A 57,671-nucleotide genomic window follows, 5' to 3' on the forward strand; every position below is an offset into this window, starting at 1 on the left:
GTGAGCAATGAAAATGTAGTTAATGGTGTAAAGAGAACCGACGGGTTAAGAAGATTTGTTAGTATCATTGATCGATATTTTCAGTCTGGTGGAGCGCAAATGCAGTTTAACGTTGTTAACAGAAAAACCCTATTAGATGCTCAAAAAAATCCTGAAAATTATCCAGATTTAATCGTGCGTGTTGCCGGTTATAGCGCATACTTTACTCAATTATCTAAAGACGTTCAACAGGATATTATAGAAAGAACAGAAGAGAGACTATGATTTCTCATATATAAAAAAAATTAATATTGAGGATCCAATAAACAAAATCATTAAATGGACCCAATTAAAAGTTTTGGTATTAGTTATGAGGAAAGGGCAAGTGGGATAAAACTACTGAGCCCTTCCTTCAATCATAGAATGTTATAAATGTAAAAATACACGAAATGTTGATTTAATTACATACATAAAATTACGCTGGAAGGTTGAGGTTACAGTGATTGGTTGATAGGAGGGATTTTGTATGGGCATGATTAAAGGGGATCTTTTAAATGCTTCGTCTAAAGACTTGGAAAATGTAAAAGGGACATTGACTGAAATTGAACGTTACGCGATACATGATGGACCTGGGATACGCTCTGTGATATTTCTTAAAGGTTGTCCTTTAAGGTGTGCCTGGTGCTGTAATCCCGAAACCCAGCAGAGTTATATAGAAATGGCATTTTTCGAAGATAAATGTATAGGCTGCCGCAGGTGTGTTTCCAATTGTACATTCAATGCTATAACGGTAGTCGACAGGGAAATGATTGTTGACCGGTCAATATGCCGGAAAAACTGTTTTGGCAAAACTGAAAAATTTCCATGTACCCTGGAGTGCTACTCAGGAGCAAGGAAAGCAATAGGCGAGTCGATGACAGTTTTGGATGCTTATAAAGAGGTTATTCGTGATATATCTTTTTACGAAGAAAGTGGCGGCGGTGTAACTATTTCCGGTGGTGAACCCATGTTTCAGGCTGATTTCGTTTATTCTATGTTACGTTACTGTAAAGACCATTGGATAGATACCGCGATGGAGACTTGTGGTGCCGGAAAATTAGAAGATTATAAGCTTGTTGCTCCTTATCTTGATGTTCTTTTTATAGATTTGAAAAATCTTGATGGTGATAAATATAAAGAATGGACTACACACGATAACACTCAAGTTTTAGTTAATATCCAGAAGTTAAGTGAATTGTCTCAAATATACGGTTTTAAAATATATATTCGTACTCCCGTTATTCCCGGCTTTAATGATTCGGAACAGAACATCCTTGATATAGGGAATTTTATTAAAGATAAATGTAAAGGTGTCCAAGGTATAGAATTGTTACCGTATCACAAATTAGGACGAGGCAAATACAAAAGCATCGGAAGAGAATACAAACTGAAAGACTTAGAACCTCCAACTAACGAATATATGGATAAATTAAATAATATTTTATTAGATTTAGGAATTAGTGTATTCCAATTCTAAGTCGTTGATTTAAACCAAAACGGTTCTAGCATAAAGACATTAATAAAACAAATCTTTGCTGTGTTGTCTATTGCACAAATAAGTGTTCTACTAGCAACGATCTTCCTTTTGGAGAAGGCGCAGCTAAACCTGAAAGATTCACTTGCAATAATCATTGCAGTGTTGAAAATAACAAATATCCCAATGTGATGGGTTCCAGGATATAAAAATGAGAAAAGAGGACAGAACGATGACAACTGGAATGGTTGGTAGCTTTCAGTTTATGAAATCACTCAATAAATCGCTTATATTGAATGAGATTCGTACGGAAGGACCAATTTCCCGTGCGGAAATTGCCAAAAAAACCAATTTGACTCCTCCCACGGTGACCAATCTGGTGAATGAACTATTAGAGTCTAAATTAGTGTTGGAGAGTGATCTGGGTACTTCAACCGGAGGGCGTAAACCGATTATGCTTTGCCTTAATTCTTCTACATTCCGGGTTATTGGAGTTGATGTGGGAGTCGATAATCTTAAATTGGTTTCAACTAATATCAATGCTGATGTCGTGGATACTCTTATTGTGAAAATGCCCCTTTCTTTAACAGCAGAAACCTTTATGGAACTGCTGATTGAATCGGTTCATACCATGTTAGCAAAGTTAAAAGACGCTAATATTCTGGGTATTGGTGTAGGTATGCATGGGCTCGTTGACCCTCGAAAAGGGGTGGCCCAATACGCCCCAAATCTAAACTTGCGAAATATTCCTATTCGGAAAAGATTAGAGGAAGAGTTTCAAATACCTGTTGAAGTAGAGAATGATGTCAGAGCGATGGCCCTGGGTGAGAGCTGGTTTGGAAATGGACAGGGCATTGATAATTTTATTTGTATTAATGTTGGCATGGGTGTGGGGGCAGGTATTATTTTAGACCATAAGCTTTTTACAGGATCAAGCTTTACAGCTGGAGAAATTGGCCACACTACGATCGATGTTGAAGGACCAAAATGCAGCTGCGGAAATTATGGATGCCTGCAGGCTCTTGTTGCAGGCCCGGCAATTACTGCAAGAGCACAAAAGGAAATTCGCCTTGGCAGAAAAAGCCTCATTGAGGCATTAGTATATAGAGATTTGGATCAAATTACCGGGGAAATTGTTCATCAGGCTGCTGTCAAAGGTGATCAACTAGCCATTGAAGTCCTTGGAGATGCAGGGCGTTATCTTGGAATAGGAATTGCAAACATGATCAACACGTTAAATCCGGCCAGGATCATACTAGGCGGAGGAGTCTCAAACGCTGGTGAATTTCTTTTGGTCCCTATGAAGGAAATGGTCGAGAAAAGAGCATTGAATTCAACTCCAATCAGTACGACAAATTTAGGAGTATACGGCACGGCTATTGGTGCTGTTACACTGGTTCTTAAGAAGATATTTATGCCGGAATACAGCTGAAATCAAAGAGATCATAAGATGCCTAAAAAGGATAAAATACTAAATATCCTTATTGAAAAGGTCACAGTTCCATTTTTTGTGACCTTTTAGTTGTTTATTTAAGCTCATCCAACTCTTTATTGAGTGTTCTTAATTCTGCTTCGATTTCATCGAGCTGCTTATAGAGTGGGGCGGTATTGCCTTGTACATATTCGAGTTTTTCCAGATCATTCTGCAGGCGGACATATTCCGCTTTCAGGTCTTGGATTTTGTATTGAATTTCGGATTTGGTCATTTGTTTCCACCTCGTATTCTTTTATACTATTAATATGATAAAAAGTAACATGTATAAAAAACTTCGTCAAACAGCAACAAATTAATCACATATCATAGTGCTGCGATACCTGCGCGGATTAAAACAAAGCTCGATTTTTAGGAACAAAAACAGGATATAAGAGATTTCGAGAATCGACAGTGGAATAACTGCTGTTTTTTTATAAATTATTTTATTGAAAATTAATGGGTCCAAAAGCAAGACTTTTTGGACCCATTTTCACAACCTTATCTATCAAATAAACCTTACAACATCCTCCAAAGGCAGCCGGGTAGTCTGGAATGCAGGTGCAGCTGCTTTTCCTAATGCAATCAAAACAACTGGCATGTATCTGTCAGATACATTAAATCTTTCACGGAATTTTTGTTTGTCAAATCCGCCCATTGGCACTGTGTCATAGCCCCTTGCTTTTGCGATTAGCATGAGCTGCATGGCGACGAGGCCTGCATCGAATGAAGCAATGTTTGCTCTTACTTCTGTTGGTGCTGCAGGGTATGTTTTATTGGTCCCTTCGATTAACCGGTTCATGTTCGCTTCATCCATAAAGCCTGCTTCATGGGCACTGCGATAGACTTTCTCCACGTTTTTATACATTTCTAAATCGCCGAGAATAGCAATAACGGCGGAGGATGTTTCTACTTGCTCCTGGTTATTGGCGATTGCTCTCAGTTCTTTTTTTGTTTCCTCATCTTGAATGACAAGGAACTGCCACGGTTGCAAATTGCTTGATGAAGGAGCCAGTGTGGCTTCCTTTAAAATATCTTCAATTTCTTCTTTTGAAATTTTATATCCCGGATCGTACTTCCTGACAGAGTGGCGTTCACGGATCACCGTTGATAAGCTTTGCTCAGATGCTGACATTTCTATTCCTCCTAAAATCATTTCACTTATTAAAAGTAAGTAGCTTTTACAGCTTACTATTAGTAAGTGAAACCTGTCAAAAAATTTGTTTCACCATTCCCCAAGTTTTTAATTTACAGTAACTAACACAGGCCCAGCTTTTGCATTTTATCGGTTCCGCTCGTAAATCTCGAGTTCCGCTCGTAAATCTCAAATTCCGCTCGTAAATCTCAAATTCCGCTCGTAAATCTCGAGTTCCGCTCGTAAATCTCGAGTTCCGCTCGTAAATCTCGGTTTCGCTTAATTCCCTCGAATGTTATCGCTTAATTAATCTGACTGAACACTAATGGTAGGAATTTTTAAGGAATTTAAAATAAAAATATGTTAGTTTAAACACCTCAAATTAAGCCATTAACCTTAATTTGATCATATTCCTCTCAAAAGAGCATATAAAATGATTGTTTTTTGATTCTAATATCAGCTTTTCCATACTTTAAGAAATATAATTGGTCCCCTACAAAAAACTGCATCTCAAACCTCCAGTCCGTTCATCACAAAGATAGACAAAATACTACACAAAATGTTGGGATGAAAGCGGTAACAAAACGAAAAAGACGGGTGATATAATAAAAGCAACAGAATAAGTGAATAATTTCACAAAGAATACAACTTCAGGGGAGGACAAAGACCATGTCTGTGATCATTAAAGAAAATTTGATCAATCTGTGATCTGCTACAAAAGGGGATGCAATTGAGAATTTTTGGTCATCGCTGGTAATGTTTCCTATGGTGCTCCAGGATGGAGTAAACAGGGCAGGCATGAGTCTTTTGTGCTTAAAAAAGGGGATAAGCTTTGGCGAGTTCAACGAGATCACGATTATTATTGTGCTGGCCGCCACACAAGAAAAAAAACATGTCCGGGCTTTATCCCAGCTGAATAAAATCATGTCTGATCAAAACAACATTCATACCATTCATCAGGCCGTGTCAGCAAAAGAAATTTTTGCATTAATTGAAAGTCTTTCTGCTTAAAGATGCTTGTAGTTCAGAATGATTCTTTTCTCTGGCCAATACAACGAATGCTGCTCCGGTGAGCACGATGAATCCGCCGATTAGCTGTAAAAACGACATGCTTTCTCCAAACAATAAGGTCGAGCAAACAATCGTAACGACAGGCTCTGCCATGCTCAGAATTGACGCTCTCACAGGGCCGATTATGTTCATTCCCGCAAAAAACGTAAACATCGCGATCACGCTTGAAAACAAAGCGATGCCAGCGACCGGAATCCAGCCTGACATATCAAATTGGAAGTTCAGGGAGTTTGTCAATAACCCGCCGGCTAAAAATGAGACCGAGGCAAAGAATGCTATAAAGGCGCTTGTGATGATCGGCTGTACTTTTAAAGCAACAAGATTCCCAAAAATGATATAAACAGAGTACACAATCGCAGCGCCAAGTGCCAATAAAAGTCCGGTGTAATTCACATTTCCCGCCGGTGCACCGAGAATAAGGACGATCCCGCATAAAGAAACAATGATCGAAGCAAGCAGCGGCTTTGATAGTTTTTCGTTGTTGATGAAAAAGGAGAGCACTGCCACAAACACAGGATATAAATATAGAATTAAAGCTGCCAGCGAGGCGGGGATGTATTGGACCGCCAAAAAGTAAAAGGTTGATTGTAAAGTGTATAAGACGCCGCCCAGGAAAAACAGCGAAAATAGTAGCTTTTTTGTTATTTGGAGTGGCTGCTTTTTTATGAAAAGATAGAAGAATAGAATGGTTGCAGCAAACGCAAAACGCAGGAACAACAGAGTCGCCACACTTATGCCGCTCTCATAAGCATAAAGTGCAAAGATCGGCAGCAAACCGAACCCCGCTGCAGATAATAAAATTAAAAAAATACCTAAATACATTGTGTCATCCCCCTTATCTTATTTATTCCACCAGCCAAGCTACAATTCCTTTAATTGTTTAAGAGATGCAATGACCATTTCCGGCCTTTTGACCTACAGTCGCCCGGGATGTTAGTAGGGTTTTTACAAATGGTATAGACAACTAGACTTAAATAATGATAATTTCAAAATATTAAAACTACTTTGAAGCGAGGTGGTAAACGAACTTCATTTAGGACTATCTTGTAAAGCGATTTCCCCGAACATTGATCACTCCGAAAAAATAATCCCATCTTGATCTTTCTTTACTATATTTACTTGTTTTTAACAAAAGCTGAACATTGGGCTAAAGTGCAGTTGGTAATCTTGTAGTTGTGAATCTACTAATCTTAGGAGGAAGAATGCGTGCGTGCAATCAGAAAGACAGTAGTTTATTTTTTGACTATTTTGCTTGTTTTACAGTCAATTCTACTTCAAGTTTCGCCCGGTTCCTATACCGCGAGTGCTGAAACGGCAACGCCTTACTCGCTTGGTCCGATCATTGAAGAGTGGACCAGACCGGTTGCGCCTGGTGTCAAGGAATCATTGATGACAATCGACAGCGAAGCAGGAAGGCAGGAAGCATTTGTCATGAACATTGACACAAAGCATCCAGACATACATATTGAGGCAGGTCTTCCGAACGGAAAGGATTTTGGGATGCAGACTGTCCGCCAGCAAGCCTCCTTTGTATCAAGGCCGGGCCATGTGGTCGTCGGCGGGGTGAATGCTGATTTCTACAATACTTCAAACGGTATCCCAATCGGTTCGGTGATCCGCGATGGCAAGATTCTGCAAGCTTCCACGACTGAAGCATTTGGCATCAAAGAAAACGGGGAAGCGGTGATTGGCTACCCAAATCCACGATTTTCCATGCTGGCGAACGGCGCGGAAACAAAACTGAATAGTGTGAATGGAACACGAGGCACCAACCAATTGGTCGCCTATACTCCTGATAAAAAAACGACCGGAACAAATGCATCGGGAACAGAAGTGGTGCTAACCGAAGTTTCCGGTGATATTCTCGGAGTCGGGACGATTACCGCCAAAGTAGAAGAAATAAGATTTGATCAGGGCAATACGGAAATTGCCGAAGGAAAGCTTGTCCTTTCCGGCCATGGAACCGCAGCTGATTTATTAAAAAGCCTGCAGGTGGGCCAGCAAATTGAATTGCGGACCTCGGTCGCGGCTGGCTGGGAAGATGTAAAAGAAGGGCTGGGCGGGCGCATTATCCTTGTTGAAAATGGCCAGAAGGTTCAACTCGAGGAAGGCTCTTTTACAACGACCCGAGCTCCGAGAACGGCGGCAGGAATAAAAGCTGACGGCAGTGTTTTCTTTGTTGTGATTGATGGCCGGCAGCCGGGATATTCCGAAGGTGTTACCATTTTTGAACTGCGCGATCTGATGTTTGAAATGGGCGCGGTTGATGCCCTGAATTTAGATGGCGGAGGGTCCTCAACCTTCATTACCCGTACGAATGGGGAAAGCGGCTTATCAGTAGTGAATCAGCCTTCTGACGGATTTGAACGAAGTGTTGCAAACTCGTTCCTTGTTGTCTCAACAGCAGCTGAAGGAGCGCTGCAACAGCTCGCTGTTCAGCCGGATCATTTATTGATGCTTGCCGGCAGCTCTTACGATTTTAATGCAAAAGGAATGGACGCAGCGTATAATCCAGTTGCCATAAACGGTGAACCGCAATGGCGTGTTTCCGATGCAGCAATCGGTTCGGTTGATTCAGCCGGAGTTTTTACAGCCGGTCAGACTCCAGTTAGCGGGGATTTAATCGCTGAACTCAACGGTTCTGCAGGAACGTCGCGACTTACGGTCGTCAACCAGCTTTCGGAGCTGCACTTGCCGCAAGATAGCCTAACAGTGAAACGAGGCGACGAGATGAAATTTGCTGTGAAGGCCATTTCAAACGGGAGAGCTGTTCACGCCAATCCGGCTAATTTTAATTGGGAAATAACAGGCGACATTGGAACCATTAACGAAGATGGAACGTTTAAAGCGGCTGATAAAACCGGAACAGGTACGATCACAGTCAGCTACGGTGATAAGTCTGATACGATGAATATCCAAGTCGGAAAAATGCCGGTTATTTTGGAGACTTTTGAAAATGGCCTGGATCATTGGGTGGCAAGCGGTGCCCGTTATCAATCATTATCGATTCGCCAGACCACCTATCCGGAGCCGGCACGCTTTGGAAACCATGCACTGCAGTTAAATTATGATTTTACCGGCACGATCGGAACATCCGGTGCTTATGCACACACAAAGGAAGATATCATCATCGAGGATTACCCCGAAAAGATCGGGATGTGGGTATACGGCGATGGCAACGGCCACTGGCTCCGCGCGCAATTAAGGGATGGAAACAACAATGCTTTTCCGATCGACTTTGTAACTAATATGGATTGGAAAGGCTGGAGATATGTTGAAGCAAGCGTACCTGCCGGAAAAGCGACGCCATTGAAGCTGGATCTTGCTGTTCGTTTGATGGAAACAAGCAACGATAATAAAAACGCAGGTACTATCTACGTAGATAATATCCGCGCTGTTTACGGGGAAACAAATGATGATTTAGTCAATCCGGTCATTACGAACGAATATCCTGCTGAAAATGAAGTAATCGTAACGAATGAATTAAAAATCAGCGCCACCGCCCAGGACAATGAGGGTGGCACAGGTATTAATCCTGAACGTGTCTGGATGTACCTTGACGGGCAAGAAGTCGAGGCTGATTTTAATGCAGAAACAGGCGAGATTTCTCATATCCCTGCGTTTCCGCTTTTAGACGGTTATCATCAGGCGAAGGTCGTTGTGCAGGATAACTTCGGCAATGAAAGTGAGCGCGTCTGGCAGTTTGAAGTCGACAGTGCCGGGACGGGAATTAAGCCAATCTACGAAAAACAAGCATATGCAGGCAACGAGTATCTGGTTGCGCTTGAAACGAGCCAACTGGAAAACATGAAGAACTTGAAGCTCCATTTTACTTTTGAAAAAGCAAAGCTCCATGCAGCGCAAAATCAAATTGTGCTCAATGAGAACATTCCAGCTGACAATGTGGTGAAAAACGAAATCACAGCTGACGGCCATATATATGTTGAGTTGAAAAATATAGATACCATCCCTGGTGCAGAAACGATAACAGAATTAGCGAAGCTGCCGTTTGAGATCCCGGCAAACGCAATTGAGCCGGTCTCGCTTCAGTTTGTTGAAGGAACTGCGACACTCGCAGGAAGGGAACAGGCTGTCAGTCTTTATATGCCGGATATCCAGGCTGAAGTAAAAGCACATTATAACATCGCAATCGATCGGGCATCTGTCGGATTTGACTCCGAAATTACTGTTAAAGATGAAAAAGGTAGATCGGTAAAAGGAGCTGTCGTTCAGGTGAAATCACCTGAAGCTGAGCTTGCGGTCGTTAAATCGAAAGCAGCTCCATTATTCCGGGATCCTGACAGGAAGAGCGAAGTGCTTGCAGAGCTCCCAAAGGATGAGAGCACAATCATACAGGAGAAGCACGGTGATTGGTTAAAAGTGAAGTTTGGAAAGCTTGAAGGCTGGATCGAGACTGACAAAGCAAGCATATCTTCATGGGTATTGGGCACGACCGACCAGAAGGGAAGAATTAAAACAAACAGGCTTTCGATCATACCTGCCGAGCTTATTATCCAGGCTGAAAAAGAAAGGCGCTACAGCTTTGAAACAAAGGTAAAGGTTCTTGACCATCTTGGTACACGAACACCGGAACGAACGAATCTTACTTTTAGCGAAAAAGAGAACAGAATGAATGTCACCTGGACAACTTCACCTCTAACAACAGCTTCAGTAGTGGAGGTTATCGAAACAGCCCGCTATGAAAAGGATGGATTTAATAAAAAAACGGTCAAGAAAGTGAAGGGCAAAAGCAGGGAGTATGCGTTTGACGCCGGTGAGGTTCAGGTTCACTCTGCTTCAATAAACGGATTAAAGCCGGGAACTTCCTACACGTATCGAGTAGGCGACGGTTTCGAGGGAGGCTGGAGTGAAGCGGCGACCTTTACGACAGCGAAAAAGACGAATGACCCGTTCAGTTTTATATTGATGGGTGATACCCAGGCCCCGCCGAATCAAACTGAAAACGGATTTGGTGTCTTCACTGAAATTTTCAACAAAGCCAAGCAAGAATACCCTGATGCATCATTTATGGTTCATGTTGGGGACATGATCGATGACGGGAATCTTTATTCACACTGGAACGCTTTCTTTGAATCAATGAAGGATCCAAAGCTGGCTGCGTCAACGCCGATCGTTCCTGCCGTCGGCAACCATGAAAACATCGGCACGGGTGTAGAAACCTTTAAACATCTCTTTAACACGCCAAAGAATGGGCCCGAACAATTTAAAGGAACGACCTATTCTTTTGATTATGGCAATGCGCATTTTGCCGTACTCAATACTGAAACGTCGAAGGAAGGTCTGATCGAGCAGGCCGAATGGCTAAAAGAGGATATGGAGGAAACCGATAAAAAGTGGAAGATCGTTGTTTATCACAGGTCTCCATACTTCTCAAACCCGGCAGGCGGAAGCGAAACCGTGAAGGAAGTATGGCCGAAGGTTTTTGATGAGCTGGATATCGACCTCGCCATCTCGGGCCATGACCATTCATATGTGCGAACTTTCCCGCTTGAAAACGGGGCTGCGGCTGACGGGGGCACCACCTATGTGATTGCCGGATCAACCGGGAAAAAGTTCTATGCGACAACCCCTCAAGATTATATGGATGTTTATTTTGACGAAGACACGCAGGTTTACACAAATGTATCGGTAGATGACCAGGGAATCAACCTGTTAGTGAAAACACGGGATGGAAGAATCGTGGATAATCATACGATTATAAAATAGAAATTTATAATTGCAAAAAAGGGGCTGACCTGAAAAAGGCACATAAAGTGACCTGGGGTGGCCCCTTATCTGTAGCTATCGCTTAGGCGAAAAAAGGGTCTTCCACAATTTCTAGTAGTACAAGTGAGAAATGCAAAAACTATGTTTGTACACGTATACTTTCACCTGTTTTACACAACTTAATTAAATGGAGGTGATTCATATGAAAGACAACAAGTTCAGTTTTGACGACAACTTACTTAAGCATAATGAATTCGAAGGACTAAAAAAGGGCAAGGGAAAAGGAAAATTAAATGATGATTCAAATCCTCAAGGCTTGGGGGCACCATTACCTAAAACTACAGAGTAACCTGCAGAAGAATATAAAGGTGATATGGCTATAAATTTTTAAATCCAAACCATATAACTTGAATTTAACATTTTCCAGCTATCTTCAGATGGGCTAAAGAGAGCGGGTGCTTTTATTGCTCATGAAGGCAAAAACTCATTTCAAAAATAGCAAAAGTGGTCTTCAAAGGGCTCAAGAAGGACAAAACTCATTCGAAAAATAGCAAAAGTGGTCTTCATAGGGCTCATGAAGGACAAAACTCATTCGAAAAATAGGAAAAGTGGTCTTCATAAGGCTCATGAAGGACAAAACTCATTTGGAAAATAGAAAAAGCGGTCTTCATAGGGCTGTGAAGGTCAAAACTTATAGGGAATACGAGAAAAATGTCCTTATGAGCCCGATATATGGAAAGATTAATAATTGGCGAGAAAAGCTCTCTATTTCTAAAATATCAAAGCCCGTAAATCAATAATTCAACTTATACAGTTTCCAATTGGGAGCTGGTTTTTTGTTTGTTTTTAGGACGAAATGGTGTTGCTATCTCAAAACTCAACTTATTTCGTCGATAAAAATGCTCTTTAGTGTATGAAATCCAGCTCTTAAACAGAGCCATTAAAAGCTTCAAAAAGGCACGCCAAACGAATTAGAATTGATCATCCGGATGTAGGTTATTTTGCATAAGTTCCTGTACCGTTCCAATTTGGTCGATTGAAGCAAGCTGCGTTTTATACCAGCCTTTTTCATTCAAGATTTCAAACAGCTTATATTGATTTGAGCTGGCGTTCTCAAAACACTGCTGGTAAATTTCACGCAGACGATGATGCGTTGTTTCCAACATGGTGTTGCTGATGCTTCGGCAACGACCCTTCTCCAGCTCCAAACAAAGTTGAAGCATTTCCCGATCCGTTAAGCCGCGCCCTTCTATATTATTTGGCATTTTGCTGATGCACCCCTTCTGAAATCATTGAATAGTGTTAGTTCGATTAAAATACTGGGACAGATCCGCAATCTTTAACTGGTGCGTCTCTGCCAGCTGTTCCAGCGTCTTACGGAGCTCTTGATCTTTGCATTGTGATGCACACCAATTCATCGTTTTCGCGGTAATTTCCTCCGCCCGTATCTCATCCTCAATAAAGGCCAGTTCTTTTGTCGTGAGTTGAGTCATTGTTTTTACCTCCAGAAACATTTTCATATTTCGTTTATAGTATTGTTTGAAATGGTCGATTTTATCCTTTGTCGATCGTAGTGGTGAAGTGGCAGGCCAAATCATTTCGTCATGTTTTTTCGTAAATAATCCTGGTGTAACACTTAACATCGGAGACCATATCGTTTAGCAACACCTTTTTAACGGCATTCCCAATTTCAGCCATGCTGAACCCTTCGCCATACCTGTTTCTTTGCGAGATGTTCGAAATCATCCTCTAATTGTGTCATCCATTCAGAAGCAGTTTCTTTTTCGTAACGATGCTCAATCGCCTTAGTTATTAAATAGTCTGCGATGGCAGGGTTTTTTGGCAGTATAGGCCCGTGCAAATAGGTGCCGATCAGGTTTTTATACAACAAACCCTCTAATCCGCTATCATCGTTGTTTCCGCTCCCTTTTTCTACTTTCCCTAATGGAGGATAAGAATGATAGGTCCGTCCGGCGTGGTTTTCAAACCCGGCAATTTCCCCAAACAACTCAGATTGGATCAAAATATTGCCGGTAAGCCTCGGTTGCTTTGCTACTGTATAAAATTCCAGAATTCCCAGGCACTCCAATTCATTACCATTTGCATCAATATATTGGTTGCCCAGAAATTGATATCCGCCACAAATGGTCAGACCTGGAACACCGTTTTCGATTTTTTCTTTTAATTGGTTCCTGATTTTCTGCAGTTCAGCAGTGGCCAAGCTTTGTTCCCTGTCGCTTCCCCCGCCTATAAAAAATAAATCCATATCTTCTAATGTTAAGCCATCTGTGCTTCTTATTTCTTTTACATCCAGATCAATTCCGCGCCACTCGCAGCGCTTGATTAGGCTGATAATATTGCCACGGTCACCATAGAGATTGAGCTTGTCCGGAAAAAAATGATACAAAGTCAGCTGTTTGGATGATTGTAACGGTACATTCCTTTCCAAAGTTATAACCCCTTAACGCTTTTTAGCCGCTCTACAAGCGCTTTTCTTGTTGGCTGCAGGGTCGAATAGTTGGCGACGACATAGCTGTTCAACCTTTTTTTCAATAATTCATCCACTGCCAGGTTGACATTTTGGATGATTTCTATTTTGTCTTCAGGGATTCCAGCATACTTTAAACGCACAGCCATATCCGCTGCCCTTAAACCACTGCAGATGATCCGGTCAGTATGACTGCAGTTTATCTTTTCGTAATCAGCGTCCCAAATCCAGGATATATCCCGGCCATCATCCCCTAAATCATTTAAAGGCAGCAAATACTGTTTTCGCTCATTGTTGATGTTTGATACGGATAAACTGACATTCACGCCGGCCGGGTTTTTAGCCAGATTTAACACTACTCGTTTATCCTTGTTGTCAAAGCATTCCATCCTTCCGTTTTTTACGTGGAATGTTGATATCGCATTTTGGATTTGTTCAGAACTGAGGCCGCTTTCTATACACACGCTGATGGCAGCCAATGCATTGATGGCGTTATACGAACCCAAAATAGGTATGAAAAAGTCTCCAACGTTTGTCTTTAAAGATAAGCCTTCTTTCATTTCTAAATGTTTGATTTCATATTTAGGTTTTTTGCGTCCAAAACCGCACCGGCAGCTATAATGGCCAAGCTGCCCATAGTGAGTATGTTTGTAGTGCAGAGGGTCGCCACATTGAGGACAAAACGTAGATTCAATCATATTGTACTGCTCAAAAGCAAAAGCATTCTTGCCTAAACCAAAGTATTCGGCTTCCAGCCCAAGATAACCCAGACGGGTGACGAAAGGATCATCTGCATTTAAAATCAGTTTTACCGCGGTTTGCTTTAAAACGTCACCAATTTTATTAACCAGAATGTCAATTTCCCCAAATCGGTCGAGCTGATCCCTAAAAAAGTTGGTAAAAACCATCAATTCTGGCTGAATTTCTTTCGTTACTCTTTCAATTGAACCTTCATCAATCTCGATCACGGCTATATCGGCTTTTTTCCTTCTCAGGAGCCCTTCGTTTTTAATGAATGCTGTTGTGATGCCGGTAATCATATTGGAACCTTCAGAATTATGTATTAAACGGAAACCATTTTCTTTGAGGATGTGCCCGACGATTTGGGAGGTTGTCGTCTTGCCATTCGTTCCACTGATAAAAATGATTTTATCAGTTCTATTTGCCAGCTTTTTTAAAATGTGCCTGTCAATTTTCCGTGCTACTAAACCTGGCAGGTTACTCCCACTTTTATTGAACAAGCGGCTCGCTTTATGAGCCATTTTAGCCGCCAATATTGATGTTTTTACTGGCACTTATGTTCCCCTCGCAATCTGAACAGATGTTTTTCCTTCTGGCCATGCCGGTGCCAGCCGATGGTAAGAGATGGATTGCTCTACGATTTTCGAATTGATTCCCAATAGCTTTCCTCTTCACGAAAAAACTCTGATAATACGCCATTTAATGATTGAAGCTGTTCGATAAAACCGTTTAAATCACAAGTGTGGAAAGTGTCTTTAAGTTCACGGTTTTCTTCTGTTATGGAATACACATGAATTTCCATACAGCCATCCCACCTGGCGTTCAAATCCCATGTGCCGTCTTCGCTTTCCAGTTCAAGCGCAGCTGTACCGCCGTTGTCTCTTTTATGCTCGGTTTTAATGATCCACATACAAAACACCCCTCTGTATTTGGATTGCCAATACTAGAATAAGTTTTCCATGTTTCCTTGCTTTTATTACAAACCTAATGGACCTAAAGGATGTTATTTTTAATTAAAATTAAAGCAGGTACCAGTCTATCAGCGCTTTTTTAAAAATGAAAAACTATTTAAGGGTTAAAAATACGGCGGAGTTTTTCCGTCAGTTTTTCGTTGCGGGTTTGGTTGTTGTCTGCTGATTGAAGGGCATTGTTTACATCGATTAGCCCGTTGCCAAAGTTGTCGTCTTTGCCTTTAAGTCCCAAATCGATCGCCGATGTTTTGATAATATTCATGACCTCACGGTTGGAAAGCTCCGGATTGGCAGACAGAATCAAGCCTGCCAGTCCGGCCACATGCGGGGCGGCCATGGAGGTACCCGAGAGGGCGACATACTGGTTATGAACATACGTGCTTGGAATATACACACCCGGCGCGGCAATATCAATGTAGTCGCCATAATTTGAAAAATCAGCCCGATTCCCATCATAATTCACAGCCGAAACACTCAGAACCTGCGGATAGGCAGCAGGGAATGAAGGCTGATTGGAATTGTCATTTCCTGCAGCCGCAACCATCACAACATTGTGATTATAGGCATACTTTACAGCTTCCTCGAGCACTTCGGAGCGCTGGTAATTGCCAAGGCTGAGGTTAATCACATCCGCTCCATGGTCGACAGCCCAAAAGATTCCTCTGGCAATATCAAAGGTAGTGCCATAACCTTCAGCGCCCAATGCTTTGACAGGCATCACTTTATTGTACCAGGTAACACCGGCGGTCCCTTCCCGGTTGTTGGTTTCAGAAGCGATGATCCCGGCCACATGTGTCCCATGTCCATTGTCATCATCGGGGTTATCGTTATTCTCCAGCACATTATAACCCTCGCTGAGCCGGTTTCTTAAGTCGGGATGATCCAGATCCACTCCGGTGTCAACGATCGCGATTTTAATCCGTTTGTTACCGCGGGAAATGTCCCATCCCTGCTCTGTCCCAATGACAGGAAGGTTCCATTGGTACCTCTCCCTGTAAATCAGGTCATTCGGTATATTTAGCTCATTTTGCAAAAGGATAAAATGCGGCTCCGCAAATTCAATGTTTTCCCGTTTTTTGAAGTACTCAAGAAGCTCGGCAGTATCACGGTTTTCTGAACGGAATACATACGTGGAATTAAAGTGTTTGACCATGCTCCCTTCGATGTCGCTGGCAATCTGGTCCAGCTCTTCTGCTGAAGGCTCTGAAATGAAGTCCACCGCTGCCTCATGGTCATAATAATGGCTTGTGTCCTGGTTGTTGTGATAGATGGTCTTTATTTCTGGATCATTATTCAACCTCGTGGTAATATCTTCTCCAATTTGGATATTGTTTATATTTATAGCATTCAGTGGGTTGCCGCGTTTATTCTGCAGCACCCTCAATTGCCCGCTTGCGTTGATTCGAGGCGTTGTCTGCCTCTCCTGCCTGGGATCATCCTCCTGCAAAAGCAAAGCAGATGTGACAATCAGCAGGAAAACAAACGAACCTGCTGCAAATAAGCTTTTTGTTCTTCCCATGTTCCCACACCCCTGTTAGTTTCTTCATTCTATTATCTTGTAAAACAAGGGCGAAAAATAATTGAGGAAATCATTGGAATCATATATACGACGTGACAATTATAAGTTTTTTATCACTTCCAACTTAAATCAACTGTTTTCTCCTTGTAATATGGCTTCATCTATCGATATTAAACAAATATTTTTTAATCTTTTGTTAATATTCTGTGAATTTTTCGTTTTCTCCAATACAGTTCTTAATTCCTAAATGGTTGGGCTGCCGAAGAACTAAGTGAATAATGTAATATAAAGGCAGAAAAAAACGACCCTCCATATCGAAGGATCGAGTTAGAAATTAATTTCATATTTAAAACAAGGGAAAAAGAATGGGATGGATAGAGATTATTGCTCTTTTTTGTATTAATTTCTTTTACCATTTCTGTGTTTTTATCGTATTTTTTACATTCTTTCCCGCTTATGAAAAACTGCCTAGTATCGTCTTTCTCCTTAATATTGCAATAGTTTGTTTGTCACAAATACTATACTCGGTTTTTAAAAAATGCTCTACAAATAATTAATGAGAAATACAAGACAAAGACACAATTCCTTAATATTCTATATTTACAATAATTTCGTAGACACCGTTTCTACAGTATTAAAAATTGAAATGGAGGTATGCGAAAAATGTTGAAGCTGAAAGGCAAAAAGTTTTTATTCTCTGCACTCTTTGTCCTAGCGTTGTTGGCCAGTGCTATTCCCCTGGTACATACTCCAGGGAATAACGCTCAAGCAGCAAGTTCTTATGATGCAACAGTGACTTTCCCAAGCAGCAGATATCCTTACACGGCTGACCATATCCGTGATGCGATCGCGGCTGGCCACTCTTCTGTGTGTACCATCGACAGGGCTGGCGCAGACCAAAACCGGGAAGAATCTCTACGCGGAATCCCTACAAAAAAAGGGTACGACCGTGATGAGTGGCCAATGGCTATGTGTGAAGAAGGCGGAGCCGGCGCAGACGTCCGTTATGTTCCCTCTTCTGACAACCGTGGAGCGGGAGCATGGGTCGGAAACCAGCTTTCGAAGTACCCGGACGGAACCCGTGTAAAATTTTACGTACCTTAACCTTTCATTTACACGCAAAAAGCCCGGTTAAAGGGCTTTTTGTCATATAATATATTCAAAAATAAGGGAGTGAATCGATATTATTAAACAATTTCCTGTTCAAGAATTAAAAATCTCATACTCTCAAATTACGGTATTTAATGAAGGTTTAGAAAACCCTTTTTCAGATTGGACAGACGCTCATTTGGATCAGGGTTTTGTTTGGCGGCAAGGGTCTGTATCGTTTGGGGCCCTTTCTGACTTTCATTGTGAAGTGGAAGTTGCTCTTGGCGGTAAAGCGGCTGCCAGCGATCAAGCTGTCCGCTCCATCGCTGTTCCGTTTACGGTCGGCAATAATGGTGTTACAATAGCCAGCATTCTCTCAAATGAGTTAAACTTCGCAATTCCGGCTGGAACCTATGAACTTCTATTTGAAGCGATTCCTCTCGAGGAACCTACTGAAAACGGCTTGTTTAAAGTGCGCTATATTTTTAAGTTTGTGGCATCTGACAATCCAAAAGCACGAATCCTGAAACATGATGAAGAATTATCCCCGCCTGATCAATTGGTAATGACTGGGGAAGCTGCAATTTAATAATGTACAGGAGGTTCTGAAAAACTGGAGATATTTCTTGTTCAACGGGTGCTTAGTTCAATAAGTGGAGTGTTACCACCATTACTAAGATGTATCTTTAAATATTTAATTCAAATGTGCAAGCACGAAAAAGGGGGATGAATGATCATTCCCCCATCTTTTGATATTTGCATGGTTTTATCGCAAAGTTTTTAATGCGCCACTCCAAGCGATCACTTGGTCAAGCATAAGATTGACATTATTTAGGTGTAAATCAGCTGGCTTGAACTCACTGAAGTTTTCAAAATCTGTGAATAATGACAAGGTTGGGTGTACACGAACGTCCGCAACCAGTAATTCTCCCAAGATTCCACGTAAATGTTCAGCTGCACGTGCACCACCTGTTGAACCATAGCTTACGATACCGGCTGCTTTATTGTTCCATTCATCTCGTGCTGAATCAAGTGCATTTTTTAATGCTCCCGTAATACTGTGATTGTATTCTTGGACAATAAATACGAATCCATCTAAGTTAGAAAGTTTTTCTGACCAAGCTTTTAATCCTGGTTCTTCACCAGTACCTTCTCCGAGAAATGGTAATTTGAAGTCGGCAATGTCTACGATTTCATAATTTGCATTTCCACGCTTGTCAGCAATTTCCTTTACCCAGTTGCCAACTTGAGGGCTGACACGTCCTTGACGTGTGCTTCCCAAGATAATTCCGATATTTAATTTTTCCACTGGTGTTTCCTCCTCTTTAGTTGATGTACCAAATAATTTGTTTAAAAACCCCATGCGTACACCTCTTGGTACCAATATTTCTTTCGAATTCAAAATATTTTAATTATCTTCAATTAAAATATTTTGAATTCGAGATTATATTATACCACTAAAATTCTTTTGTCAAAAAATTAAATTAAGGGACAGGTACGATAAATCTTAGTAGGTGGCTCCCAAAAAGGCGTTTTTAATGGCTTTTAAGTCCTCATTTTTTAGTTATTTCTACTTCAGATGAATTCGGTTTTTGTGATAGGTCTCCCAGAGGTGATAGACCTGGGTTTGTTTATGTGATGATGAACAGCTTTTTTATCGGACAGGCTTAAAAAAAGTACGAAGGACCTGCCAGATTGGAACGCAAGTCCATAAAGCAGGTCCGTGTAAAAAATGAATTTTTTAGGAGACAGCAAATTCTTTTACTTGTTCCTCAGGGATAAAACCTACCGATCGGTTTGTTTCTTTTCCGTTTTTAATTTGAACAAGGGTCGGAATACTCATGATACCAAACTTACTAGCCAAATCAGGTGCTTGATCCACATCAACATAAAAGAAATCCACCGCTGTTTCCTGTTCAGCAACCGCAGAGACCACCGGCCTCAATTGTTGGCAGCCCGGTCACCAGTCAGCCCCAAACTCCAGAATAACTGGTTTGTCTGCATTTTCCACAAGTGCTTCGTAATCAGCGTTTTTAATTGTCTTGACCATCATGATTCACCTCTTTTTTAATTTGAAATCGTTGATCAAACTGTAGTAACACCGGGAACATCTAAGAAAAGCCCAATTCAGCTGACATTATCAAAATAGCCATTCTTTTATGGAATCAAACATTAACGATTCCCTTTCTTAATTATTGACTTGTTTGCTACCTTACATACAAAAGAAGTTGGCAATTCAAAAATGTGAATCAACACAACTCAATGTGAGCTGAAGGCTGTTGTAATTAAAGTAGCTACAACTTGAAGTTGATTTTTTTATTAAATCAAAAAAGCAGTTATGTTTAATCGGAAAGAGGAGATTGTGATAAACATATAGAATAAATTGGGAACTGTGATTTAATTATAAAGTGGTGATTGAATGAAACATAATATTCCTAACAAAATACATATTATAGGCTCAGTAGGAAGTGGAAAAACTACTTTAGCAAGACAGTTATCCTCTATGTTAAATATTCCATTTTATGAATTAGATAATGTTGTTTGGAAAAGGCATGAATCTGGAGATATAAGAAGAACTGAAGAAGAAAGAGAAGAATATTTGAATACTATTCTGCATTCTGATACTTGGATAGTAGAAGGGATTCATAATGAAGAATGGGTTGCTAATAGTTTTCATAATGCAGAGTTGATAATCTTCTTAGATACAAATTACTCATTAAGAACCTATCGGATTATAAAGAGGTTTGTTTTACAAAAACTTGGATTGGAAAAATCAAATTATAGACCAACATTAAAAATATTTTTCAAGATGTTTAAGTGGAATAAGTATTTTGAAGAGGTCGGTAAACCAAATTTCTTTAAAAAATTTCAAATATATAGTGACAAGCTACTAGTTGTAACAAACAAGAATGAAATTGAAAACTACTTTAACGAACGGTTGAATGCCTTCAATGAGAAGGATCGCTTTTTCTTGAGCTAACATGCAGGAATTTGATGCGTATGCGGCGTGTAAACCAAATCAATTACTGTTTAGATAAAGAAAGCAGTACATTGTGATCGGCCAAACAAAGAGTGGAGACAGTGAGTGAAACCATACAGATAAAAGCTAAACAGCCCTTTGTTTGAATACCCCTCATTCATAGTGATGTACAAACTTCATATGATGTGTACAACTTAATAAGTCTCACCAACGGATTTATTCGTGGGGAGGTTTAAATTCCTTTCCGGCCACAGATATCGGCACCTTATAGCCTTTTAAAACTACTTTGGTTATTTTGGTCTTAGCGTTTTCCGCTTTTATGCCGAAAAGGGCGTTATCGCCTGCAACCTTGATGTTCGCAATGCTGGCGTTTTCGACGCGCGAGCCAATGTCGATCGCTTTTGGTGCTGAATGGTCAATTGTCACATTGCGGATTTGGACTTGATCGGCGTGGTTATCGCCGCCAAAAACCTTAATATCGGTGCCTGCTTTTTTAAAGTCTTTGATTGTGATGTTGTTTAAGACAACGTTTCTCGCCCGATATTGGATCGCGATAACAGGATTTTTGTGATAGTCATAACCAGGATCGCCAATCAATGTAAAATGGTTAATGACGACGTTTTTATAGGCGGACACGACCAGTGCGCGCGGCGTCGAACCCGCATATAAATCCGTATAAATTGGCGCAATTGCAACAAGATTCGTTGCCCTGATATTATAGGCTGTCTTGGACTCCGGATCAGTGATTTTATGATGGCCGATATGGCGGAAGTTATAGGAGCGGTTATCGTTTACCGAAATATGCCCGATAATCTGTACGTCAGCTGCAGCAGAAGAATTATGGTGGGCTTTAATCTCGACACCTCCGAAGCATCTTGCTGTAGAATTATTAACGAGCCAAACGTATCGCGAACCGTCGTCGACTTCAATCCCGTTCGAATTGGAAAATCCCTTATCATGGGCACGCCCGCTCGGGTCGCACATATGCGAGTTTGAGATTAGGATATTGTCGCTATGATGTGTGGTAATCCCGTCATCCCCGAAGCCATAGCCGTTTAAGTTATCAAGCCAAATATATTTGCTGGCGCCCCGTGCCCGGTATCCGTCACCAGAGTAGTTGTATAAAGTGGATGAAACGTCGAAGCAATGGAGGCCCGGATTGATTCCTGTTACATCTTTCACCCAGCCAAATGAAACATTGGCGTAAGTCAGGCAGCTGGAATGATTGCCCCAGGTGCTTGTTTTGGATGTGGGGCCAAGCCTTTCGGCATTCCAGTCCAAACTCATCCCTTCGACCAGAATATGATGATTGCCTCTCCAATGGTTCGCGTTTGTAACCAGCCGTCTCCCTTTCGGTGCTTGATCATGCAGTTTTATCGTGGTCAAGCCTTTTCCAGCGCCGACAAGGCACGTCCACGAAGGAAGTGTGATTCCTTTCGTGATAAAAACCCCTTCAGGCACATAAACTTTTACCCGGCCGTTTCCCAATGCTTTCCGAAAAGCTTCGGTATCATCGGTAACGCCGTCTCCTGCTGCTCCGAAGTCCTTCACATTTACTTCGCTATGAATCTCATTTATTAAATTCTTGTATTCTTCATCCAACAGCGATTTCCATCCCGGAAAAATATCGCCTTGTTCATTTATGCATGTTTCTGAAGAAATGGATGGCTCATTGTTGGATGATGTCAAAACCAGATCAGCGAGGAACTTTGGGAGCTTTTTAATAAACAAGAAAATGGAACGGTACTGATCTCCAGTATGCTGAAATTCATATTTATTATGTTGATGAAATAATTCATCGGTTTCCTTGACGGCCTTTTTAATATCCAGTTTTTTGTTCGTCACTTGTGATATCAAGGCGCGATTCTTACGTGGGTCATGATTTTTATCCAAATAAATCATCTACATACCACCTTCATCTGAAAACAATTCTTCATGATAAATAATATTCCCTGTCTGCCAGGGACTAACCTTAAACATTTTATTTCTTCTATGTGGCTTGGGAGGGGTTTTTTAATGGGATTTTGCTCATAAATCTAAAATTCCGCTCGTAAATTTGGATTTCCGCTCGTAAATCTGAAATTCCGCTCGTAAATTTTGATTTCCGCTCATAAATCTGAAATTCCGCTCGTAAATTTGGATTTCCGCTCGTAAATCTGAAATTCCGCTCGTAAATTTTGATTTCCGCTCGTAAATCTGAAATTCCGCGTCATAAATTTTGATTTCCGCTCGTAAATCTGAAATTCTGCTCGTAAATTTTGATTTCCGCTCGTAAATCTAAAATTCCGCTCGTAAATTTGGATTTCCGCTCGTAAATCTGAAATTCCGCTCGTAAATTTTGATTTCCGCTCGTAAATCTGAAATTCCGCTCATAAATTTGGATTTCCGCTCGTAAATCTGAAATTCCGCTCGTAAATTTTGATTTCCGCTCGTAAATCTGAAATTCCGCTCGTAAATTTTGATTTCCGCTCGTAAATCTGAAATTCCGCTCGTAAATTTTGATTTCCGCTCGTAAATCTCAGATTCCGCTCGTAAATCTCAGATTCCACAAGTAAATTTTAGTTTCGCTCATTAATTTTGTTATTCGCTTTGCTTAATTCCTCTGACTTTCCGCTTAAATTCTCTGGATAGACCTGCTGATCAGTATGATTATGTAAATATATGGATTAAATTGTAATTTTTCAGAGCCTATGACAGCTACACTCCCTAACTGATTACATTTTCCCTCTAAATAGATCGAAAAAGAGAGTTTTTTGAACAGAAACACTAAATTTTTGTGAATTTGCGTAGCAACCAGCCTTTCGAAAGCGTTCTGCTGATTTGTCCAACATGTTTCCTTACCGGTGTCGAATCATTTTTTGTTACGGTTTTTTAAAAGATTCATGAAGAAAATTAGGCAAAAGGGCATTTTTCAAAATCGGAATTTTGCGTCAATTGAGATTGATAAAGACCTAGCAAAAACAGTTTTGGTTCCTTTGTCCTGAATGAATATGCCCAATCTCCCGAATCGGTGGTTTACATTTCTTAACACCCGGTTTAAAAAGCCACTTTATAATAAAAGCCGATTCAAATAATTTATGCAGAAAGGGGAATGATCATGAATAATGAAAGAGTAATGGACGAATGGATTAAGAAATGGAGCGAAGAAAGTCTCGGAAGGAATATGGACCGCCGTGCGTTTCTGCAGGGAGCCAGTAAAATTGCTTCTTTGTCACTTGGGCTTGCGATTGCGCAATCAATGGGTGGACTTGATGTAAGTGCTGCTCATAAATTCACGGACTATCCGTTTACTCTTGGTGTTGCGTCAGGTGATCCTCTTTCAGATAGTGTTGTTTTATGGACAAGGCTTGCCCCAGACCCATTAAATGGAGGAGGGATGCCGGCTAAAAAAGTGCCGGTAAAATGGGAAGTGGCCAAAGATGAAAACTTCCGAAAGATTGTCCAGCGCGGCACGGAAGTAGCGGCACCTGAACTGGCCCATACCGTTCATGCCGAAGTCAGAGGATTAAAACCAAACCAGGTATACTTTTATCGTTTTAAAAGCGGAAATGAAATAAGCCCGACAGGTAAAACGAAGACACTTCCTTCAGCTCGGTCCAGTGTTGCCAGCATGACGTTCGCTTTTGCTTCCTGTCAGCAATTTGAACACGGTTTTTATACAGCTTATCAGCATATGGCTAAAGAAGAGCTCGATCTCGTTTTCCACCTTGGCGATTACATATATGAATACGGGCCGAATGAGTATGTTGCTCCAACCGGTAATGTCCGCACCCACAACAGTCCGGAAATTGTTACACTTGAAGATTATCGGAACAGGCATGCCCAATACCGCTCTGATGCGGACCTTAAAGCTGCCCATGCCGCCTTTCCTTGGGTCGTAACATGGGATGATCATGAAGTTGAAAATAACTATGCAAATGTCACTCCCGAAAAGGGACAGTCGGTTGAGGAATTTATCAAACGGCGTGCAGCCGCGTATCAGGCTTATTACGAGCATATGCCGCTCCGCAGATCTTCCTTGCCAAAAGGAGCTGATATGCGGTTATACCGGAATTTTTCCTATGGTGATTTGGCGGAATTTATCGTTCTGGACACAAGGCAATACCGGGATGACCAGGCGAACGGTGACAAAAGCTCACCGCAGACACCTGAATCTCTTGATCCAAACCGGACACTTCTTGGAGCTGAACAGGAAAAGTGGCTGTTTGAAAACCTGGCTGACTCAAAGGCGGCATGGAACGTGCTGGCCCAGCAGATCTTTTTTGCCCAGCGCAATTACGGTACGAGCACAGCTCCAAGATACAGTATGGACTCATGGGATGGCTATCCGGCGGCAAGACAACATGTACTCGAATTTGCTGAAAGCAAACAGGATTTGAATAACGTGGTTGTTCTGACCGGAGATGTCCATGCAAGCTGGGCAGCAAATCTCCATACTAATTTTGATGATCCCAACTCAAGGATTTTCGGTGCGGAATTCGTAGGCACTTCGATCACTTCAGGCGGAAACGGCGCCGATAAACGGGCAGATACAGACCGGATTTTAGCATTGAACCCGCATATTAAATTTTTTAATGATTACCGTGGCTATGTCCGCTGTACGGTAACACCGGACCGTTTTCAAGCAGACTACCGGGTTGTTCCATTTGTATCGACAAAGGGTGCTGACATTTCAACAAGGGCCTCATTTTTACTTGAGAAGGACCAGCAGGGAATCAAGCAGGTGGCAGCCGCACAAATCCAGCAAGGTGTCCAGTCTTCAAATGAAGTGGAAGATGACCGTCACCGCGCTCACGAACGGGCCCATGAAAGACAAAGGGAAAAAAAGCGGGATAAGGTAACAAATTAATTGGAGCCCCTTTTAGAACATCAACTTTCGGCAGGAGGTGATCTTGATGCTTTCGAATATAGGTATCCCTGGGTTAATCTTAGTACTCGTGATTGCGCTAATTATTTTCGGGCCTTCCAAGCTTCCTGAAATCGGCCGCGCCTTTGGACGGACCTTATCAGAATTCAAGGGTGCAACGAAAGGGTTAGTATCCGATTCAGATCATGAGGAGGAAAAAAAGCCAGCGCTGACGGCCGTTAAAAAAGAGGGATAGCCGTTATAATATGAAGGGGTAGACGGGGAAGCCCGTCTGCTTCTTTTTTGTAAAAATTCTTTGCAATTATATGAAGAATCACGAAGAGGAGGTAAGCAAAATGGAAAGCAAGAATTTGCAGGTTTACGCACATTTGGAAGAACTTCGCAACAGAATTATTAAAACATTGATCGGATTTTTGGCTTTCTTGATTGTCAGTTTCCTATTTGTCGAGGATATTTATAAATGGCTGATTAAAGATTTAGACGGCAAGCTGGCTATACTTGGCCCGAGTGAAATTCTCTGGGTGTATATGATGATTGCCGCGGTATTCGCGATTGCCGCCACCATACCACTGGCAGCGTTTCAGACGTGGAGATTTGTTGCACCTGCCTTAAAAAAAGAAGAACGCAAGGTGACGCTTCGTTTTATCCCTGGTTTGTTCTTCTTATTTATTGCGGGAATCTCTTTCGGTTACTTCGTTTTATTTCCGATTGTGTTGGGTTTTCTTATTTCACTTTCCGCAGGACAATTTGAGACGATGTTCACAGCCGAGAAATACTTTCGGTTTATGATTAACTTGATTCTTCCGTTTGGCTTTTTATTCGAAATGCCGCTGTTGGTGATGTTTTTAACGCGACTGGGAATTTTAAATCCGATGAGGCTGGCAAGGGCAAGAAAGCTTTCCTACTTTGCGCTCGTCATTGTGTCGATCTTGATCACGCCGCCAGATTTAATCTCTGATATTTTGGTGATTGTTCCTTTACTGGTTCTGTATGAAGGCAGCGTACTATTGTCTGCGCTGGTTTATCGCAAGAGGCTGAAAAAAGAGGGAACAGAATTATCAGTGGCATAACGGGGGCATATGCCAAACAGGCAATAAGAAAAGCGCAAGCGCCTTGGTCAGCCCCGACAAGCGCTGGCCGACTAAGAGCGCCACGTCCTGTGGCAACGTCGGCACTAGTACGTCCTGTACGTCGGAGGGCCTGACAGTGAAGTCGTTCTTTGACTTCATTGGCAGGACCGAAGCGACTCGAGGGGCTAGGCGCTGGAGCTGGACATCGAAACGCCCAACTCAGTTTTCAAAATTTATGCTTTCTTAAAATGATAAAAAGGATAGCCGCAAGCTTGGCTATCCTTTTCCATTTTATTTTCTGCCTTTTTCTTTTAAAACCTCTTGCAAACGGTCAGGGAAGTTCGTGAATATTCCTGTTACACCCCAATCAATCAAGGTGCGCATATCTTGTTTTTCATTGACGGTATACGGATGTATTTCGAGACCGTGCTGGCGAACTTTTTGTACATATGCTTGATCAATTTTGTCAAAGTTCATGCCAACCCCGATACTGTATGTTTTATAATCCTCCAGCTCAGCGTCCGTAATTGTCGCTGGAGTATCATACCATAATAATTGAACGAGCGGGATCTTCGGGTCTAATTCATGAACTATTTTCAGGCTGTCCGCACTGAAAGATTGAATGAGTACTTTGCCCGAAGAAGCTTTCTGGCCAGTTAATTTATACTTGTTGAGTATTTCGATCAATTTTTCTTCCATGCCCGGATATACTTCAGGGGATTTCGTTTCGATATAGTAGCGGGAGCCTTTACCGAATGTTTGAATGACTTCTTCAAGGGTCGGGACTTTTAACCCAACATACTCTTTTCTTGCCAACTCCGGATATTTTTCATTAAACCATGAACCGGCATCCAGCTCCTTAATTTCGGCCAGCGTATAATCTTTGACAAATCCTGTTCCGTTTGTCGTGCGATCAAGGGTTTCATCATGCATCGCGATCAGCTCGCCGTCTTTTGTCATTTGCAGATCAATTTCGATATAGTCGCCTTTCATTTTTTCCCCAAGTTCATAAGCTAACAGCGTATGCTCCGGGGCATGTCCTGAGGCGCCACGGTGGGCAACGTTTAAAATTTTGTCCGGCTTATGTGTTGGTTGAACAGGTTCAGCGGCCTCTGCTTGTCCGACAAATCCGGTGCCGATTCCAACCAGCGCGGCTGACATCATCACATTTTGTAAAAGTCCTTTCATTTCCTGCTTCCCCTTTCGTATTTAAAATCATTTTTAGCATAACGGATAGTTTTTAAGTGAATATAAACAAATATTTAAAATGGGATTACATTCTTGTAAATGGAAACATTGATTTATATTTTTCCGGAAATATATCTTTTCGAGGAAATGTTTTATAGAATAAGAGTGAGAATATTCAATTTTCATTGGAATTTTGCAATGAGAAATAAAAGTAGAAGAAATCATCTGACCGGTATAAGGGAGATAACATATGGGGAACAGCATGCAGCCACATATCAGAATTGGCGAAAATTATGGGATTCATTATGCGCTCTTGCCCGGCGACCCGGCCCGTGTTGATGAGGCCGCCAAATTTCTCGATCAAACCGAAGCCGTTGCGAACAACCGCGAATTTAAGACAATTGTCGGTTCTTATAAAGGAGTCCGTATTTTCGTCACTTCGACCGGAATCGGCGGGGCATCTGCAGGAATCGCTGTCGAGGAATTAAGGAAGATTGGGGTCAATGTGATGATTCGCATTGGCAGCTGCGGGGCGAATCAGGCCGAGGTAAAATTGGGAGATTTGGTAATTGCGGGCGGTGCTGTCAGAAATGACGGGGCGTCGGATGCCTATATTGATAGAGCTTATCCGGCGATTCCTGATACCGGCTTGCTGTTTCATGTTATTGACGCAGCAAAAAAATCAGGCTATCGATATCATATCGGGAAAGTCAGGAGCCATGACAGCTTTTATACAGATGAAGAACAGCAAATCGATCACTACTGGTCAGGCAAAGGGATTCTAGCTTCCGACATGGAAACAGCCGCATTGTTTGTTATTGGGGGACTGCGCGGTGTAAAAACCGCATCCATTTTAAATGTTGTCGTAGAAAAAGACGGAAATCTGGAAGGGGGGGTTAATGATTATTTAGACGAACAGAACGAAAGCAAGCTTGGAGAACAGAAAGAAATCATCACTGCATTAGAAGCCATTATCTCTTATCATCATTCTTTGAAAAGTTAAAAGGAGGTTTCATTCATGCAAAAACAAAGTATGTGGTCATTTCGTTTTTCCACTGCAGCCCTTGTGTTAATTCCGACTGCAGTAGGTATCAATTATATTGGGAAATTATTTGCAGGGTTGTTAAAGCTGCCATTATGGCTTGATTCGATTGGTACCGTATTGGCAAGCATGCTGGCAGGCCCGATTATTGGAGCATTGGCTGGTGCTATTAACAATATTATCTATGGTTTGACGCTCGATCCGATTTCGTTCGTGTATGCGATTTCCAGCATCGCAATCGGCTTGGCAGTCGGAATTTTATTTTATAAAGGCTTGATCACGAGTTGGTCTCAGGCTGCTGTCGCCGGGTTGATTGTCGGCCTCGTTGCGACAGTTATATCGACCCCAATTAACGTAGGATTCTGGGGAGGGCAAACTGGAAACGTTTGGGGAGATGCGCTATACGCTGTTATTCTGGCAAAAACAGACTCGATTTGGCTTGCATCCTTCCTTGATGAACTCGTAGTCGATGTGCCGGATAAACTGATGGTCGTCCTGATCAGCTATGGTATTTTCAGGGGGCTGCCGCAAAATGTCGTACACTTATACGATAACAATCATAAATTGGAGACTCTTGACTGACCCAGCTTGCGCTTGTAAAGAAAGATGGTGAAAGTATTTGAAATCGATCAGTTTATATGCAGAAAGAACATCATTCGTGCACGACATTGATCCGATCAGCAAGCTCTATTACATTCTTTTTTCGATAGTGGTTCCAATTATTTTGCCATCGTTCACGATCTCTTTCATTTGTGTTGCACTGAGCATTGCCCTTCTCTTAGCGGCTAAGGTGTTTAGAAAAACGCTGCCTGTATTCGGCTTTGTTTTTCTGATCCTGATTACGGTCGTCATCATCCAGGGATTATTCAGTCCCGACAACGAAACAGCTCTTTTTCAAGCCGGCCCGGTTACGATGTATAAAGAAGGTCTGCTGCATGCGCTGATCATCACTCTGCGCGTGATCAGTATTGTCGGTGCTTTTATGATCCTTGTCCTGACAACGAAGCCAGCGGATCTCGTCGAAGCTCTTGTTCGCAAGGGTATGTCACCGCGGTTCGGGTATGTGCTAAGCTCCGTTTTTCAAATCATTCCGGAAATGATGTCGACAATGGGCACGATTACCGATGCACAAAGGGCAAGGGGAATGGAGACAGAAGGTAAATTGAGCGTCAGGATCAAGGCGTTTTTACCTCTGCTTGGCCCTGTCGTGTTAGGTTCATTGATCAATACGAAGGAACGGGCAATGGCACTGGAAGTGAGAGGGTTTAACTCCCCGACCCCGAAGACATATTTATATGATGAAAAAAATTATGCGTTCAGTAAAGCTATTCAGTGGACACTCTTGTTGCTAATCGCATTTGCCCTCGTCTGGAGGATCGTTGCATGAATAAACTCATCGTCGAAAATCTTAAATACAAATACCCTTTATCGGAGGCATTGGCCCTTGATAATTTGACTTTCAATGTGGCAGAAGGCGAATTCATTGGCATTATTGGCGCGAATTCAGCGGGAAAATCAACGTTATGCCAATCGATAGTCGGCCTCGTTCCCCATTTTTATAAAGGTGCCTACGGCGGAAAAGTCATCGTTGATGGCCTTGAAGTAAAAACTCATTCTATCGCTGAACTTAGCTTAAAGGCAGGCATCGTCTTTCAAAATCCGTTTACCCAGGTGACCGGATCGAAGCTGACCGTTTATGAAGAAATCGCCTTCGGCCTCGAAAATATTGGGCTGCCGCGTATCGAAATGAAGGAGCGGATCGATTATGTTCTCGACCTGTTCAATATTGCCCAATTGAAAGACCGAAATCCTTTCGAATTATCAGGCGGGCAAATGCAAAGGATGGCGATTGCCAGTATCATTGCCATGAAACCGGGTGTGATTGTATTGGACGAACCGACTTCCCAGCTTGACCCGGAAGGATCCGAAGAGGTTTTTCAGGCTATTCAAGACTTGAGCAAACAGGGAGTAACGGTGATCTTGGCTGAACATAAAATGGAGAAAATCGCCCAGTATTGCAACAGAGTGATGCTGTTAAATTGCGGCAAGCTGATCGATTTTGACACCCCGGAAAAGGTTTTTTCCCGAGAAGATTTAGATGACTATGGTGTGACGGCCCCTGTCTATACAAGGGTTTGCAAAGCGTTAAATACTAAAATCGCCGGTACGGATCTTTATCCTGTTACGCTCGATCAGGCATATATGGCACTCGGGGGTAAAAGTCGATGATCAAAGTTAGCAATCTATCATTTTCCTATCAGCAAGGAAGCCCGATTCTCTCTGCAATAAATTTGGATTTTGATACTAGGACGACGGCGATTATTGGTCAAAATGGTGCCGGAAAAACAACCTTCGTCAAATTGTTGAAAGGGCTTTTGAAACCGTATGGCGGGGAAATCTTTATCCAAAATCTTCGCGTCAACGATTCGACTGCGGCAGAGCTGGCGAAAACGATCGGGCTCGTATTCCAGAACCCGAATGAGCAAATATTCAAACGCAATGTATTGGATGAGGCCATGTTCGGCCCGCTGAACATCAAGATGAGTACACATACTGCGCGGCAAAAGGCAATGGAGGCGCTGGAAATGGTCGGGCTTAACGATAAGCTGGACGTGAATCCCCATGATTTGAGCCTGTCGGAAAAGAAGCTGCTTTGCATTGCGGCAGTCGTTGCCATGGATACGGATATCATCATTTTTGATGAGCCAACGATCGCCCAGGACCACGCCGGAAAAGAAAAGATCCGCAACATCATTAAAACATTGAAAGAAAAGCACAAACTCGTCATGACGATCATCCATGACATGGATTTTGTCGCCGGGAATTTCGAAAGAACGATCGTTTTAAATGAAGGAAAGGTCATTCTCGACGGGGATACACGGAGCGTCTTTACTGCAAAAGAGATTTTGCAAAATGCCCATGTAGAAGCCCCGGCAATTACCCAGCTGGGAGAGAAGCTTGGTTATAAGGAGACGTTTTTGAGTGTTGGGGAGTTTATAGAAATGTATAAACATGTAACTGAAAAAAATAGTTTATAGCAGCAGTCTTACGGTTGCGTAAGGCCAATCACCAGACTGTAGTGTGATTTTTAGTTTTTTGAATATATTACTGGCAGTATTATAAAAGATTATTGTATGTTTACTGCTTTATCTCGATTGAATAACAACAAGAATAGCAGAAGATTATCACCTTAAAGGATGACTTCTGCTATTTTTAATAATGTTTTAATAGCTTCTGTTTATCCTTAGTACAAGTGATATGCCTGAGTCAGGAAGCGAATGTGCTCTTAATTGCAAAAAAAGCTATTATTTAAAAAGTTATGTTTGGCAAACTTAAAGTAAATAGAAGAGGGTGGGATTAAATGAACTACATAGCTCACATCCGTGAAAGTGACAATCAGATACAAACCGTTGAACAGCATTTATTAGAAGTAAAAGATTTAGCAGAATCCTATGGAGAAAAGCTAGGCGTAAAACATTTAACAGGTCTTGCTGGTATGCTCCATGATTTAGGCAAATATACCACTGAATTTAGAGAATACTTATTGGAAGCAGTAAGTAATCCTGATTCTCCACCTAAAAGAGGAAGTGTCGATCATTCCACTGCAGGCGGGAAACTTTTGTATGAACTTTATCATGAAAAAAATATCATTCAATTTAAAGCGGTAGTAGCTGAAATTGTCGGAAATGCTATTATATCTCACCACTCTTATCTCCAAGATTTTTTTAATCCAGAATTAGAATCAAATTATTTAAAAAGAGTTCGTGATAAAGAGCTAACTGAATTTGAAAAGACTAAGGAACATTTTTTTAAACATGTTATAAATGAGAATGATTTTTTTGAATATGTTGATCGGGCTGCAGTTGAGCTGGAAAACTTTTTATTGAAAGACGCTTCGGGAAGCAACGAGAAAAAATTAATGTTTCTCACTAAATTTATCTTTAGTGCTCTAATTGATGCCGATCGGACAAATACTAGACTGTTTGAGGAAAATAAGACTAACGAATCCAAAGCTAATCATGAAGGACTATTTGTCACTTACTACGAAAGATTATTAAATAAGATCCAATTATTTCATAAACAGCCCGACGCAAATTCCCCAATTAATCTTTTAAGAAGAGAAATGTCAGATCAATGTGATCGTTTTGCTGAAAAGCGATCGGGAATATATACATTATCAATCCCGACCGGAGGCGGTAAAACATTAGCAAGTTTAAGATATGCACTAAAACACGCCAAGCTTTATAACAAAAAACGAATCATCTATGTCGTTCCCTTTACCACGATCATTGAGCAAAATGCAGAAGAAGTCAGGAACATTTTACAGGATGACGCGAATATATTAGAGCATCATTCAAATGTGATAGAAGATGCAAATGATGACGACGAGAATCGAGATGGCATGATGAGTGTGCAGCAAAAATTAAAGCTGGCCAAAGATAATTGGGATTCCTCAATTATTTTTACTACAATGGTCCAGTTTTTGAATGTTTTCTACGCCAAGGGAAGCAGGAATATTAGGAGGCTTCATAATTTAAGTGAGTCAGTTATTATATTTGACGAGGTGCAAAAGGTCCCGGTTTCTTGTGTATCATTATTTAATGACGCATTGAACTTCTTAAAGGAATATGGGCAAACAAGCATTGTCCTTTGTACCGCAACACAGCCTGCATTGGACTTTGTAGAACATAAGCTGGCAATCGATAAGGATGCAGAAATAATTAATAAACTTGATCAAGTTATTCATGCATTTAAGCGAGTTGAAATAGTCGATCTAGCAACGGATCAAACATTCAACAGTGAAAAGCTGACTGAATTCATTGAGGCAAAAATAGAAGAGGTACAGAGCATATTAGTCATTTTGAATACAAAATCGGTTGTGAAAGATTTATATACGCGATTGAAAAATAAAGAATCTGATATCCCGGTTTATCATTTAAGCACATCGATGTGTGCTGCACATAGAAAAGAAATCTTAGATGAAGTAAGATGGCAGCTAAAACAGGGCAATAAAATTGTTTGTGTGAGTACCCAACTCATTGAAGCAGGCGTAGATGTCAGCTTTGAATGTGTCATTCGTTCGCTAGCAGGACTTGACTCTATTGCACAAGCCGCAGGACGCTGCAATCGTCATGGGGAAATGGGAATCCAGAATGTTTATGTCATTGATCATGAGGGAGAAAACTTGAGCCGATTAAAAGAAATCAAAGTCGGAAAACAAGTTTCAAAAAGAATCTTTATTGATATGAAGCGTGATGAGCGGAATCATGGTGGACATATTCTATCAAGACAAGCAATGGAGAGATATTTTAAAGAGTACTATGACGAATTTGAATCTGACTTAAATTACTTTATCAGAAAGCTAAAGAAGGACATGACAGATTTGTTGACTGCCCCTAGAAATGAGAATAGCTATCGCCAGGCTTATTATTATAATAACGAAAAAAAAGACATCCCATTATTTATTGTAAATAGTTATCAAACGGCGGCGGAGCAATTCCGTGTCATTGATGATCTCTCAACCTCGGTCATTGTTCCATATGAAGAAGGCGAAGATATTATCGCTGAATTAAATAGTAATAGATCGATTGAGGATCTCTCCCGTTTATTAAGGAAAGCTCAGCAATATACTGTTAATCTATTTAACTATGAAAAAGAACAATTGGCTAAAAATGACGGGCTTGTGTACTATCTAGACGGAAAAATTATAGCCTTGAAAGAAGGGGCATATAATGATGAATATGGTTTAGATGTTAATAATGAGAGCGGTTTTAAGTCAACAATATTTTAAAAAACCTATCTTCATTTCAGATAGGTTTTTTAATCATATAATATATATTTCAATCCGCGCTATTGATAGCGACGCTTTATTATATCATATTCAAAAAAAGTTCATAAATTTCATATAATATATTATTAAACTCTATTGATTTTGTAGGAAGAAAAAGGTATTATAAAATTGTTGGAAAAATCAAAAAAAGGAGGTGAAATGAAATGAGAAATTCTATTGAATTTGAAGTGTTTGGTGATTATGCCCTATTTACGGATCCTTTGATGAAGATGGGCGGGGAAAAGCTGTCATATCAGGTGCCTACATATCAGGCGCTTAAGGGAATTGTTGAATCAATCTACTGGAAGCCCACGCTGTTAATGGTAGTAGATGAAGTTCGTATTATGAATCCAATCAAAATGGAATCAAAAGGCATCCGGCCGATTGAATATGGAGGCGGGAATACACTTGCCAATTACACATATCTGAAAGATGTCCGTTATCAGGTCAAAGCTCATTTTATCTTTAATCCTCACCGGCCAGATATGGCTTTTGATCGTGACGAACACAAACATCACAATATATTGAAGCGCTCCCTCAACGCTGGGGGCCGCAGAGATATTTTTTTAGGCACAAGGGAATGCCAGGGTTATGTGGAGCCATGTGTATTTGGTGAAGGCGATGGGTTCTATGATAATTATGGCAATATTCATTTAGGAACCATGGTTCATGGAATTAATTATCCTGATGAAACGGGCAGAAACGAAATGGAAGTGCGTCTATGGAATCCGGTGATGCAGAATGGGGTTATTCAATTTCTAAGACCGGATGAGTGCAAGCAAGTTCGCAAGATTACAGATATGGAACCGAAATACTTCGATCCTTCAAACGTGGAATCCGCAGATGAACTATTAAGACAATTTCAAGAGGGGGGTGATTAAATGAGCTGGTTATTGAATTTGTATGAGACGTATCAATCCAATTTGGACCGGGTTGGTGAGATTGGAAAGAAATATAATGGCCAAGAATATACACTGCTGCCAATCTCTCATACCACTCAAAATGCTCACATAGAAGTGTCAATTACAGAAGATGGTGAATTCCACTCAGCTGCTGTCATTGATAAAAGTGATGCAAGTACGTTAATTCCATGTACAGAAGATTCAGCTAACCGGGCTGGATCAAAAATAGCACCTTATCCCCTTCACGATAAACTAAGCTATGTGGCAGGAGATTTTGTGGCCTATGGCGGAAGCATAAAAAAAGAAGAGCCCTTCTCATATTACATAAAACAATTAGAAAAATGGGCCAAATCACCATTTAGCAATGCGAAGGTAAAAAGTATTTATAACTATTTGAGCAAGAAAAGATTAATAAAGGATTTAGTAGAGTCAGGAATTTTGCATGTAGATGCTGATGGGCAATTAATTGGCACCTGGGATAAAAAGGCTGAAGCCTTCTTGGGTGAAAAGCCTCCAATATTTTCGGCTGTTACAGGTGGCCAAGAAAGCGCTTTTATAAGGTTTAATGTATATTCTCCGAATCAAATTTTAACAAAAGTCTGGAAGGATCCTGATATGTATGAATCCTTCATCCGCTTTTACAAAGGTTTTTTAAGTGGTGATGATTATTGCTACGTAACAGGAGAACTGAAGCCAGCTACTGACAAGCACGCAAACAAAATAAGAAATGCAGCGGACAAAGCGAAATTGATCTCGGCAAACGATACGAGCGGCTTTACATTCAGAGGGAGATTTAACAAGGCGAATGAAGTTGCCAGCATAAGCTATGAGGTGTCTCAAAAAGCCCATAATGCGCTGAAGTGGCTCATTAACCGTCAGGGGAAAACTATTGATCAGCGAGTGTTCCTTGTCTGGGGGAATGATGTACTTGATATTCCTGATCCAGCAGAAGATAGTTTATCAATCTTTGGAATGAGTTTAACCCCATCAGAAAAGAAAGAAATAAAGTCTTACACACATGAAGAATTTGCAAATGAAGTATTAAAGGCGATTGATGGCTATAGAAATAATTTATCATCAAATGCCAACGTAAATATTCTCATTCTTGATTCGGCCACGACAGGCAGATTGGCCGTCCTGTACTATCGCAATCTGGATAAAGAAATGTATCTCAACAGGCTGCAAAACTGGCATACGACTTGTGCCTGGGTACATCGCTACCGAAAAAATGAAGCAAATGAGTTTGTACAATTTTACGGAGCTCCGGCTACAAAGGATATCGCGTTTGCTGCATATGGGCCCAAGGCGAATGAGAAAGTCGTCAAAGGTTTAATGGAGCGCATGCTGCCATGTATCATCGATGAGAAAAAAATTCCTTTCGACATTGTCAAAAGTGCGTTTCACCGAGCTTCAAACCCTGTTTCCATGGAAAAGTGGGAGTGGGAAAAAACACTCAGCATTACATGTGCATTAATCAATAAACAGGAGGGATACGATGTGGCATTAGATACAGAAAATAATGACCGTGATTATTTATTCGGACGCTTACTGGCAATTGCTGATGTTTTGGAAAGACGTGCCCTGGGTGCTGACGAATCACGGTCCAGTAACGCAATTAGGTATATGAATTCTTTTTCCAAACATCCTGCAAGAGCTTGGAAAACCATTCAAGAGAGTCTGCAGCCATATCAAGCACGACTAGGAACAAAAGGATTATATTTATCGAAATTAATAGATGAAGTGGCGTCAAAAATTGATTTTACGGATTTTAATAACAAACCATTATCCGGAAAATATTTATTGGGTTTTTATAGCCAACGGCATGAACTATATCAAAAAAAAGAAAGCAATGATGCGAAAGAGGCAGCATCCAATTAAGGAGGAGAAATGAAGATGACAATATTAGATCATAAAATTGATTTTGCTGTTGTATTATCCGTAACGAAGGCCAATCCTAATGGGGATCCACTGAATGGAAATCGCCCGAGACAAAATTATGATGGGCATGGAGAAATTTCAGACGTTGCGATTAAACGAAAAATTAGAAATCGTCTTCAGGATATGGATGAATCTATTTTTGTTCAGTCCAACGATAGAAAAGCAGATGATTTTAAAAGTTTAAGAGAGCGTGCAGAGGCTAATCCAGAACTGGAAAAAATATTAAAATCAAAAAATAGTTCTAGTGATGAATTCGCAACAATTGCATGCAGACAATGGATCGATGTCCGTAGCTTTGGCCAAGTTTTTGCATTCAAAGGTACTGGTGCAGGAGCAGGTGTATCAGTCGGTGTAAGAGGACCAGTTTCGATTCATACGGCTACGAGTGTCGACCCCATCGATATTACAAGCATGCAAATTACGAAAAGCGTTAACTCTGAACCAGGGAAGGAGAAAGGTTCGGATACAATGGGGATGAAGCATCGTGTCGATTTTGGCGTTTATGTTTTCTATGGAAGCATTAACACACAACTTGCAGAAAAGACTGGTTTCACACAAGAGGATGCAGCTAAAATTAAAAATGCGCTTGTCACTTTGTTTGAAAATGATTCATCATCAGCTCGTCCTGATGGAAGCATGGAAGTTCATAAAGTTTGCTGGTGGGAGCACAATTCAAAGCTTGGGCAATATTCGTCTGCTAAGGTACATCGTTTACTGGAAATTAAGCGAGAAGTTGAAGAGCCAAAAACAATCGACGATTATACCATCACGGTCAATGAATTAGATGGTTTGAGGGTTGAAGTCATTAATGGACTATAGTGACGAAGACAGCTATCTCATGTTATCGGGCATTCAGCATTTTCAATTTTGTAAACGCCAATGGGCTCTTATTCACATTGAACAACAGTGGGAAGAAAACGTTAAGACGGTGGAAGGTCAGCATCTCCATCGAAAAACTGATAAGCCATTTGTTAGAGAGAAACGTGGAAATAAACTCATTGTGCGGGCGATGCCTGTTAAGTCAAATGAGCTTAAGATTACAGGTATTTGTGATGTAGTAGAGTTCATTAGAGATGACACTGGTGTGAAAATAGTTGATGCTGAAGGGGAATACGTTGCATACCCAGTTGAATATAAACGAGGAAAACCAAAAATCGACGATTCGGATATTTTACAATTAACAGCACAAGCTATGTGTTTAGAGGAAATGTTACTTTGTGAAATAAACATAGGTTACATGTTTTATAATGAAACAAAACACCGAATCGAAGTACCTCTAACTACAGAGTATAAAAATAAAGTTAGGGCCCTTGTCGAAGAAATGCACGATTATTATGAACGAAAGCATACACCTAAAGTGAAAACAGGACCTTTTTGCAAAAATTGCTCCCTTCAAAATATTTGTTTACCAAAATTAATGAATAAACGCTCAGTAAAAAGTTATATTGAAGGGAAGTTAAAGGAATGAGAAAACTTCTTAATACACTATTTATAACTCAACCAGACGTTTATTTATCGTTAGACGGAGATAATATTGTCCTGCTCAAGGAACAGGAGAAGTTGGGCAGGTTGCCGCTTCATAATTTAGAATCAATCGTCTCTTTTGGCTATACTGGGGCAAGCCCTGCACTTATGGGGTATTGTGCAGATAGAAGTATTTCATTAGTATTTTTAACGATGAACGGACGATTTCTTGCGCGAGTTATTGGTAAAAGTAAGGGGAACGTCATTCTAAGGAAGAAACAATATCGTGTGTCAGAAGATGAAGGCCTGTCAGCGGAAATTGCCCGTAACTTTATTGTTGGAAAAATTTATAATAATAAATGGATCATCGAAAGAATGACAAGGGATTACCCGATGCGAATAGATGTCGCGCAATTTAAAGAAGTTTCGAAATATTTATCTTCCATTATTCTTGAGGTAAGGGTATGTGAAGATTTAGAAAGACTAAGAGGATTAGAGGGACAAGCTGCTATTAGTTACAATAAATTATTTAATCAAATGATATTGCAGCAAAGTGAGGATTTTTATTTTCATTCCCGATCTCGAAGACCGCCATTGGATAATGTGAATGCTATGCTATCATTCGCTTATACTTTATTAGCAAATGATACGGCATCTGCTTTAGAGGGTGTTGGACTGGATGCATATGTCGGTTTTTTACATCGGGATCGGCCAGGGAGAGTATCCTTAGCATTAGACGTCATGGAAGAGCTGCGAGGTGTATATGCTGATAGGTTTGTCCTTTCATTAATCAACAAGAAAGTTCTGAACAAAGAGGATTTTCTAAAAAAAGAAAATGGAGCAGTTATTATGACAGATGACGCTCGAAAGAAATTTTTAGCAGCGTGGCAAAATAAAAAGCAAGAAAAGATAACACATCCATACCTTGGAGAAAAAATACCCTGGGGATTAGTACCGCATGCACAAGCTTTGTTATTGGCCCGTTACTTACGTAATGACTTAGATGAGTACCCACCATTTTTATGGAAGTAGGTGTCACATTTGTTAGTATTAATTACGTATGATGTTAGCACGGTTAGTAGTGCAGGACAAAAAAGGCTGCGGAAAGTCTCAAAAATTTGTCAAAATTATGGTCAACGAGTCCAAAATTCAGTATTTGAATGTATAGTAGATGCAACTCAATTTGCCACGTTAAAAATAGAACTGGCTACTATTATTGATGAAGATCAGGATAGTCTAAGATTCTATCAGTTAGGAAATAATTATAAAACCAAGGTAGAACATATTGGTGTGAAAGAATCAGTCGATTTGGAAGACCCTTTAATTTTTTAGTGCGAATGTATAGCTCACATTAATTTCCGGATACATTCGCACCTAAATTTTTGTCTTTTATTACGGAAATTTGTTTTTTTATTATTAAGTTCTTTATTTAATAAAGAAAATAGTGTGTTTTTGATCAAAAATCACGTCTTTCTAAGTCGTTTTGATCGAAAATCGCTGTCGCATCCTACATGGATGCGTGGATTGAAATATCGGTATTGCGAACAACAAACCGACAGAAACCGTCGCATCCTACATGGATGCGTGGATTGAAATATCAAACTAACATTGGCAGAAATCAATCGTCTGGGTCGCATCCTACATGGATGCGTGGATTGAAATGTAAAATACCCGCCGTTAAGCCATTTTCACATAATGTCGCATCCTACATGGATGCGTGGATTGAAATAACCCATACGGGACCGTGAGAAGATCGCGGCAATGTCGCATCCTACATGGATGCGTGGATTGAAATTGTAGGCAATAAATCAAATGAAGTCGCGTTGTGTCGTCGCATCCTACATGGATGCGTGGATTGAAATCTTCATCATCTTCCATCGGGCCAAACATGCCGATGTCGCATCCTACATGGATGCGTGGATTGAAATTTTAAATACATTGTTAGATTGTTTGAATCATGAAGTCGCATCCTACATGGATGCGTGGATTGAAATTCGTCGCTATACTCTGCAAACATATTTTCTACAGTCGCATCCTACATGGATGCGTGGATTGAAATCCTACATTGATATGGTTGACCACAACTGATCTGCGGTCGCATCCTACATGGATGCGTGGATTGAAATGAATTGTTGATGCTGTTACGCCATCACTCGGTTCGTCGCATCCTACATGGATGCGTGGATTGAAATAAGCTGTTTACGGTCTGAAACGGTTTTGTCGTAGTCGCATCCTACATGGATGCGTGGATTGAAATACCAAAGCTGCCAAGAATCTTATTGAGAGACACAGTCGCATCCTACATGGATGCGTGGATTGAAATAGGACCCGACGACAGAAGCTTTTGAGGACAGCGAAGTCGCATCCTACATGGATGCGTGGATTGAAATGGTATACGACCGGCTACCAATTTCAACTATTTCATTGTCGCATCCTACATGGATGCGTGGATTGAAATCTCAGGAGTCAAACCTTCAAACCAATCTTTCAACGTCGCATCCTACATGGATGCGTGGATTGAAATACCTCACTCAAGAGAATCAGCGTCAGCAGATTGGGTCGCATCCTACATGGATGCGTGGATTGAAATAATTCTTTGACTTCATCGATCGGCGTATTTGGGGTCGCATCCTACATGGATGCGTGGATTGAAATATGAAGGGGGGTAAATCCATGGCGGTACCAACAGGTCGCATCCTACATGGATGCGTGGATTGAAATAAAAATACACCGAAGACTTTACTGGAAATCGCTGGTCGCATCCTACATGGATGCGTGGATTGAAATGGTCAGAAAGCAACGATGAATTTGTTGAAATAAGTCGCATCCTACATGGATGCGTGGATTGAAATTTTTATCCATGCGATAACAATCCGTCCCCATTTGGTCGCATCCTACATGGATGCGTGGATTGAAATGCTTAATATCTTTTCACACTCTAACGCCAGTACCTTGTCGCATCCTACATGGATGCGTGGATTGAAATGATAAACCATTCATAAACGTGTTCATGCTGCACAGTCGCATCCTACATGGATGCGTGGATTGAAATACTGTGCCTCGGAACCCACGTACAAAGTCACGTGTCGCATCCTACATGGATGCGTGGATTGAAATACCAAAGCTGCCAAGAATCTTATTGAGAGACACAGTCGCATCCTACATGGATGCGTGGATTGAAATGTTTTGATTGAAGTATATGAATAAGCTGGCCACTAGTCGCATCCTACATGGATGCGTGGATTGAAATACCAAGACCCCTCCCTAGTGATATAATTGATTTAGGTCGCATCCTACATGGATGCGTGGATTGAAATTTTTAAGAGGAACTCAACAAAGCCGTAATAACGGTCGCATCCTACATGGATGCGTGGATTGAAATTTGAGACTCGAAAGTTTCAAACGGCTGAAATCGCGTCGCATCCTACATGGATGCGTGGATTGAAATAACATACTGTGGATTGGCAGTAATATAGGTTCCGGTCGCATCCTACATGGATGCGTGGATTGAAATATTGTGTGGATTATCAAAGACAACTAGATAAGCATGTCGCATCCTACATGGATGCGTGGATTGAAATTTGGAAGATTAAAAACTCTGGCCAATCCATTTACAGTCGCATCCTACATGGATGCGTGGATTGAAATTCATAATCAGCAAGACCTTTTTCTGTCATCTCTGGTCGCATCCTACATGGATGCGTGGATTGAAATGGTGCAATGGATTTTGGAATAACAGCTATTGCCGTGTCGCATCCTACATGGATGCGTGGATTGAAATCGGTTTCCCTCCGAAATCATCCACCCACATATAAAGTCGCATCCTACATGGATGCGTGGATTGAAATTCTAATATCATTGGCACTCATCCAACCGTTTTGCGTCGCATCCTACATGGATGCGTGGATTGAAATTCGAGTTGAAAAAAATATACTCGGCCCCGAACCGGGTCGCATCCTACATGGATGCGTGGATTGAAATGTTATCTTATGAACTTATACCCGGAAAACACCAATGTCGCATCCTACATGGATGCGTGGATTGAAATGGATAATCGGATAATCGCTTTCGTCCTTTTAGCGGTCGCATCCTACATGGATGCGTGGATTGAAATAAACTTACAAAGCGGCCGTTACTGCCGATAATCATGTCGCATCCTACATGGATGCGTGGATTGAAATTCATATTGATTATTGTTGCCGCTAAATAATTGATAGTCGCATCCTACATGGATGCGTGGATTGAAATGTTATACGCTACCATCTAATCACCCCTTACGCGAGGTCGCATCCTACATGGATGCGTGGATTGAAATATGAAAACCATCCAGTGTGTTTTGCTTCTCCGATGTCGCATCCTACATGGATGCGTGGATTGAAATAACTGTAGAGGATATTTTTTTACCATAGTTGTTAGTCGCATCCTACATGGATGCGTGGATTGAAATTTTTATGCCCAAAACTTTTAACCCATCTGTTTTGTCGCATCCTACATGGATGCGTGGATTGAAATATTCGGAAGGCAGGGATACATCATGGAAAACCAAGTCGCATCCTACATGGATGCGTGGATTGAAATATCTTCGTCATAAAGTTGCATACCTGACAGTGAGTCGCATCCTACATGGATGCGTGGATTGAAATTCTAATTTTTCTATCGCAGTCCTGACCACTTTCACGTCGCATCCTACATGGATGCGTGGATTGAAATTTGTAAAGATTCAAATTCCTCACGTTCAACCCACGTCGCATCCTACATGGATGCGTGGATTGAACTAATTTTCGAATGTCAGAGGTCGCAGGATGCCTAGGTCGCATCCTACATGGATGCGTGGATTGAAATATAAAGGACAAGATTGGAGTTGCAGGGCAGGAGAGTCGCATCCTACATGGATGCGTGGATTGAAATGAATCAAGTGTTGCAACACCAGCATGAACAGCGTGTCGCATCCTACATGGATGCGTGGATTGAAATAATTTGACGTTCACCTTTAATGTGCTGAACTAGTCGTCGCATCCTACATGGATGCGTGGATTGAAATACTCAAACTGGTACCCTCCCTTCCTCCTTACTTGTCGCATCCTACATGGATGCGTGGATTGAAATGAAATCAAATTGGATTAAGGGTTGCTAACCGCCATGTCGCATCCTACATGGATGCGTGGATTGAAATTGCAATGATTGCCCAACCGTTACTAGTTGCTGATAGTCGCATCCTACATGGATGCGTGGATTGAAATTCGACGCTGGTACAGATAAGTTAAACGAAAATAGTCGCATCCTACATGGATGCGTGGATTGAAATAATGGGTCTGCGGTGTTTCTGATCCCCAGTTTGTGTCGCATCCTACATGGATGCGTGGATTGAAATAGGGGCTCACACATATTATGTGCGAATGTAACTACGTCGCATCCTACATGGATGCGTGGATTGAAATCTGATGCGCCTTTCGAGCTCCCTTTGCTTTTGAGGTCGCATCCTACATGGATGCGTGGATTGAAATAGAATAGCGCATCTGGAACTTATCCGTACACCACGTCGCATCCTACATGGATGCGTGGATTGAAATATACAGATGCCTGTGATTGCCCAACCTGCGGACGTCGCATCCTACATGGATGCGTGGATTGAAATTCAAATCTCCTATGCTGATACCAATACAACAACGTCGCATCCTACATGGATGCGTGGATTGAAATAGTAAAAGTGTTGCAAGTCATTTGAACTCCATGATGTCGCATCCTACATGGATGCGTGGATTGAAATGGATATCTGAAATTCAACGGAATATGCCGGACATGGTCGCATCCTACATGGATGCGTGGATTGAAATTATCGAAGATTTGAATGTCATAGCGGAAAAATTAGTCGCATCCTACATGGATGCGTGGATTGAAATAACGATACTATCTGTAGTCATGTTTCCTTTCGGCGTCGCATCCTACATGGATGCGTGGATTGAAATCTCGATATAGACCTTGAAAGCCAAGACGGAGCTGGTCGCATCCTACATGGATGCGTGGATTGAAATACGTCTTTGTCGCTGACCTCGTAAATCTCTAACCGTCGCATCCTACATGGATGCGTGGATTGAAATCTTTTCTTTTGATATTTTTGGATTAAATCATCCATGTCGCATCCTACATGGATGCGTGGATTGAAATAGTTTTACCACTTTCAATCTTTTTAAACATTGTTGTCGCATCCTACATGGATGCGTGGATTGAAATATATAATAAACATTATACGAAATTGTTAATTATGTCGCATCCTACATGGATGCGTGGATTGAAATAACCTGAATTCGCTTGCGTTGTTACAAGAAAAATCGTCGCATCCTACATGGATGCGTGGATTGAAATAGGCCAAAGGGTGTCTCTCGATGGGTTAAAGAGAGTCGCATCCTACATGGATGCGTGGATTGAAATATGTTTGATCAATTCATAAACTTTTATCCCGTCTCGTCGCATCCTACATGGATGCGTGGATTGAAATAACACGATAATCCGAATAGCCATAAAAAGGAGTGGTCGCATCCTACATGGATGCGTGGATTGAAATTGTTTTGGTTTATCTTTCATTCTTAGGTATTATCGTCGCATCCTACATGGATGCGTGGATTGAAATATCACCACGATGCCAAATCTTCGTCAATATCCAAGTCGCATCCTACATGGATGCGTGGATTGAAATCTATCATATGACTATATTCAATGCAATCAACGATTGTCGCATCCTACATGGATGCGTGGATTGAAATAACTGTTTTATTTCCATATGCTTTGCCGTGATAGGGTCGCATCCTACATGGATGCGTGGATTGAAATTTTGAACGGGTCTTCAGCTTTATCGACTGCCGACGTCGCATCCTACATGGATGCGTGGATTGAAATTGCTTCGCTATGGTTGCCAACGCCCTGTGACGCTTGTCGCATCCTACATGGATGCGTGGATTGAAATAAAATCAAAGGAGAACTTAAAAATGACACAACAAGTCGCATCCTACATGGATGCGTGGATTGAAATATCGCCCCATGAAACCAATCGGGGTTTGCAGGAAGTCGCATCCTACATGGATGCGTGGATTGAAATCTGACTGTACCGCAGGATAGTGAAATGGTCGCCCACGTCGCATCCTACATGGATGCGTGGATTGAAATAAACTGGTATTGAATGGAGAGAATTAAGCGTTGGTCGCATCCTACATGGATGCGTGGATTGAAATTCCGATACCATCAAAAAACATTCTTTTTCCGCAGTCGCATCCTACATGGATGCGTGGATTGAAATCGCAATCTGTGGGCGATTTACACGCATTACTAGCAGTCGCATCCTACATGGATGCGTGGATTGAAATCGTTTACAGCATATGATCCAATGGCGAAGTTTAGTCGCATCCTACATGGATGCGTGGATTGAAATATATCATTGTGATTTTGACCGTATATCGAATGAAAGTCGCATCCTACATGGATGCGTGGATTGAAATACGGGATTGAACGAAAATGATTGTCAAAAGTGGTGTCGCATCCTACATGGATGCGTGGATTGAAATAAGCTTCCGATATGAATAACATGCAACCCGGCAACGTCGCATCCTACATGGATGCGTGGATTGAAATTTTACGATGAAAACACAGAAAACGAAACAAACATGTCGCATCCTACATGGATGCGTGGATTGAAATCCAAGCGTCTACAAGTTCTACGCCGTCAAAAACGTCGCATCCTACATGGATGCGTGGATTGAAATCCGTATTTGTGAACTTTTATAATAATTATAAACTGTCGCATCCTACATGGATGCGTGGATTGAAATAGCAGGAGCAGGCTGGTTTTCGCCCTTGTATGTGACGTCGCATCCTACATGGATGCGTGGATTGAAATACAAGGGGTGGAAACAAGGATGGATATACCTAAAGTCGCATCCTACATGGATGCGTGGATTGAAATTATAAAATGTAATTTGCCGTTTATTTCCAATGATGTCGCATCCTACATGGATGCGTGGATTGAAATAAGTCGTCCGAATAATAACCGCCTGCCGCTTCATAGTCGCATCCTACATGGATGCGTGGATTGAAATAAAAAAGGGCGCCCCCCTGTATGCGTTTAGGATATGTCGCATCCTACATGGATGCGTGGATTGAAATATAGAAGTGCAAAAAAACATCTACTCCGAAAAGGTCGCATCCTACATGGATGCGTGGATTGAAATTAGGTTGTTGTCTACATCGGATATATTGCGATCATGTCGCATCAATGCTCATATGATATGGATAAGTCATTTTGACAGGACAATATATCCACGAAAAAGCCTCACCCAACAAAATCAGGTGAGGCCTTTTTCCTTTATTCTTTTCCAATCATCCACTTCTCTAAATCACAAACAACTTTGCCATCTGAATAAAAGCTGATGCTTTTATCCGTTACATCCGGAAAATATCTCGCTGTAAATAATTCTTCTCCATCATTCACAAAAATTTCAATAGAAGATGTATCGACAAATATCTGTAACTTGCCAAGCATACCTAAATGACAGGCCCTTTTTTCGATCGTCCCGTCTTTAAAGTTTTTTCTTTCCAAAATTAATTGTTGCAAACCTGCATGATAAACAATGGCTGCGTTATTTCGCAATTTGATTTTAAATGTTTCTGCTTCAAACTTTTTAAAGTTCAGGATCAGTTCCACTGACCTTCCGCCAACTTCTTCAAAAACAACATCCCCGGATATTGCCGCATCTGAAAGGCGGACCCCTTGTTTCCGAAGCAGCTGCAATTCTTCAACTGGCTGTTGGATGAGCTTATTATTTTTTAATTTCAATTCCCGCGGCAATGTCAAGGCGTGAATCCACTGGTGCGCAACGGTCGGCTGAAAAGGTTCATTTTCATCGGTCATCCCCATCCAGCCGTACATAATCCTTCTTCCTTTTGCATCAAGCATTGTCTGCGGCGCATAAAAATCAAAGCCGCGATCGAGCTCAGTAAAAGTACCATGCTGGAAAGCTGGTGCAGCATAGTCCAGGCTGCCAATAAAATAACCGGACTGAAAAAGATTGTTGTATAAGTTTCCTTCCGGCTCAAGTCCTTGCGGAGAGACAAGGAGGACATCTTTCCCGTCTAACTCAAACAAATCAGGACATTCCCACATATAGCCGAATTCACTTATTCCATTCATGCCAGACCCGGCAATGATGCCAAGATGCTTCCATTCATTAAGGTCGTTGGAAGAGAATAACACAGCCGCACCTTGTTCTGAAAGAGTCTGGGCACCGAGAATCATGTACCACATATCATCTTTTTTCCAAACCTTTGGATCGCGGAAGTGTGCTGTGTACCCTTGCGGAAGCTCGATTACAGGGCCTTTTTTATCAAAATGGATACCATCGCGTGAAATGGCCATACATTGGTAAGTTTGCCGCTGATCGTTTTCGTCTTTCACATTTCCTGTGTAAAATAAGATAAGTTTGTTATCATGCTTAATCGCACTTCCGGAATAGCAACCGTTTTTCTCATACCACTCACTGGGGGCAAGAGCAATTGGTTCTTCTCGCCAATGCACTAAATCCTCTGAAGTGTAGTGACCCCAAAACTTGGCGCCGTGGCCGACATCAAATGGATTCCATTGATAAAAAACGTGATAAACGCCCTTATATTGGATAAGCCCATTTGGATCATTCAAAAGGCCTACAGGCGGCATGAGATGGTACGTTAACCGGTGAGGGTCACTATTAACTGTATTCTTAAATGTCTCTATCTCTTTATATGCTTTTTCCATTAGTTGTTTTTCATGATCAGTCATATTGAACCTCCTTACGAATCAAAGACAGGCATGATTGGTTAGCCTGTCTTTGATTTTTTATTATCCTTTTTGCTCGATTTCTTCCTTCATTTTATCACTGTATCCGAACATCCATGTCAGTACAAATGCGAGGCCGATGGCGATTAAGTTGACTAAAATGTAAAGCAGAATTTGCCCGTTTAAGTACAATAATGTACCAGGAATTACGGTAATCGCCATGCCTGTTGCTTTAAGGCCGAGAAGGGAGGAAACAAGCCCGCCGGCAGCTCCGCCGATTAAGCCCATGATAAACGGTTTGCCATAGCGCAGATTCACACCGAAAATGGCTGGTTCGGTAATTCCAAGGAAAGCTGATAAGGAAGACGGCAGGGCCAGAGCCTTTAATTTAGCTGATTTTGTTTTTAAACCAACCGCCAAGGCCGCTCCGCCCTGTGCAGCAACCGAACAAGTAATAATGGCATTGTAAGGATTGTTCCCGAACTCTTCAAGCAGCTGAATTTCAAGCAAGTTAAAAATGTGATGGACACCGGTCACAACGATGAGCTGGTTTAAGCCTCCAATCAGCAACCCGCTAATTCCGAGCGGCCAGGAGAGAACGGCAACGGTAGCATCCAAAATAACGTTTTCAAGGCTGTGGAAAATTGGACCGATAATAAATAAAGCCAATGTTATCATGACGAGCAACGTCAAAAACGGTGTGACAATCAAATCAAAAGCTTCAGGGACCCGTTTGCGGATTTGCCTTTCGAGCTTTGCGCCGATAATCCCAGCGATAAAGGCAGGAAGGACGGAGCCCTGGTAACCGACTACCGGAATAAATCCTAAAAATTCAAGCGGCTTCACTTCACCGCCAGCTACACCCCATGCATTTGGCAATGCCGGACTGACAAGCATCAAACCTAAAATAAGTCCAATTGTCGGTGTTCCGCCAAATACTCTGAACGTCGACCATGCGACAAGAGCAGGCAGGAAAATAAATGCTGTATCCGTTAATATTTGCGTAAACAGAATAAAATTCTCTGAAATATCATCAGGTGTCATTCCGAATAAAGCCAGTATTTCTTCCTGAAGAACAAGGCCGCGCAGTCCCATGAATAAACCGGTTGCGACAAGGGCAGGAATGATCGGCACGAACACATCGCCGAAGGAACGGATTGCCCGCTGAAGAAAGGTTCCGCTTTTCGCAGCTTCTTTAGCCTGTTCAGCTTTAGACGACCCTTCCAAACCAAGGCTTGTTACCTCTTCATAGATGCGGTTAACGGTTCCAGTCCCAAAAATAACCTGGTACTGGCCTGAGTTAAAGAAAGCACCTTTAACCTTGTCAATGTTTTCTACCTTTGACTGGTCAATCTTTTCTTTGTCATTGACCATGAGCCGCAAACGGGTGGCACAGTGGGCAACCGAGACAATATTTTCTTCTCCGCCGATAGCTTGAATAAGCTCCTCAGCGATTTTACGGTTTTCCGACATTTTGTTCACCTCAATTGAGAATTTTGTGGAATCGATTACACATCCGGGTAAAAAATATGTAATCGACTGCATCCTGCATACTATGGAACCGATTACATACCCTATTATATACTGTTTCTTTTAATAATTCGATAGTTTAATACAATATTTTGTTTATTTTTTTCCTGGGGCTCGTTTATTTTCTTTAAAATCTGCCGGGCCGCTTCTTCGCCGGCTTTTTCATAGTTAAAATCCATGGTGGTTAATGAAGGCGAAACGTATTTGGACATCTCGGAGGCACCCATTCCGGCTACTGCCATATCTTCCGGGATTCGGTAGCCCGACTCCTTCAAGTATTGCATCGCACCGATAGCCAATCTATCTGTAACTGCCAGCACGGCATTTGGCAGTTCCGTTGTTTTTTCTAAAATTGTTTTCATTGCCTTGTAACCTGATTGAACGTCAAAAATACCGGTTTGTTGCCAGTTGTCCTCGATCGGCAAATTGTGTTCCTTTAAAGCAGCCAGGTAACCTTCCTTGCGCGAAAGCCCCACCGATCTGTCCGCCGGGTCTACACCGATAAAAGCCATTTTTTTATAGCCTTCATTGATCAACAGCTCCGCCATTTCTTTCGCAGCATAAAAATCATTGAAGACAACAGTGGATACATCCGGTATTTCCTGTCCGACTGCGACGAAAGGAATTTTCAGGGTTGCTATCTCTTTAAGCAGTTCATCATTTACATTGGTTGCGGACAGGACAATGCCATCAACATTTCTGCTTTTTAACAGCTTTAAGTATTCAATTTCTTTTTCGGGCTCAAGATTGGTATTGGTAAGGAGGATTTGATAGCTCTCAACTGAAAGGACTTTATCTATCCCATTGACAAGCCTGCTTGATGTTTCGGTGCTGATTTTCGGCAGCACGACGCCAACCACTTTCGTTTTTTTTGTTCGCAGTGATTTGGCATATTCATTTGGAACATATCCTGTTTCCTCAATAACCTTGAGGACCCGCTTCCGGGCTTCATCGCTGACATAACCCGAATTATTCAATACCCGGGAGACTGTTGTCCGCGAAACGCCGGCCCGCTCTGCAATCGCATTAATTGTAATCAAAAAAAATCCCCCTAAGAAAGAATCCTGCAAATTTTATTGTATAAAAGATTTCCATCTTTTTAAATGGGTTATCTGGTAAAAGATCGTTGTTTATTTCTGGATTGAATAACAATAACTGCGGCATTAAGTCAGCATAATTGCTGTAAAACAAGGAATCATCATTTTTAGTGTCCAAGAAAATACCTTTTTTTCGGCTTTACAGGGTAGAAAACAATTGATGGCTGTGTGATGCGAATATCAGGAAAACCTTCTATTGTTTGCACAGCACGCTGATCCGTAAATCTGTCCAAATTCACGATATTTAAGGCACCTGTTGAACAAGCTTCAACGCAGGCAGGGGGAAGGCCATGATCCTGGCGCGGATAGCACATTTGGCATTTGCTTACTTTTTGCGTCTCATAATCAAATTGCGGTGCACTGTAAGGGCAAGCAGATACACATAAGCCGCAGCCATTGCAAAGATTTGAATTGATCAGGACGATCCCGTCATGGCGTTTCGCAAATGCGTTTTCAGGACAGACTCTGAAGCATTCAGGGCTGTTGCAATGATTGCATGAATTGGAAAGATAAACTTCATTTGATAGCTTTGATACTTTTCGCCAGCGTATTGATCCATCAGAATGGTTTTCATTTCGGCAGGCGATTTCACAAGCCTTGCATCCCAAACAAATATCTGCATTGAAAACAAATCCAATTTGTTTATTCATTGTGCTCATCCCATTTCTTAACATCAACATGGCTGTCATAAAAATTCGTACTGGATTGACTCTGTACCGCCGGAAGATGATTAACGATTAGCCGGTTAATCGAGTTATCGCTCGTTTGATTGACACGCACAACATCGATTGGCAGGTATGGATTTAAGGCTGCTTTCGCTTTAACCGAACCACACTTATTATAAACTGATACGAAATTTCCTTCTTTGATGCCTTTTTTGCATGCAGCTTCATCATTGATCTCAACAATCGTTTCTTCCGGTTCCGGGTTTAACCAGGTTAGTGACTCATATTGGGAATGAATTTTCAGCAAAGATTGCGGCGATAGAAGCCTGAATGGATAAATGCCGACCTCGTCTGATTGATTCCTGGATGAGCATGTAAATAAGTTATTTTCCCAATCAGGCGTATAAAAATAAAATCTTTCTTTTTTTGTTGGGACTTTATGATCTTGTTTTCGGATATGTGGACCTGCCAGCAAGTCTTCATAACTATTTAATGAATAGAGATCTTTAATATCCGGTGTCAGTTCCTTATTAATCCAGTCAATAGGCTCAAGCTCTGAAGGGAATGTTGAAAACCCGGGTGAAAGTTCATTTAGTTTTTTTGTTAATTCCCGGGCAATCTGCAGGTCGCTTTTTGCCTCAAAGTAAGGCGGGATCGCCTTTTGGTTAATAGATAGCCAGCGATGCCAATAGCTTGCGTGAAGATCAGCCTCTTCAAAATGGCTTGCAGCCGGTAAAACAAGATCGGAATACTTTGCTGTGTTTGTCATATATAAATCAACCGTTACAATTAATTCGAGTTTCTTAAACAGGTCTTCCCAATCTTTTATGTTCAAGTCTTGTGACAAAGGGCTCCGCGAAGCAATCCATAAAAGCTTTAAAGGCGGGTCATCAAGATTATTCGCACTTAAAGCAAAATCAATATGATTAATATAACGGGAATTGTTTATATAAGGATGATTTTGCTCAGGATAATTCGACAGTGCCAGTGGGAAATCCTCAATGTCATCATGCATAAAATACGCTCCGCCATTGGGTATGTTGAGATTCCCGGTCATCGCCACCAAAGAGTTAATGGCTTGGATACTATCGCTGCCATGTTCATTTCGCTGAATGCCCAAACCGCTCCAGGTCGCAGCTGGTTTAATAGTGGCGTACAACCTTGCAAGCTCTTCTATTGCCTCCAATTTAATGCCCGTCTCCCGGCACACTGAATCAAGCTCTATATGAGAAGTAACGTAATCCTTGAATTTCTCCCAGCCGACCGTTTTGGCTGGACTAAAATCGTGTGGGCTGTTGCGCTGAATCAGAAGTTTTGCGATTCCCAACGCAAGCAAAGCATCTGTTCCAGATTTAATTTGGATGTAAAGATCCGCTTTAACGCCTGTTTCCGTTAAGATTGGGTCAATGACGACCAACTTGGCACCCTCTTGCTTTGCTTGAAAAATAAATTTCATTTGATGGATGTTCGTTGCTGCCGGATTTGCTCCCCATATCACGATTAATTTTGCTCCTGCCATATCTTCCGGAATCGGGCTGACAACATGGCCGAAAGAGGCCTTTACTGCCTGCAGCCCGGAGGATGCACAAATATTCCCGATAGGCTTTGTATGCGGACCGATACTATTAAACATTCCTTCAACCGCATAATGAAGCATTCCTAAATTTCCGGAAAATTTATTGTAGCCGGCGGCCAGGTTTGAACCGTACCGGTTATATAGCTCAAGCATTTTTTCAGCAATGATTGTGTACGCCTGATCCCAGGAGATTCTTTGCCAGTTTCCAGACCCGCGCGGCATCTGCATAATCGGATATTTTAAGCGGGATGGATTGTATACGTATTGCGTGTATGCATATCCTTTGGCGCACAGTCTTCCCTGTGTATAACCATGCTCCGGGTCACCACTTACTTTTATTAATTTTCCATTTTCAACGTATGATAATATGCTGCAAGTTCCAAAACAATTGCGAGGACAAGTATTGCGATAGATTGAAGTCTCCATTTTCACCACCATCCATTACAGTTTATGGAGTTGTTTAACCTTTAAAGCAGCTGCAATGTTTAATTTTGTATTGATATCATCTAATTTTTGATCAAGTATTTCTTCAATTTTTTTAATCCGGTACCGTAAAGTATTGCGATGCAGATATAACGCTTCAGAAGCTTTTTTTAGATCGTACTGGTTATGGGCAAAATGTTCGAGTGTATACATAAGTTCACCTTCATTAACCTCATCGTATCTTTGCAATTTCCCTAAAATATGATCATAAAATTCTTTTAAATCCTGTAAGACGTGCTTGTATAACACTCTTTCAAGTCCCAGGTCGACAAAGAAGGGGATGTCTATTTTTAATAACAGCCCTAACTCAAACGCCACCTTTGCTTCCTGATAGCTTCTGAAAATCTCTTCAGGGTTTTCATAAATTTTTCCCACTCCGCAAGCCACTCTGTTTCCTAAATTAGTTTTTTTGATCAACTCAAAAATATGAAGGATTAAATCTATTAGATTCTTTCGGTTATCCAGTTCATGTTTCTTGTCAGTCGGCAAGATCGCGATGACTTCATTTCGTTTCGCAATCGTGATCGGATTGATATGATGTTGATTTAACACTTTATCGACTACGTATAAAAAAATCTCCATCAATTGCTTATCTGTTGAATAATAATCGTAATCTTTTATCGAAAAGACCAATACAACCAAAGGTTGATCAAGATCCCAGTTCCATATTTGTCCATAGGAAAGAATATCTTCTTTTTTCTTGAAATTCCCGTAAAGCAAGTCGAACAGAAAAGCATCCTTGAACCGAAGCGTTTCCTGTTTAATATCCATTTTTTTTCGTAATTCAAGCGCACATAAAGATGAAGCAAAATGCATTAGAGATCTATACTCTTCTATATCCTGCATATTTGCCTCGTTTAAAAGGATAAAAATATATCCGGTTATCTGGCTGCTAAACGTGATCGAGCTTCCGACCGCTTCTGTATGGTAGTTCGCAGAAGAAATCACACAATGAAAAAAGGTCTGTTCTGAAGCCATGCCGGAAAGCGGTTTCATTTCGATTTCTATAGAACTGATAGCCTGATCATAGGCTGACGAAGAGATTACGTTATAGAATGGGTCCGTAATGATGACCGGGCATGATATTAGCATTGATAGTTTAGTTGAAATTCCGCTCAACCCGTCGCCAGAAGCAATCAGCAATTCCTGAATAAAATCAGGGATGTTATAACTCTCATTCATAAACTCAATTCCTTTCCAATAAGTCCAAGGCACTATACATCATAGCTTAGACCCGTTTTAGGGAACAGTAATCAATGTCACAGGATATAAAAACCATTGTCAAACGGTACAAAAATCAGAAGTTAATTTTGTACTTTGCGGCCGTATAAATCTCTTTTTATTCATTTTATAATAAAAGCAAGTAAATAAATGTGAATAAATTCACATGTTTGCGGAATAGTTCTTTTTTATCAGGAGTAAACCAACAATAAGTTAATTGTCCAGTTCAAAATAAAAGAAAAAGGAAGTGCCTTATGCTGAGGAAAATCACGAAAGACAACCTTGGAACGGTAAAAAATAAATCCTTCCTAAAATATGCACAAATATACACAAATATAGAAACCGAGACTATTAAAGCGATAGAATCATTCGGATTGCCGCTTCAGCAACGAGAGTTCAATAAAGACAGAGGAAAGAAATTAACACAATTGCGGGCAGCCGGGGCAATCCTGCGCAATAACGATAAAAGTATTGCGACAGGCCGGATTTCCAGTGCATGCGAAGCTTGCCAAACTGGTGAAGGAAGCTATACGTCTTTTATTTCGTTAAAATGCCATCGAAATTGTTATTTCTGTTTTAACCCGAACCAGGAGGACTATACGTTTTATACAGATCGACAAAAAGATATTAACAAAGAGCTGCTCGAATTACTGGAGAACGGTGTTGAACTCAAGCATTTAGCACTTACTGGAGGAGAGCCTTTACTTTTTAAAGAAGAAGCGATTGCTTTTTTTGAACTGGCCAATGAGAAAACGCCGCAGACGTATACAAGATTATATACAGCCGGAGATTTGCTGGATGTGGGTACTTTTGAACGACTAAAACAAGCAAATTTGAGTGAAATCCGCTTCAGCATTAAGATGGAGGATTCCGTCCAAAAGAGAAAGCATATTCTTGGGAAAATCGCCATGGCAAAAGAATATATACCTTATGTTTTGGTTGAAATGCCTGTTATTCCCGGTACGATCGGGGAAATGAAAACACTCCTGTTGGAATTGGAGGAAATCGGGATATTCGGTATCAATTTATTGGAGTTTTGTTTTCCGCTTGGGAACGCAAAAGCATTTAAAGACAGGGGGCTTACATTGAAAAACCCGCCATATGAAGTGTATTACAACTATTGGTATGCAGGCGGCCTTGCTGTAGCTGAAAGTGAAGAAATCTGTTTAGAGCTCCTCGAGTTCTCATTAAAAGAAAACTTGAAACTCAGTGTTCATTATTGTTCTCTTGAAAATAAACATTCGCTCATGATCGAGTCGCCTTCGACCTCGTGACGATCGATCTGGTTTTTTTAAAAGTTTCCTTTAGAAAAACAGAGAAGCTTCTCTGCCAATACTCACCTAAAAACTCAAGCATCTCCAGGAGAGTTCCCTGGTAACGCACTTTCTTTTTCATTAATAAGGTGAGGCAGAAAGTGATCATGGTAATATAAACTTGATTGTAAACAGGATTGGCGCTCTTTCCATAACATTTTTTCAGGACCATATGTTGCTTCATCCATTTGAAGAACAGCTCGATTTGCTAACGGCTTCGATAAAGATCATTGATTTCCTTTGCACTCATTTTTGCATCATTTATGACAATCGAGATCGTATTTCCTTGACTGTCCAGCGTTTCAACCAATCGTAGAGGATATTTCATCTTTCCCAGCTTAACGACCGCCTCCCTATGAATAGAGGAGGAAGGGTCCACAGGCAGTTCTTCAATAACAGTGATGACGGTATTATCATTTATTCGGGTACATAACCGAACGTTATTCTTACAATAATCATCAAATTTCTCGAAATCGAAATATTCCCGATCAAATACGTGAAGGGCATCCTTTTCGATGACCATCAACGCATCCAGTTGTGTGGCATCTGCTGGTCTGGCAGGGGTGACGATGATCTCGTCTGGGGCAGTCTCCCCTTCATAAAAAACGACACGGGTATGAATCTTTACTCCCGCTTTTGTATTTCGGAAATCAGCCCATCGATACTGGCTAAGGCAAAAAGAGATGGTGGTAGAATCAATGAGGTGGATTTTGCCTAATAAATCATTTCCCTTTTCTTCTCCGAATTCCCGGTGTATCTGTTGAACCAAGTGATGCAAGATCACTTGGAAGATCTCTGGGGACAGATCTGAAAGTTTTCTGGATAATTGGGATTTACTGTTGCTTTTTAATCCAAGTTCTTTTTGTAATCTCTTTTTGTGCCGGACCTTGAAACTAATTTTTTTGAGGCTGGATAGTTGCTTCAATTGAGCATAAATAAATAGCTTTGTAAAGGTTAAACTATCCAGCTTTTCACATACTTGTCAGCCTTCATATGATCCAC

At 41.2% G+C, this 57,671-nt stretch carries 45 protein-coding genes, 2 pseudogenes and 1 CRISPR repeat array (1 of these 48 only partly in view); of the genes and pseudogenes, 26 read left to right on the forward strand and 21 right to left on the reverse strand.

Annotation, left to right across the window (positions count from 1 at the left end; all coding sequences use genetic code 11):
* The 3 genes and pseudogenes from CU633_RS10630 to CU633_RS10645 all read left to right on the forward strand — a co-directional run.
* Positions 1-264: pseudogene (locus tag CU633_RS10630) on the forward strand (glycyl radical protein); it begins 2,226 nt to the left of the window's first position.
* A 241-nt stretch (positions 265-505) separates the two neighbouring features.
* Complete coding sequence (locus CU633_RS10640) at positions 506-1,495, forward strand: glycyl-radical enzyme activating protein (RefSeq protein WP_101660242.1); 990 nt, start codon at positions 506-508, stop codon at positions 1,493-1,495.
* Between the two features lie 229 nt (positions 1,496-1,724).
* Positions 1,725-2,924 (forward strand): ROK family transcriptional regulator, encoded by a 1,200-nt coding sequence (locus CU633_RS10645; protein WP_101660244.1) that lies wholly within the window; start codon positions 1,725-1,727, stop codon positions 2,922-2,924.
* Positions 2,925-3,018: 94 nt separating this feature from the next.
* Here CU633_RS10645 and CU633_RS10650 read toward each other — a convergent pair whose 3' ends face one another.
* Both CU633_RS10650 and CU633_RS10655 read right to left on the reverse strand, forming a co-directional pair.
* Positions 3,019-3,198 carry an SE1832 family protein gene (locus CU633_RS10650; protein ID WP_101660246.1) on the reverse strand — a complete coding sequence of 60 codons (180 nt, stop codon included), beginning with the start codon at positions 3,196-3,198 and terminating at the stop codon, positions 3,019-3,021.
* Positions 3,199-3,471: 273 nt separating this feature from the next.
* Positions 3,472-4,098 (reverse strand): nitroreductase family protein, encoded by a 627-nt coding sequence (locus CU633_RS10655; protein WP_101660248.1) that lies wholly within the window; start codon positions 4,096-4,098, stop codon positions 3,472-3,474.
* 798 nt (positions 4,099-4,896) lie between these two features.
* On the opposite strand from CU633_RS10655, the gene CU633_RS10660 reads away from it, so the two are divergent.
* On the forward strand, positions 4,897-5,109 hold the full coding sequence (locus tag CU633_RS10660; RefSeq protein ID WP_180954934.1) for a PTS sugar transporter subunit IIA: 213 nt from the start codon (positions 4,897-4,899) through the stop codon (positions 5,107-5,109).
* Here CU633_RS10660 and CU633_RS10665 read toward each other — a convergent pair.
* Positions 5,086-5,991, reverse strand: a complete 906-nt coding sequence (locus CU633_RS10665; RefSeq protein WP_101660252.1) for a DMT family transporter — start codon at positions 5,989-5,991, stop codon at positions 5,086-5,088. The two genes, CU633_RS10660 and CU633_RS10665, sit on opposite strands and share 24 nt — an antisense overlap.
* A gap of 384 nt (positions 5,992-6,375) precedes the next feature.
* Between CU633_RS10665 and CU633_RS10670 the strand changes: the two genes are divergently transcribed.
* Together CU633_RS10670 and CU633_RS22835 are read left to right on the forward strand one after the other, a co-directional pair.
* A complete protein-coding gene (locus CU633_RS10670) occupies positions 6,376-10,896 on the forward strand; it encodes a phosphodiester glycosidase family protein (RefSeq protein ID WP_101660254.1) in 4,521 nt (1,506 codons plus the stop codon).
* A gap of 202 nt (positions 10,897-11,098) precedes the next feature.
* The gene (locus tag CU633_RS22835) at positions 11,099-11,245 is read left to right on the forward strand and encodes a hypothetical protein (RefSeq protein ID WP_180954935.1); all 147 of its coding nucleotides are present in this window, start codon (positions 11,099-11,101) and stop codon (positions 11,243-11,245) included.
* A 622-nt stretch (positions 11,246-11,867) separates the two neighbouring features.
* Here CU633_RS22835 and CU633_RS10675 read toward each other — a convergent pair.
* From CU633_RS10675 to CU633_RS10700, 6 genes are all read right to left on the reverse strand, one after another.
* Entirely contained in the window at positions 11,868-12,161 is a 294-nt protein-coding gene (locus CU633_RS10675) for a spore coat protein (protein WP_101660256.1), read from the reverse strand.
* 24 nt (positions 12,162-12,185) lie between these two features.
* Positions 12,186-12,389 (reverse strand): hypothetical protein, encoded by a 204-nt coding sequence (locus CU633_RS10680; protein WP_101660361.1) that lies wholly within the window; start codon positions 12,387-12,389, stop codon positions 12,186-12,188.
* A gap of 197 nt (positions 12,390-12,586) precedes the next feature.
* Positions 12,587-13,345, reverse strand: a complete 759-nt coding sequence (locus CU633_RS10685) for a type 1 glutamine amidotransferase (RefSeq protein WP_101660258.1) — start codon at positions 13,343-13,345, stop codon at positions 12,587-12,589.
* A gap of 2 nt (positions 13,346-13,347) precedes the next feature.
* Positions 13,348-14,679: a Mur ligase family protein gene (locus CU633_RS10690; RefSeq protein WP_101660260.1), complete on the reverse strand. Its 1,332-nt coding sequence runs from the start codon at positions 14,677-14,679 to the stop codon at positions 13,348-13,350.
* An 80-nt stretch (positions 14,680-14,759) separates the two neighbouring features.
* Positions 14,760-15,035, reverse strand: a complete 276-nt coding sequence (locus CU633_RS10695) for a hypothetical protein (RefSeq protein WP_101660262.1) — start codon at positions 15,033-15,035, stop codon at positions 14,760-14,762.
* 158 nt (positions 15,036-15,193) lie between these two features.
* The gene (locus CU633_RS10700) at positions 15,194-16,615 is read right to left on the reverse strand and encodes a S8 family peptidase (RefSeq protein WP_101660264.1); all 1,422 of its coding nucleotides are present in this window, start codon (positions 16,613-16,615) and stop codon (positions 15,194-15,196) included.
* Between the two features lie 663 nt (positions 16,616-17,278).
* Between CU633_RS10700 and CU633_RS10705 the strand changes: the two genes are divergently transcribed.
* Together CU633_RS10705 and comJ are read left to right on the forward strand one after the other, a co-directional pair.
* On the forward strand, positions 17,279-17,719 hold the full coding sequence (locus CU633_RS10705; RefSeq protein WP_101660266.1) for a NucA/NucB deoxyribonuclease domain-containing protein: 441 nt from the start codon (positions 17,279-17,281) through the stop codon (positions 17,717-17,719).
* A gap of 112 nt (positions 17,720-17,831) precedes the next feature.
* A complete protein-coding gene (gene comJ, locus CU633_RS10710) occupies positions 17,832-18,293 on the forward strand; it encodes a competence protein ComJ (RefSeq protein ID WP_257958653.1) in 462 nt (153 codons plus the stop codon).
* Positions 18,294-18,470: 177 nt separating this feature from the next.
* Here the strand turns inward: comJ and CU633_RS10715 are convergent, their stop codons facing one another.
* Complete coding sequence (locus tag CU633_RS10715; protein ID WP_101660270.1) at positions 18,471-19,067, reverse strand: NADPH-dependent FMN reductase; 597 nt, start codon at positions 19,065-19,067, stop codon at positions 18,471-18,473.
* 194 nt (positions 19,068-19,261) lie between these two features.
* Here CU633_RS10715 and CU633_RS23305 point away from each other — a divergent pair.
* Positions 19,262-19,345, forward strand: a pseudogene (locus CU633_RS23305) (pyridoxamine 5'-phosphate oxidase family protein); the annotation flags it as partial.
* Positions 19,346-19,445: 100 nt separating this feature from the next.
* Here the strand turns inward: CU633_RS23305 and CU633_RS10725 are convergent.
* The gene (locus CU633_RS10725) at positions 19,446-19,649 is read right to left on the reverse strand and encodes a thioredoxin family protein (RefSeq protein WP_257958640.1); all 204 of its coding nucleotides are present in this window, start codon (positions 19,647-19,649) and stop codon (positions 19,446-19,448) included.
* Positions 19,650-20,123: 474 nt separating this feature from the next.
* On the opposite strand from CU633_RS10725, the gene CU633_RS10730 reads away from it, so the two are divergent.
* Positions 20,124-20,684 carry an AAA family ATPase gene (locus tag CU633_RS10730; RefSeq protein WP_101660272.1) on the forward strand — a complete coding sequence of 187 codons (561 nt, stop codon included), beginning with the start codon at positions 20,124-20,126 and terminating at the stop codon, positions 20,682-20,684.
* A 216-nt stretch (positions 20,685-20,900) separates the two neighbouring features.
* On the opposite strand, the gene CU633_RS10735 is transcribed toward CU633_RS10730, so the two are convergent.
* Positions 20,901-22,586, reverse strand: a complete 1,686-nt coding sequence (locus CU633_RS10735; protein WP_101660274.1) for a glycosyl hydrolase family 28-related protein — start codon at positions 22,584-22,586, stop codon at positions 20,901-20,903.
* A 1,195-nt stretch (positions 22,587-23,781) separates the two neighbouring features.
* Here CU633_RS10735 and CU633_RS10740 point away from each other — a divergent pair.
* From CU633_RS10740 to tatC, 3 genes are all read left to right on the forward strand, one after another.
* Complete coding sequence (locus CU633_RS10740) at positions 23,782-25,533, forward strand: alkaline phosphatase D family protein (RefSeq protein ID WP_101660276.1); 1,752 nt, start codon at positions 23,782-23,784, stop codon at positions 25,531-25,533.
* A gap of 46 nt (positions 25,534-25,579) precedes the next feature.
* Positions 25,580-25,786 (forward strand): twin-arginine translocase TatA/TatE family subunit, encoded by a 207-nt coding sequence (locus CU633_RS10745; protein ID WP_101660278.1) that lies wholly within the window; start codon positions 25,580-25,582, stop codon positions 25,784-25,786.
* Between the two features lie 100 nt (positions 25,787-25,886).
* Complete coding sequence (gene tatC / locus CU633_RS10750) at positions 25,887-26,621, forward strand: twin-arginine translocase subunit TatC (RefSeq protein ID WP_101660280.1); 735 nt, start codon at positions 25,887-25,889, stop codon at positions 26,619-26,621.
* A 291-nt stretch (positions 26,622-26,912) separates the two neighbouring features.
* Here the strand turns inward: tatC and CU633_RS10755 are convergent, their stop codons facing one another.
* A complete protein-coding gene (locus CU633_RS10755; RefSeq protein WP_101660282.1) occupies positions 26,913-27,809 on the reverse strand; it encodes a glycerophosphodiester phosphodiesterase in 897 nt (298 codons plus the stop codon).
* Between the two features lie 250 nt (positions 27,810-28,059).
* Between CU633_RS10755 and CU633_RS10760 the strand changes: the two genes are divergently transcribed.
* The 12 genes from CU633_RS10760 to cas2 all read left to right on the forward strand — a co-directional run bounded on the left by CU633_RS10760 (position 28,060) and on the right by cas2 (position 40,317).
* Positions 28,060-28,812: a nucleoside phosphorylase gene (locus CU633_RS10760; protein WP_101660284.1), complete on the forward strand. Its 753-nt coding sequence runs from the start codon at positions 28,060-28,062 to the stop codon at positions 28,810-28,812.
* Positions 28,813-28,827: 15 nt separating this feature from the next.
* Positions 28,828-29,433, forward strand: coding sequence for an ECF transporter S component (locus CU633_RS10765; RefSeq protein ID WP_101660295.1), 606 nt, complete (start codon positions 28,828-28,830; stop codon positions 29,431-29,433).
* Positions 29,434-29,470: 37 nt separating this feature from the next.
* Entirely contained in the window at positions 29,471-30,238 is a 768-nt protein-coding gene (locus CU633_RS10770; protein WP_101660297.1) for an energy-coupling factor transporter transmembrane component T family protein, read from the forward strand.
* Entirely contained in the window at positions 30,235-31,080 is an 846-nt protein-coding gene (locus CU633_RS10775) for an energy-coupling factor ABC transporter ATP-binding protein (protein ID WP_101660299.1), read from the forward strand. The genes CU633_RS10770 and CU633_RS10775 overlap by 4 nt, the downstream gene beginning before the upstream one ends.
* Entirely contained in the window at positions 31,077-31,889 is an 813-nt protein-coding gene (locus CU633_RS10780) for an energy-coupling factor ABC transporter ATP-binding protein (RefSeq protein ID WP_101660301.1), read from the forward strand. Before CU633_RS10775 ends, CU633_RS10780 begins: the two co-directional genes overlap by 4 nt.
* Positions 31,890-32,212: 323 nt before the next feature.
* Complete coding sequence (locus tag CU633_RS10785; RefSeq protein ID WP_101660303.1) at positions 32,213-34,642, forward strand: CRISPR-associated helicase/endonuclease Cas3; 2,430 nt, start codon at positions 32,213-32,215, stop codon at positions 34,640-34,642.
* 203 nt (positions 34,643-34,845) lie between these two features.
* Positions 34,846-35,562, forward strand: a complete 717-nt coding sequence (gene cas5c, locus CU633_RS10790) for a type I-C CRISPR-associated protein Cas5c (RefSeq protein ID WP_101660305.1) — start codon at positions 34,846-34,848, stop codon at positions 35,560-35,562.
* Positions 35,563-37,461, forward strand: a complete 1,899-nt coding sequence (cas8c, locus tag CU633_RS10795) for a type I-C CRISPR-associated protein Cas8c/Csd1 (RefSeq protein ID WP_101660307.1) — start codon at positions 35,563-35,565, stop codon at positions 37,459-37,461.
* 15 nt (positions 37,462-37,476) lie between these two features.
* Positions 37,477-38,340 carry a type I-C CRISPR-associated protein Cas7/Csd2 gene (gene cas7c / locus CU633_RS10800; protein WP_101660309.1) on the forward strand — a complete coding sequence of 288 codons (864 nt, stop codon included), beginning with the start codon at positions 37,477-37,479 and terminating at the stop codon, positions 38,338-38,340.
* Complete coding sequence (cas4, locus tag CU633_RS10805) at positions 38,330-38,989, forward strand: CRISPR-associated protein Cas4 (RefSeq protein WP_101660311.1); 660 nt, start codon at positions 38,330-38,332, stop codon at positions 38,987-38,989. The genes cas7c and cas4 overlap by 11 nt, the downstream gene beginning before the upstream one ends.
* On the forward strand, positions 38,986-40,017 hold the full coding sequence (gene cas1c / locus CU633_RS10810) for a type I-C CRISPR-associated endonuclease Cas1c (protein ID WP_101660313.1): 1,032 nt from the start codon (positions 38,986-38,988) through the stop codon (positions 40,015-40,017). The genes cas4 and cas1c overlap by 4 nt, the downstream gene beginning before the upstream one ends.
* A gap of 9 nt (positions 40,018-40,026) precedes the next feature.
* The gene (cas2, locus tag CU633_RS10815; protein WP_101660315.1) at positions 40,027-40,317 is read left to right on the forward strand and encodes a CRISPR-associated endonuclease Cas2; all 291 of its coding nucleotides are present in this window, start codon (positions 40,027-40,029) and stop codon (positions 40,315-40,317) included.
* A 167-nt stretch (positions 40,318-40,484) separates the two neighbouring features.
* A CRISPR array of direct repeats spans positions 40,485-47,204; the repeat unit is 32 nt; unit sequence GTCGCATCCTACATGGATGCGTGGATTGAAAT.
* A gap of 134 nt (positions 47,205-47,338) precedes the next feature.
* Here the strand turns inward: cas2 and CU633_RS10820 are convergent.
* From CU633_RS10820 to CU633_RS10850, 6 genes are all read right to left on the reverse strand, one after another.
* Positions 47,339-48,787 carry a glycoside hydrolase family 32 protein gene (locus CU633_RS10820; protein WP_101660317.1) on the reverse strand — a complete coding sequence of 483 codons (1,449 nt, stop codon included), beginning with the start codon at positions 48,785-48,787 and terminating at the stop codon, positions 47,339-47,341.
* A gap of 60 nt (positions 48,788-48,847) precedes the next feature.
* A complete protein-coding gene (locus CU633_RS10825; protein ID WP_101660319.1) occupies positions 48,848-50,257 on the reverse strand; it encodes a sucrose-specific PTS transporter subunit IIBC in 1,410 nt (469 codons plus the stop codon).
* 104 nt (positions 50,258-50,361) lie between these two features.
* Positions 50,362-51,354: a LacI family DNA-binding transcriptional regulator gene (locus CU633_RS10830; RefSeq protein ID WP_101660322.1), complete on the reverse strand. Its 993-nt coding sequence runs from the start codon at positions 51,352-51,354 to the stop codon at positions 50,362-50,364.
* 164 nt (positions 51,355-51,518) lie between these two features.
* A complete protein-coding gene (locus tag CU633_RS10840) occupies positions 51,519-52,061 on the reverse strand; it encodes a 4Fe-4S dicluster domain-containing protein (protein WP_101660325.1) in 543 nt (180 codons plus the stop codon).
* Positions 52,054-54,078, reverse strand: coding sequence for a molybdopterin-dependent oxidoreductase (locus tag CU633_RS10845; RefSeq protein WP_101660327.1), 2,025 nt, complete (start codon positions 54,076-54,078; stop codon positions 52,054-52,056). The genes CU633_RS10840 and CU633_RS10845 overlap by 8 nt, the downstream gene beginning before the upstream one ends.
* Before the next feature lie 15 nt (positions 54,079-54,093).
* Positions 54,094-55,317, reverse strand: a complete 1,224-nt coding sequence (locus tag CU633_RS10850) for a PucR family transcriptional regulator (RefSeq protein ID WP_101660329.1) — start codon at positions 55,315-55,317, stop codon at positions 54,094-54,096.
* A 293-nt stretch (positions 55,318-55,610) separates the two neighbouring features.
* On the opposite strand from CU633_RS10850, the gene CU633_RS10855 reads away from it, so the two are divergent.
* Positions 55,611-56,630: a radical SAM protein gene (locus CU633_RS10855; RefSeq protein WP_101660331.1), complete on the forward strand. Its 1,020-nt coding sequence runs from the start codon at positions 55,611-55,613 to the stop codon at positions 56,628-56,630.
* A 74-nt stretch (positions 56,631-56,704) separates the two neighbouring features.
* On the opposite strand, the gene CU633_RS23310 is transcribed toward CU633_RS10855, so the two are convergent.
* Positions 56,705-56,857 carry a hypothetical protein gene (locus tag CU633_RS23310; RefSeq protein ID WP_257958649.1) on the reverse strand — a complete coding sequence of 51 codons (153 nt, stop codon included), beginning with the start codon at positions 56,855-56,857 and terminating at the stop codon, positions 56,705-56,707.
* A 20-nt stretch (positions 56,858-56,877) separates the two neighbouring features.
* The gene (locus tag CU633_RS23315) at positions 56,878-57,594 is read right to left on the reverse strand and encodes an IS4 family transposase (RefSeq protein WP_257958650.1); all 717 of its coding nucleotides are present in this window, start codon (positions 57,592-57,594) and stop codon (positions 56,878-56,880) included.
* Between the last annotated feature and the right edge of the window lie 77 nt (positions 57,595-57,671).

The organism is Bacillus sp. V3-13 (assembly GCF_002860165.1).
Lineage (GTDB): Bacteria > Bacillota > Bacilli > Bacillales > Cytobacillaceae > Bacillus_BJ.

Bases quoted from the DNA above. Each gene is read 5' to 3' on its own strand.
- CU633_RS10640 (WP_101660242.1), top strand. From the start codon at position 506: ATGGGCATGATTAAAGGGGATCTTTTAAATGCTTCGTCTAAAGACTTG.
- CU633_RS10645 (WP_101660244.1), top strand. From the start codon at position 1,725: ATGACAACTGGAATGGTTGGTAGCTTTCAGTTTATGAAATCACTCAAT.
- CU633_RS10650 (WP_101660246.1), bottom strand. From the start codon at position 3,198: ATGACCAAATCCGAAATTCAATACAAAATCCAAGACCTGAAAGCGGAA.
- CU633_RS10655 (WP_101660248.1), bottom strand. From the start codon at position 4,098: ATGTCAGCATCTGAGCAAAGCTTATCAACGGTGATCCGTGAACGCCAC.
- CU633_RS10660 (WP_180954934.1), top strand. From the start codon at position 4,897: ATGAGTCTTTTGTGCTTAAAAAAGGGGATAAGCTTTGGCGAGTTCAAC.
- CU633_RS10665 (WP_101660252.1), bottom strand. From the start codon at position 5,991: ATGTATTTAGGTATTTTTTTAATTTTATTATCTGCAGCGGGGTTCGGT.
- CU633_RS22835 (WP_180954935.1), top strand. From the start codon at position 11,099: ATGAAAGACAACAAGTTCAGTTTTGACGACAACTTACTTAAGCATAAT.
- CU633_RS10675 (WP_101660256.1), bottom strand. From the start codon at position 12,161: ATGCCAAATAATATAGAAGGGCGCGGCTTAACGGATCGGGAAATGCTT.
- CU633_RS10680 (WP_101660361.1), bottom strand. From the start codon at position 12,389: ATGACTCAACTCACGACAAAAGAACTGGCCTTTATTGAGGATGAGATA.
- CU633_RS10695 (WP_101660262.1), bottom strand. From the start codon at position 15,035: ATGTGGATCATTAAAACCGAGCATAAAAGAGACAACGGCGGTACAGCT.
- CU633_RS10700 (WP_101660264.1), bottom strand. From the start codon at position 16,615: ATGGGAAGAACAAAAAGCTTATTTGCAGCAGGTTCGTTTGTTTTCCTG.
- CU633_RS10705 (WP_101660266.1), top strand. From the start codon at position 17,279: ATGTTGAAGCTGAAAGGCAAAAAGTTTTTATTCTCTGCACTCTTTGTC.
- CU633_RS10715 (WP_101660270.1), bottom strand. From the start codon at position 19,067: ATGGGGTTTTTAAACAAATTATTTGGTACATCAACTAAAGAGGAGGAA.
- CU633_RS10730 (WP_101660272.1), top strand. From the start codon at position 20,124: ATGAAACATAATATTCCTAACAAAATACATATTATAGGCTCAGTAGGA.
- CU633_RS10735 (WP_101660274.1), bottom strand. From the start codon at position 22,586: ATGATTTATTTGGATAAAAATCATGACCCACGTAAGAATCGCGCCTTG.
- CU633_RS10740 (WP_101660276.1), top strand. From the start codon at position 23,782: ATGAATAATGAAAGAGTAATGGACGAATGGATTAAGAAATGGAGCGAA.
- CU633_RS10745 (WP_101660278.1), top strand. From the start codon at position 25,580: ATGCTTTCGAATATAGGTATCCCTGGGTTAATCTTAGTACTCGTGATT.
- tatC (WP_101660280.1), top strand. From the start codon at position 25,887: ATGGAAAGCAAGAATTTGCAGGTTTACGCACATTTGGAAGAACTTCGC.
- CU633_RS10755 (WP_101660282.1), bottom strand. From the start codon at position 27,809: ATGAAAGGACTTTTACAAAATGTGATGATGTCAGCCGCGCTGGTTGGA.
- CU633_RS10760 (WP_101660284.1), top strand. From the start codon at position 28,060: ATGGGGAACAGCATGCAGCCACATATCAGAATTGGCGAAAATTATGGG.
- CU633_RS10765 (WP_101660295.1), top strand. From the start codon at position 28,828: ATGCAAAAACAAAGTATGTGGTCATTTCGTTTTTCCACTGCAGCCCTT.
- CU633_RS10775 (WP_101660299.1), top strand. From the start codon at position 30,235: ATGAATAAACTCATCGTCGAAAATCTTAAATACAAATACCCTTTATCG.
- CU633_RS10780 (WP_101660301.1), top strand. From the start codon at position 31,077: ATGATCAAAGTTAGCAATCTATCATTTTCCTATCAGCAAGGAAGCCCG.
- CU633_RS10785 (WP_101660303.1), top strand. From the start codon at position 32,213: ATGAACTACATAGCTCACATCCGTGAAAGTGACAATCAGATACAAACC.
- cas5c (WP_101660305.1), top strand. From the start codon at position 34,846: ATGAGAAATTCTATTGAATTTGAAGTGTTTGGTGATTATGCCCTATTT.
- cas8c (WP_101660307.1), top strand. From the start codon at position 35,563: ATGAGCTGGTTATTGAATTTGTATGAGACGTATCAATCCAATTTGGAC.
- cas7c (WP_101660309.1), top strand. From the start codon at position 37,477: ATGACAATATTAGATCATAAAATTGATTTTGCTGTTGTATTATCCGTA.
- cas4 (WP_101660311.1), top strand. From the start codon at position 38,330: ATGGACTATAGTGACGAAGACAGCTATCTCATGTTATCGGGCATTCAG.
- cas1c (WP_101660313.1), top strand. From the start codon at position 38,986: ATGAGAAAACTTCTTAATACACTATTTATAACTCAACCAGACGTTTAT.
- CU633_RS10820 (WP_101660317.1), bottom strand. From the start codon at position 48,787: ATGACTGATCATGAAAAACAACTAATGGAAAAAGCATATAAAGAGATA.
- CU633_RS10825 (WP_101660319.1), bottom strand. From the start codon at position 50,257: ATGTCGGAAAACCGTAAAATCGCTGAGGAGCTTATTCAAGCTATCGGC.
- CU633_RS10840 (WP_101660325.1), bottom strand. From the start codon at position 52,061: ATGAATAAACAAATTGGATTTGTTTTCAATGCAGATATTTGTTTGGGA.
- CU633_RS10845 (WP_101660327.1), bottom strand. From the start codon at position 54,078: ATGGAGACTTCAATCTATCGCAATACTTGTCCTCGCAATTGTTTTGGA.
- CU633_RS10850 (WP_101660329.1), bottom strand. From the start codon at position 55,317: ATGAATGAGAGTTATAACATCCCTGATTTTATTCAGGAATTGCTGATT.
- CU633_RS10855 (WP_101660331.1), top strand. From the start codon at position 55,611: ATGCTGAGGAAAATCACGAAAGACAACCTTGGAACGGTAAAAAATAAA.
- CU633_RS23310 (WP_257958649.1), bottom strand. From the start codon at position 56,857: ATGGATGAAGCAACATATGGTCCTGAAAAAATGTTATGGAAAGAGCGC.